Below are 57671 nucleotides of genomic sequence, written 5' to 3'. Positions count from 1 at the left end.
GCGGACGATCGATCGGGGACGTCTCCGAGGCGACGCGTTACGCTCTCGTCGTGCCGATAGGGATCGATCTCCGGACCCGGACCACGCTCGTCTGCGGCGCGCTCGCGCTCGTCATCGCCGTCTCGATCCTGCTCCGCGGCCGTGTCCGCACCGTGCACCTGCTCTTCGCAGCGTTCGCGGGTGACATCGGCCTTTGGTACCTGTCGCAGTCGCTTTTCGGTTTCTTCCAGCAGACGATATGGGAGCGCTTCACCGCGATCCTCGCGGTGCTCCTGCCGCAGTTCGCGCTCCACCTCTTCGAGGCGATGATCCCGCACGAGGGGGATCGACCGAGCCGCTTGCCGCGCCTCGCGGGCGTGCTCGCGGTGCCCATGGTGCTGCTCGTTTTGAGCCCCAAGCAGGGCTTTTGGCTCGTGCGCGGCGCGGTGTTCTTCTACGTCTTCGCGTTCCTCACGGCGGGGCTCTGGGAGCTCGGGCAACGCGGCGCGCGCAGCGGTTCACGCGCGACGCAGCGGCGCGTGCGTTTCCTCGTGGTGATCGGCGCGCTCGCCGGCCTCGCGAGCGTCGCTGATTTTGCGTGGTTCCTCGGCGTGAACCCCGCGCCCGTCGGCGCGGCCCTCAGCGTGGTGTTCCTGTTCATTTTGGCGCAAGCGCTCCGCCACGAGCGGCTGCTCGACGTCTACGAGATGCTCGCGCGTCTGCTCGTCGCCACGGCCGTCGCCTTCCTGATCGCGGGGATCTTCTACGTCCTCATCACGTTCATCGGCGGCTTCAACACGATGTACCTGAACGCCGTGCTCGCGGCGATCGTGATCCTGGTCCTCTTCGATCCCCTGCGCGAGCGCGTGGCAGAGCAGATCCAGAAGCTCTTTTTTCGTGATCGGTTTGACCTCGAACGGTCCGTCGCCGACGCGCGTCGGCGGCTCGTGCACGTACTCGAGCTCGACGAGCTCGGCTCGATCGTGATGACGGCGCTCGAGCAGTCGCGCCGCGTGACGAAGGCCGCACTTTACCTGCGTGACGCGGACGGCACGGGGTTCGACAAGCTCGCGGCGCTCGGGCCGGGCGCGCCGCCGCGGATCGAGGTGGCGACGGCGCGCGCGCTGCTCGATCGGCTCGAAGGGGGGCCGCTCTCGCTCGAAGAGCTCAAGCGCGAGGTACGCGAGCGCAAGGCGCGCGGCGCGAGGACGGACGCGTCCGAGGCGGTGCTCAGCGCGGCCGCGGTGCTCGGGAGCTTGCGGGACGGCGCGGTGCTCCTGCAGATTCGGGCCGAGGGCGACGAGATCGTGGGGCTGCTTGTCGTGGTCGACGAGCGCGTACGGGACGCCTTCTCGCCCGAGGAGATCACGCTGCTCGACGCGATCGCCACGCAGGTCGGCGTGGTCATCGAGAACTCGCGCGTCTACCAGCAGATGAAGGAGCGCGACCGGCTCGCCGTGCTCGGGCAGATGGCGGCGGGGCTCGCGCACGAGATCCGGAACCCGCTCGGCGCGATCAAGGGTTCGGCGCAGCTCCTCGCCGAGCCCGGGCCTGACGGGCGCGAGCCGGATCCGCAGTCACGCGAGTTCATCGGCATCATCCTCGAAGAGGTTGAGCGGCTCGATCGGGTCGTCGGATCGGTGCTCGATCTCGCGCGCGCGAACCAGGGCGCCGTGGTGCCGACGGACGTGAACGCCGTCGTGCGTCGGACGTTGCAGGTGCTCTCGACGGAGCGCGCGAGCCAGGATCTAACGGTGGAGGTGAACCTCGATGCAAGCTTGCCGCGGGTCGCGATCGATCCGGAGAAGCTCCGGCAGGTGCTCATGAACCTCTACCGGAACGCGTCGCAGGCCATGAAGGGGCGGGGGAAGATCACGGTGTCGACGCGCGTGCGGCTCGGCCGTGGGACCACGCGGTCGGGGACGGGGATGGCCGACGAGCCCTTCGTCGAGCTTACGGTCGCGGACAACGGGCCGGGCATCTCGCAGAAGGTGCTGGAGAATATCTTCCTGCCGTTCTTCTCCACGAAGGAGAAGGGCACGGGGCTCGGGCTCGCGATCAGCCAGCGCATCGCGCAGGGCGCGGGCGGGCGCATCGAGGTGCGATCGTACGAGGGCAAAGGGTCGACGTTCGCGGTGATCCTGCCGGCGGCGATGGACGCGCTCGGGGCGCCGTCGTCGACGCCCACGCCGCTCAGTCGTTCTGCATGAGGCCGCGGATCTTGCCCGTGGGCAGGAGCTTGACCCGCAAGGCGGAGGGTTCGCGGGGCAGGCCCGGCATGGTCATCATGTCGCCCGTGAGCGCGACGGCGAAGCCTGCGCCGGCGCTCAGGCGGATCTCACGCACCGTGACCTGGAAGTTCGTTGGACGTCCAACGAGCGCAGGATCGTCGGAGAGCGAGAGCTGGGTCTTGGCCATGCAGATGGGAACGCCGCCGTGGCCGAGCTCCTCGATGCGGCGGGCGTCGCGCTCGGCGGCGGCGGTGAACGTGACGCCTTCGGCGCCGTAGATGGTGCGGGCGATCTTCGTGATTTTGTCGCGAAGCGGCTCGCCGAGGTCGTAGACGAAGCGGGGCGCGGGCGGGGCGTCGTCGGTCGCGTCGGCTGCGCTCGCGACAGCCTCGGCGAGATCGAGGGCGCCTTCGCCGCCTCGCAAGAAGCCTTCGCAGCGGACGGCGCGCACGCCGCGGCGCTGCATGGCTGCCTCGACCAAAGCGAGCTCCTCTTGCGTGTCGTTCGGGAAGACGTTGATCGACACGACGACGGGAAGGCCGAAGAACGCGGCCGAATCGAGGTGTTTATCGAGATGCGTGAGGCCGAGCTCGAGCGCCCGCGGGTCGGGCTCCGCCGCGCGCTTGACCGGAGCGCCGCCGTGCATCTTGAGGGCGCGCAACGTGGCCACGAGGACGAGCACGCGTGGGAAGACGCCCATCGTCCGGCACTTGATGTCGAGGAACTTCTCGCCGCCGAGATCGAAGCCGAAACCCGCCTCCGTGATCACGTAGTCACCGGAGAGCAAGCCGAGGCGCGTCGCGAGGACCGAGGAGCAGCCGTGCGCGATGTTCGCGAAGGGGCCGGCGTGCACGAGGGCCGGGCCGCCCTCGTCGGTCTGCACGAGGTTCGGCTTGATCGCGTCGCGCAGGAGCGCGGTCATCGCGGCGGCGGCGCCGACGTCGGCGGCCGTGATCGGCGCGCCGCTCGTACTCTGGCCGATCACGATGCGGCCGAGGCGGTTCTCGAGATCTTCGGGCCCTTCGGCGAGCGCCACGATCGCCATGACCTCGCTCGCGGCCGTGATGTCGAAGCGATCCTGCCGCGGCACGCCGTCGACCTTGCGGCCGAGGCCGACGAGCACGTTGCGCAGCGCGCGGTCGTTCATGTCGAGCGCGCGGCCCCACGTCACCTGGCGCGGGTCGATCGCGCCCTTGTCGCCGAACGTGGTGTTGAAGTGGCACGCGTTGTCGACCATCGCGGACAGGAGGTTGTGCGCGGTGGAGATCGCGTGGATGTCGCCCGTGAAATGCAGGTTGATGTCGTCGGCGGGCATGAGCGTCGCGCGTCCGCCGCCGGTCCCGCCTCCCTTCACGCCGAAGACCGGGCCGAGAGATGGCTCGCGCAGGCAAAGCACGGCGCGCTTCGCGAGGCGACGCATGCCCATCGCGAGCGCGATCGACGTCGTCGTCTTGCCTTCGCCCGCAGGCGTCGGGTTGATCGCGGAGACGAGCACGAGGCGGCCCGCGCCCGCGGCGGGGCGCGTGAGGGCGGCGAGATCGATCTTCGCCTTGTTGCGGCCGTACGGCTCGACGTGATCCTCGGAGATGCCGAGCTCGCGCGCGACGTCGAGGATCCCTTGGGGTCCGATGGGCAAAGCGCTCTGCGTAAGGGTCACGGGCCTCCTCGGTGCCTGCAAGCAGGCGTCACGTGTAACGTCGTTGCATGAGCTCGTGGAGCGGGCGGCTCGCGCGCACGAGCGAGAGCGTGTGCTCGGCGTGGTCGTGGGCGTAGCCGTTGCCGATGAAGAGATCCACGTCGCGGCCGATCCCCTCGGCGCCGAGGGCGGCGGCCGTGAAGCTCGTGCTCATCGCGAAATAGTAGACCTTGCCGCGATCCCGGGCCGCGAGGATCGCCGCGAGTTCGACGCCGGGGACGTTCACGCACGAGAGCACGAGGTCCGCGCCGCGGCCCTCGGTCAAGGGCGAGACCGCGTCACGCACGGCGAGCGGATCACGCGCGTCGAGCGTCGCGACGTGGTCGCAGATCCCGAGCGCGCGCAGGTCGTCGGCGTACGTGGGAAAGGACTCGACGCCGATCACCTTGCCCTTCTCGCCCACGCGGCGGCGCGCCTCGGCCGCGCAGAGCAGGCCCGATTTGCCGCCCGCGCCGAGCACGACGACGGTGTCGCCGGGGCCGCAGAGGCGCGCGACCTGCGGGGCCGCGCCGGCCACGTCGAGCAAGGCGAGGACGAGCCGCTCGGGCATGTCCGTCGGGATGCGCGCGATCGGCGCCGTGAGGAAGACGGCGGCCTTGCCGACGACGTCGAGCTGCGCGGAGGCGGGTCGCACGGCGAGCACGCGATCGAGCCAGAGGGGCGTGAGCGAGAGCGAGACGAGCGTGGCGACGCGGTCGCCCGGGACGAAGCCGCGCGCCTTTGCGAGGTCACCGACGCGCTCGACGACGCCGAGCAGCATGCCGCCGGAGCCGGTGACCGGATTGTGCTGCTTGCCGCGACGCTTTACGGTCTCGAGGACGAGCGCCGCGACGCCGTCGGGATCTCCGCCGGAGGCTTCTTCCATCTGGCGGAAGCTCGCGGCGTCGACGTTGAGCGTCTGGACGTCGACGACGATTTCGGTCGCGTAGACCTTGGAAAAATCGTTGTCGAGCCGCTCGGCGGGCTGGGGAAGCGCACCTTTCGGCGCGATCACACGGTGGGTCCCGAGGGGGTCTCCGGCAGGCATCGTCACGAGCGCTCCCTTATCACGCCTTTCGCCGGGCGGAAGGCGGCGGGGGGATCCCGCGAGGAACGCTTGACCCTCACAGGTCGGAAACCCTAAAGTTTCAAGGACGAAGCGGGCGTATCCTGCGCCCTCCGCGAATCTTTCGGCCGAGCATGGAAAGCCAACTGCCCAAGGTGTCGCCGCCGCGGAGACTCGCGCTGCGCTTCATCTCCGGCAAATACCAGGGTGGAGAGTTCCTCCTGGAGGACAAGAAGGAGATCATCGTCGGGCGCTCGAGCGAGCTCGACATGGTCCTCGTGGAGGACATGGTCTCCCGCAAGCACGCGCGCATCGCGTGCGGCGATCCCATCACGATCGAGGACCTCGGCTCGACGAACGGCACCTTCGTCAACGGCGAGCGCATCAAGCGCGCGACGCTCAAGGAAGGGGATCGTGTCCTCATCGGCACGAACATCCTGAAGGTCGTCGTCGCCGAGGGGTCGTCGCCCGGGATCCGCCTTCCCAAGCGCAGCGAGCAGCCGCCCTCGGGCCGCTCGCCGACGCGCAGCATGTCCGGCGCGATCGACGAGATCCCGCTGCCCGATCTCTTGCAGCTCCTCGGTACGTCGAAGAAGACCGGGCTTCTCGTGATCCGCACCGACGACGAGGTCGGCAAGATCCACCTGCAGAAGGGCACGATCATCCACGCGTCGCTCGACGACAGCGCCGATCTGCCGCCGCTCAAGGCCGCGTACCGCATCCTCGCGTGGGGCAGCGGCACGTTCGACTTCGAGCCGCCCGACGAGGTCCTGCCGAAGGATCCGGTCGACGTGTCCGTGCAGGAGATCCTGATGGAAGGGCTCCGTCAGCTCGACGAGCTCAACGCGATCAAGCACAAGCTGCCCGGGAAAAACGCGCAGCTCTCGGTCGCGCTCCCGCTGAAGCCGCTCATCCGCGATCTCTCGCCGATGGAGCTCGACGTGCTCCAGGCCGTGTGGAACCACGCCGAGATGCACGTGGTCATGGACAAGAGCAGCGCGAGCGACCTCGACACGGGCCGCACGCTCCTCAAGCTGATCTCGTCGGGCTACGTGCGCGTCGAGTAAACGGGGCGGTTCGCGAGCGCGGCGCGCACCGCGTCGGCCAGCGAGGAGACGTGATCGTCCTCGAAGCCGAGCGTCACGAGTGTCTCCGAAAGGCGCAGGACGTACTCCACGTTCGTCCCGCTCGGCCCGCGCGCTTCGAGCACGTCGGCCACCATCGTCTCGAACGGCGCAGGCCCGAGGTGCCACGGATTTCCGGGGCGTGCGATCCAGGTGATTGCCTCGAACGATGCGATCCCGTCGTTCGCCGCGGCGCCGTGAAGCTCCGCGCGGACCGTGACGCGGTCGTATCCGCCCTGCTCGCGTTCATCGAGCGCGGCGAGGATCGCGTCCGCCTCCGCGGGCGCGAGCGCGTACACGAGGCCGCCCACGTGCGCGCCGGGCGCGGGGACGAGTGTCGCCACGCGGCCGAGCCTCTCCGGCGTGCCGCGATGATCGGGCGAGCCTTGTTCGAGTCGCCGCGACAAACCCGCGACGCGCGCGGCCTTCGCCTCGACGTAAGGAAAGCCGGGCCGCCAGAGCAGCGAGCCGTAGCCGAAGATCCACACGCTCACGGCGATGGTTGTTTCCGAGCGAGCCCAACGAGGAAGACCTCGGAGCTCACGCTGCGCGTGCCTTCGGGCCGGATCACGCGCACCTCGTCGTAGAGCGAGCGCAGCCTCTCACGCGCCTTCTGGAACTCTTCGCTCATGAAGAGCTTGCCGACGAAGGCGCTCCCCGGCGCGCCGAGCGCCTCGGCCACGGAGACCGCGCGATCAAAGAGCTCGTAGCTCCGCCACTGATCCGCGGCCTTGCTGCCCGTCGTCGCGGGCGCCATGTCGCTCAGCACCACGTCGTAGGGCGCGAAGAGCGCGAGGGCGTCGTTGGCGAGGGAGAGCGCGTCGCCTCGCACGACCGTGACGTTGGGGCCGAAGGCTTGCCGGATCTCCGAGAGATCCACGGCGAGCAGGTGCCCTTTGGATCCGATCTTCTGCGCGGCGTACATGGACCACGACCCGGGAGCGGCGCCCAAATCGAGCACCCGCTGCCCGGGTCGTAGGAGACGTACCCGGCGATCGATCTCCTCGAGCTTGAAGACACTCCGCGCCGGAAACCCTTGCGCCTTCGCCGCTTTGGTGAAGGTGTCGGGCTTCCGGTACGGGTTCTTGCCCTTCGCGCTCACGAGGAGAGGGCCGCTCAGGCCTTCTTGCCGCCGTTCTTCTTCTTCACGGCGCCACGAATGAGGACGATGCCCTCCTTCGAGCCCGGGACCGCGCCCTCGATGAGGACGAGGTCCTCCTCGGGGATGAGCTTCGCGATGCGCAGGTTGAGCGCGCTCACGGTCTCGGCGCCGTAGTGACCGGGCATCTTGAGGCCGGGCAGGGTGCGGCCGGGGGTCATGTTCGTACCGATCGAGCCGCCGTGCCGGCGATACTCGTGCGTACCGTGCGTCTGGACGGCGCCGGCGAAGTTCCAGCGGCGGACGACGCCGGTGAAGCCGCGGCCGCGCGACGTGCCCTGCGCGTCGACCTTCTGGCCGACCTCGAACACCTGATCGACGCCGATCTTCTGACCGACCTCGAACTTCGCCGCGTCCTCGGCCGACACGCGCAGCTCGCGCACGATGCGCTTAGGCGTCTGCTGCGTCTTGCGGTAGGAGCCGAGCAAGGGCTTCTTCGTGTGCTTCTCTTTGCGCTCGCCGAGGCCGACGATGAGGGCGCTGTAGCCGTCCTTCTCGATCGTCCGCTTGCCGATCACGATGCCGCCCGCCTGCACCACGGTGCAGCGGAGGACCTCGCCCTTTTCGTTGAAGATCTGGGTCATCCCGACCTTCTTGCCGAGGATGCCAAGGTTCTTGTTCATTTCGATGGCCTCTATCGCGCTTCTACTGGGGTTCGTTTGGCTGTGTTCGCGGCTGCCCGCGAGCCCCTCGTCGCATCTTTTGCCTGCTTGGCGAAGGCCGGTTCGAAGCGCAGAAACCGGGGTGAACGAGCACCAGGCGAGTCGGGGGGCGGGGAGTTTACCCAGGAAGATCCAAAGGGAAAGGTTTTTTGTTTGCAAACCCCGCCGGGGAGAACATGGAGCACCGGGTGAACGAGCAAGCACCGGCCAAGGTGAAGGATCCGGTGTGCGGAATGATGGTGACGCCCGGGGCGGCCAAGGGCGGCCAGCACGAGCACGCAGGCACGACGTACTGGTTTTGTAACCCGCGGTGCCGGGAGAGGTTCGCGGCGGACCCGGAGAAATACCTCGCGCCGAAGGTCGAGGCGCCTCCGGCGCCCGCGGCGAAGGTCACGGAAGCGGCCCCGGCGCCGGTCGCCGGGCTCCCCGTGGCCACGATCTACACCTGCCCGATGGATCCCGAGGTCCGGCAGGACAAACCAGGATCCTGCCCGATTTGCGGCATGGCGCTCGAACCGATGGCGATCCTGACCGCCGAGGAGCCGCCGAACCCCGAGCTCGAGAGCATGACGCGGCGCCTCTGGATCTCGGCCGCGCTCTCGCTGCCGCTGCTCGTGCTCGTGATGGCGCCGATGCTGATGCCGGGGTGGCGGTGGGCGCACGTGCTGCCGCAGCAACGGTGGATCGAGCTCGCGCTCGCGACGCCCGTGGTCCTGTGGGGAGGGTGGCCGTTCTTCGAGCGCGGCTTTACGTCGCTCGTGACCCGGCGCTTCAACATGTTCACGTTGATCGCGATCGGGACGGGGACGGCCTACGTCTACAGCGTCGCGGCCACGATCGCGCCTTCGATGTTCCCCGCGTCGTTCCGCGTGCATGGCGGCGTGGTGCCCGTTTACTTCGAGGCCGCGGCGGTGATCGTGACGCTCGTCCTCGTCGGTCAGGTGCTCGAGCTCCGCGCGCGGAGCCGCACTTCGGGCGCGATCCGCGCGCTGCTCGGGCTCGCGCCGAAGACCGCGCGGCGGCTGCGGGACGGCGTCGAGGAGGACCTGCCGATCGAGAGCGTCGCCGTGGGGGATCGGCTCCGCGTGCGGCCGGGCGAGCGTGTTCCTGTCGACGGCGCCGTGCTCGAAGGCCGGAGCTCCGTGGATGAGTCGATGGTCACGGGTGAGCCGATCCCGGTGGAGAAAGACGTCGGCGATCGCGTGACGGGCGGGACCGTGAACGGCGCAGGCGGCTTCGTGATGCGTGCCGAGCGCGTGGGGCAGGGGACGCTGCTCGCGCAGATCGTGCGGATGGTCGGCGAGGCGCAGCGCACGCGCGCGCCGATCCAGCGTCTCGCCGACGTCGTGAGCGCGTGGTTCGTCCCGGCCGTCGTGCTCACGGCCGTGCTCACGTTCGTGGTGTGGGCGCTCGTCGGCCCGGAGCCGCGCCTCGCGTACGCGCTGCTCAACGCGGTCGCGGTGCTCATCATCGCTTGCCCCTGCGCGCTCGGCCTCGCGACGCCGATGTCGATCATGGTGGGCACGGGGCGTGGCGCGTCGGCGGGCGTGCTCGTCAAGAACGCAGAGGCGCTCGAAGCGCTGGAGCGCGTGGACACGCTCGTCGTGGACAAGACGGGCACGCTCACCGAGGGCAAACCCGCCGTGGCCTCGATCGTGCCGCTCGACGGCGCGGACGAAAGGGCCGTGCTCCGCGTCGCGGCGAGCCTCGAGCGTGGCAGCGAGCACCCGCTCGCCTCGGCGATCCTCGCGGCCGCGAAGAAACGAGGCGTCGCGCTCGCCGCCGTCACGAGCTTCCGATCCCTCACGGGCCGCGGCGTGACGGGCGTCGTCGAGGGCGAGCCGGCCGCGCTCGGAAATGCCCGCCTGCTCGAAGAGCTCTCGATCGAGAGCGCCGAGGCCCTCTCGCGCGCCGAGGCGCTCCGCGCACGTGGACAAACCGTGGTGTTCGTCGCGCGCGGCGGGCGAGTCCTTGGCCTCGTGGGCGTGGCCGATCCGATCAAGAGCTCGGCCAAAGAGGCGCTCTCTGCGCTGCGTGAAGAGGGCCTCTCGATCGTCATGCTCACGGGCGACAGCCGCACGACGGCCGAGGCCGTTGCGCGTGAGCTCGGCATCCCCGAGATCGAAGCCGAGGTCCTGCCCGATCAAAAGAGCGCTGTCGTCGAGCGCCTCACGAAGAGCGGCAAGGTCGTGGCCATGGCCGGCGACGGCGTCAACGACGCGCCGGCCCTCGCGCGCGCCGCCGTGGGCATCGCGATGGGCACGGGCACCGACGTCGCGATGGAGAGCGCAGGCATCACGCTCGTGCGCGGCGATCTGCGCGGCATCGTGCGGGCGCGGCGCCTCTCGCGGGCGACGATGCGGAACATCCGCGAGAACCTCTTCTTCGCCTTCGTCTACAACGGCCTCGGCGTCCCGCTCGCGGCCGGCGTGCTCTATCCGTTCTTCGGCCTCCTCTTGAGCCCGATGATCGCGAGCGCCGCCATGAGCCTGAGCAGCGTCTCGGTCATCACGAACGCGCTCCGTTTGCGCGCCGCGCGGCTCTGACGCAAAGCGTCGGTCGCTCGGTTTCCACGGCGGAAGGCCCGAAGCGGTCCGAGCCGGGAAAGCCCCCTCCGTCCTGGAAAGAGTGCGAGCTTGCATCGAGGGTTGCGCTGCGCGAACCCCCCTCCCGTACGGCAACCAGGGTGCTACGCTCTGCGAGGGGCGACGCGCCTGCCGCCGGGAGGTTCGATGGCAAGCGAGCGCAATCGCAACGGAGCCGCGAGCCCGAGGGATACGACGAGGACGCGCGTGTCCCCGCGGGAGGGCGCGCCACGCACACGCGGCATGCCCGCGGCGCACCTCGCGGACGGATGGACGGGCGGACCTGGAAAAGGCGCGCGTCTGTTCTCGGCGGTCACCCCGGGCGCAGGCGCGACGAAGGCTGCCTCCCGGGACGGAGCCTTGCCGCTCGTGCTCGTCGCGCTCGTCGTGCTCGCGGTCGTGCAGAACGTCGTCGTCCGCGTGGCCGTGCCGCTCGTGCTGGTGACGGCGGCGATCGTGCTTTTCGTGCGCGGATCGCGGCGGCGTTCGAGCGACAAGGCCGCGCCCCGCGGCATCTGCGTCGACGGACACGGGCTCTTCTTTCAGCCGGAGAGCGGGCCACCGCAGAACGTCGTGCCCCTCGGCGAGCCCTTCGGCATGACGCTCGTGACCAGCGCCAAGCGGGATCGGATGGTCGCCGTGTGGAGCTCGCCGGAAGGCCTCTTTTACGTCGGATCGACGTTCGAAGGCACGGCGCGCCGCGCGCTCGGAGGGCTCTTCGATCGCGCGTTCACCGCAGTTGGCGACGACGCCGCGCTCGAAGCCCTCGGCCCCGACGGCGCGCCGCTCGAGCTCTTGCCCTCCGACTTCGCGGCGCTCGTGTTTGCCGTCGAAGAGCTCGATCCCTCGTGTATCGAGCGCCTCGTCCTCTCGGATGCGCGGGGCGCGCCGCTCACGCTCGACGGTCGGGAACTCGTGGTGGGTGAGCGTCGCTTCGACCTCAACGCGCCCCTCGAATGGCGCCCCTTCGTCTTCCAGGAGGCCTTCGGCCAGGCCGTCGCCGTGTACCAGGGCACGTCGATTCGGCAGGGCGGGAGCGAGGCCGTGCTCGTGGCGCTGTTGCCCTCGATCCTGCCTTACGAGTTCGGCGAGGAGAGCGATCTCGATCGCAGCCTCCTGCGGGATTTGCGCTTGATGCAGGCCCCGCCCGAGGAGCCGCCGCCCCGCGACGCGCGGGTCGCCATCGATCGGCTCTTCGTCTTGCCCGTGCGCTCCGCGCTCGACAGGGCGCCACGCGCCTCGCAGCAGCCGTCTCGGGCGCGCGCGTAGTCGAAGCGCAATTTTGCCGCCGAACCATTGTCCTCGCCGCCGCTTGACGCGGCCCGTCGCTCGCGGCTACACCCGGCCGACGCTAGGAACGCGCCGACGATGACGTCGGCGCATCGCTGCCCGGAGGCACCATGGCCGTCGACATCCAGAAGCTCTTCAACGAAGAAGTCCCCGAGAAGATCGCCAAGAACCCCGCGGGGGCAAAGGCGATTGGCGGCAAGTACCAGTTCATCGTCAGCGGCGACGGCGGCGGCGAATGGTTCTTCGACCTCACGGCCCCGAAGGCCGAGGCGGGGAACCCCGGCGGCGCCGACGTCACGATCAAGATCGCGGCGGCCGACTTCCCCAAGCTCATGGAGAACCCGCAGGCGAACGGCATGCAGCTCTACTTCGCCGGCAAGCTGAAGTTCGAGGGCAACCAGATGCTCGCGATGAAGCTGAACAAGCTCTTCGAGCTCTGATCGATCCCGATCCCGAAAAAAGGCCGGCGCGTGCTCGGATTCGTCCGAGGGCCGCCGGCCTTCGTTCATCCGCCGTCATTTCTTTTTGCATACAAAGGAAACGCGCATGCGCCCCCTCGTCGGCAAACGGATCCTGGACCTCTCGCGGCTCTTGCCCGGCCCCTTCGCGACGCTCGTGCTCGCCGATCTCGGCGCCACCGTCGACAAGATCGAGGACCTCGCCGGCGGCGACTACCTCCGGCACATGCCGCCCGCGGTCGCCGGAGAGTCCGCGGCGTTCCAGCTCTTGAACCGCGGAAAGCGCAGCGCCCTGCTCGACCTGAAGCGGCCCGAGGGGCGCGCGGCGTTCGAGCGGCTCGTCGGCTCGTACGACGTGCTCTTCGAGCAGTTCCGCCCCGGCGTCCTCGATCGCCTCGGCCTCGGGCATGACGTGCTGCGCCGAAAATTCCCGAAGCTCGTCATCTGCGCGCTCACGGGCTACGGCCAAGAGGGGCCGCTCAAGCACCGCGCGGGCCACGACATCGACTACCTCGCGCGCGGCGGTCTGCTCGGCTCGCAAGGCCCCGAGGACGGCCCGCCGCAGCCGCCCGGCTTTCAGCTCGCCGACGTGAGCGGAGGCATGTGGTCGGTCATCGCGATCCTCGCCGCGCTCGCCGAGCGGGATCGAACGGGCGAGGGGCGCGTGCTCGACATCTCGATGACCGACGGCATCCTCGGCTTCGCCACGGCCACGCTCGGCGCCGCGCTCGCGGGCGAGACACGCCCGCGTGGCGGCGACACGCTCGTCGGCGGCATCGCGCCCTACGGCACGTACGTCTCGAAGGACAGCCACCCCTTCGCGCTCGGCGCGCTGGAGCCGAAGTTCTGGATCTCGTTCTGCACCGCGGCCGGGATCGAGCCGCGCATGGAGGCGCTCCTGCCGGGGCCGCACCAGGCCGAGATCAAGGCGACGGTGCGCGACGCCTTCGCCCAGAAGACGCGCGACGAGTGGATCGCGATCGGGGCGAGCCACGACTGCTGCCTCGAACCGGTGGTGCTTCCGAACGAGCTCCGCGACGATCCGCTCATGAAGGCACGCGAGCTCTTCTTCGACATCCCGAGCCCGCGCGGAGACATCCCGCAGGTCCGGCTGCCCGTCACGCCGCGCGACGTCGCCTTCGCACCGCCCCCGCGCTCAGGCGAGCACACGCGCGTGATCTTCCGCGAGGCCGGCTTCTCCGATGCGGAGATCGACGACCTCGTCCGCGCCGGCGTCCTCCGGCAGGGCGAGAGCGGCTAGCTCCGATCAGATCTTCTTGAGCTCGTCGACGAACTCCCAGTCGGCGACGAGCCCCTTGCGCAAGAGCACCGACAGGAGCGCGGCCGCGATGGCCTCCCAGCGCAGGTTTGGTCCCAGGATCTCCTTCGCGTCCGCGCCGTGACAGACCGCGCGCAGCGCCGCCACGAGATCACGCGCCGTGAGCCCGGCGCGGTCGTCCTCGGCCCCCAGCGTCGACGGCGGAAGCTCTTCCTCCGGCGGCCCGCCGGTCGGCTGCGCGAGCGTCGGCACGCGTTGCTTCTGCTTGCGCGGCGCGGGCAGTGAGATCGTCGTGCCGTCGAGCAGCGTGAGCGCGATCATGCGCGGCGCGCGGCCCCGCGGCTCCGGGATCGTGTCCACGGGCTGCGAACTCGGCGGCAGGGCGCCCTCGTCCAGCGTCGGCGGCTGCGGATCGTCCGTGATTTCGAGCACCCGACGCAGCCGCTCCGACGGCGGCGGCAACGGCCGCGCCTCCACGATCGACACGCGCGTCTTCGCGGCGACCTCTTCGAGCTGCGGTGACTGCGCGCCCGGATCCGGCAGCGTCGGCGGCGGCGGCACGTCGGGGGCCGAGGGCATCTTGCCCCGCGCGGGAGCGGGCGCGAGCGCCTCGGCGAGCGCGACGGCGTCCTGCGTGGTCGGCGGCGGTGGTGTCTTCGGCGCGCTGCGCGCCGCGATCGGCTGCGGCTTCGGCGGAGACTGCTCGGGATCCGATCCTGGGAGCTCCAACGAACTCACCGTGATCTCCGCGACCTCGACCGCCGGTCCTTCCACCGGCACCACGAACGGCGCGGCGGGCGTCTCCGCGATGGCGAGGCTCGTCTCCGGCGCGGCCTCGGGCCTCGTGCCGTCGGGCGTCGTGTCGCGCTCGGCGAGCGGCGGGGGCTCGTTGGACGGCAGGTGCGCGGGCGGCTGGGCGGACGCGCTGACCTGCACGTCGTAGTAGACGCGGATCGCGTTCCGGATGTCGCTCGGCGGCGCGATCATCGCCTTCACCGGCAGCCCCGAGTGCTCGCCGCACGCGCGCAGGCCTTCCTCGTTCGAGGGATCGTCCATCGCGACGTAGAGCGTCTGGCCCTGCCCGCGGACGTGGCGGACGTAGATCGGCACCACGCAGAAGCGCTCGGCCACGTGGTGCGGCACGAGGTTCAAGAGCTGCCGCGAGAACTCGATGTGCAGCAGCGAGACCCAAGGAACGCTCAGTTGATGCGAGAGGATCTGTGTGAGCTGGGTCTCGTTGATGTAACCTCGCTCCACCAGCAACGTGCCGAGGCGTCGCCCGTCGGTTTTCTGGAGCGCGAGGACCTCGTCGAGGTCTTGCTGCGAGAGCAGCCCTGCATCGACGAGGAGCTGACCGAGACGGAGGCGCGGCGTTGGCATCGGCCCGCAGGTTATCCTATCGCAGCGCGGACCTACCAGTTGTTGGGGGGCCGCGTTCGCTTGACAGAACCGGCCCAATCTCGGCCCCGACCGTGGTACCTTGCGGCGCGTGTCGGATGTCCTTTGCCCTCAGTGCGCCACCGCGTGCGATCCGGCACACCGCTTTTGCCACGTGTGTGGCTTTCCGATTTCGGAGCTGCAGACACGCGCCGACGATCCGCTGCTCGGGACGACGTTGCCCGGCGGCTACGTCATCCTCGAGCTCATCGGCGTGGGGGGCATGGGCCGGGTCTATCGCGCCGAGCAGAAGGCGCTCGGCCGCACGGTCGCCGTCAAGATCATCCACCCGCACCTGCTCGGCGACGAGAGCGCGTCGGTCCGTTTCATCACGGAGGCGCGCGCGGCGAGCCGGCTGAATCACCCGAACATCGTCAGCGTCTTCGACTTCGGGAAGAGCGGAAACCAGCTCTACCTCGTGATGGAGTTCCTGCGCGGCCGTGATCTCGCGCGGGTCGATTACGAAGAGGGGCCGCTCCCGTTCCGTCGCATCGTCGAGATCATGTGCCAGGTGCTCGCGGGGCTCGCGGAAGCGCACCACCTCGGGATCATCCACCGCGACCTGAAGCCCGAGAACGTGGTGCTCGAGCCGATGCGCACGGGCGGCGACTTCGTGAAGGTCGTCGACTTCGGCCTCGCCAAGATGCGCGAGGTGCCGAGCACGCACATCACGAGCCCCGGCATCGTCTGCGGCACCCCCGACTACATGTCGCCCGAGCAGGGACGCGGGGATCCGATCGACGGCCGCAGCGACCTCTACACGTGCGGCGTGCTGCTCTTCCAGCTCCTCACGGGCCGGCTGCCGTTCGAGTCCGAGTCGCCGACGCAGGTCGTGCTGATGCACCTCACGGTGCCCCCGCCGAACCCGCTCGACGTCGCGCCGGCGCGTAACATCCCGCTGGCGCTCGTCGACGTGACGCTCCGCGCGATGGAGAAGGAAGTTAGCCGCCGCTACCAGACGGCCGACGAGTTCACGATCGCGCTCCGCTCCGCCGCGGTGATGCTCGATCGCGGAGCGCCGCCGCCCTCGGTCGACGAGCCCGGCGTGGCCTGCGGTTCGTGCGGTACGATCGCGCCGCGCAACCAGAAGTTCTGCGGCGAGTGCGGCGCGCGGATCTCGCGGGAGGCACCCCTGAGCCAACCCCGGCGCATCGCTCCCGTCTCTGCGGGGCCGCCGCCGCGCGTGCGCCTGTCGAGCCTACCCGAGCTGCCGCTGCCGTTCGTCGGGCGCGAGCGGGATCTCGAGTGGCTCGACAGCTTCCGCTTCGACGTCGATCGCACGCTCGCGACGGCGCGCATCGTCGGCGAAGGCGGCACGGGCAAGACGCGCCTGCTCCAGGAGTTCATCCACCTCGCCTCCGTGGCCGGCGACTTCGTCGTGCTCACGCGCCCCGATCCGTGGGGCGCTGACGTCGGTTATTACGTGCTGCGCGAGTCGATCGTGGCGCTCGCGTCGCTGCCGCCCGGCGGCGGAGAGCCCCACGAGTGGCGCGGCGCGACCCCCGAGGCGCGCGCCGGCCTCATGGCCATCTTCGGCAAGCAGGACCGCACCGCGCCGCAGCCGAGCGTGAACATGTGGTCGAAGCCCCCGGCGGGGATCGTGTTGCCGGACGATCGGCGCTTCACCGCGGCCGAGGCCCTCCGCTGGGCCATCATGCGCGCGCACGAGAGCAACGAGGGGCGCCTCGTCCTGCTCGCGATCGACGACCTGCACGCCGTCGACGGCGCCAGCCGCAACGCCTTCGCCGACGTCGTCGTCGAGCCGCCGATCCACCCGCTGCTCGTCGTCTCGACGCACCTGCCCGGCTTCGATCCGGGCTGGGCCGGCGCCACGCGTGTGCTCGAAGGTCTCCCGCTCGACCTCGTCTCGCAGATGGTGAGCCAGCCGCTCGCCGCGACCCTCGGCCAGGGCGGCGGGCGATCCATCTCGCCGCTCTACCTCGATCAAGTCCTGCGCTTCTCCTCCGAAGGCGGAACGAACCCGCCCGCGCGCCTCGGCGACCTCGTGGCCCAGCGCATCGAGCGCCTCCCGCCCGAGGCGCGCCGCGTCCTCCAGGCCGTCTCCGTCCTCGGCGACGACGCGCAGATGGAGGACATCGAGCGGCTCCTGCCCTCGGATCGCAACACCGGCACGCTGCTCGCCGTCCTCCGCGCTTCGGGCACGATCGAGCAGGAGCTCGGCGGCTTCCGCGCGGCGCACCCGCTCCTGCGCGAGATCGCTCTCGCCACGACGCCCGTCGCCGTCCGTCGTGACCTTCACGCGCGCGCGCTCGAAGGTCGTGACGGCGAGCCGCTCCCGCTCCCGCTCGAGGTCCGCGCGCTCCACGCCTATCACGCGCAGGACACGTTCGAGGCGCTCATGCTCCTCGAGCAGGTCGCCGATCGCGCCGGCGAGCGCGGCGATCGCGCGGGCGCCATCCTCGCGCTCCGCCGTGGCCTCGACCTCGCGCGCCGCGAGCTCTTCCGCGGCGAGCTCGACGAGCCCGAGAAGGCTGTGATCATCTTCAGCCGCAAGCTCGGCGAGGCGCTAGCTCGCGCCTCCGCGCTCACCGACGCCGACGGTGTCCTGCGCGAGGCCCTCGATCTCGCTGCAGGAGGCATCGAGCGCGCGCGCCTGCTCGCGGCGCTCGCCTTCGTCGCGCACGAGCGGGGCCGCGCGAAGGAGGCGCTCACCTTCCAGCACCAGGCGCTCGACCTCGCGCGGTCCTACGGGTCGAGTGATCTCATGGCCTCCCTCGAGCGCATGCGCGCCGACTGGAACGCGGGGTGAACGAGCGACGCGTGGTCCCCGAGGGCCCCGCGCCCGGAAGCTCCGCCCCGCGCGGCGCGTCTCTTCCCTTCGTCGCGCGCTGGGACCTCGACAAGACCTACCTGCGCACGGACTTCGACACGGTGCGCGATCTCGTCCGCACCGCGATCGAGCGGCCCGATCAGAAGCGCACCGTCCCCGGCGCGGCGGCGCTGCTCCGCGAGCTCGGCCGCGCGGGCGTGGAGATCCACATCCTCTCCGGCAGCCCCGAGCAGCTCCGCTCGCGCATCGAGCAGAAGCTCCGCCTCGACGGCGCGCGCTGGGCTTCGCTCACGCTCAAGCCGAACCTGCAAAACATCCTGCGCCTGCGCTTCCGCGCGCTGCGTGGCCAGCTCGGCTACAAGCTGCCTGCGCTCCTTCGTCGTCGTTGCGAGCTCGGCTCCGTGCGCGATGCCAACGGCGAGCTCGTGCGCGAGGTCTTGCTCGGCGATGACGCCGAGGCCGACGCCTTCGTCTACTCAATCTACGCCGACGTGTGCGAAGGCAAGGTCAAGCCCGACGAGCTCGTCGACATCATGCGCGCGGGCGGCGCGTACGAGGACACGATCCTCGACGCGGTCCGCTTCGCCGGGTACGTCGAGAAGGGCCCCGTCGTCGAGCGCATCTTGATCCACCTCGATCGGCAGTCGTCCCCCTCGGACTTCCGCCTCTACGGCCCGCGCGTCGTCCCGTTCTACAACTACCTGCAGGCGGCCTTCGTCCTGCACGAGGACGGCCGTATCCCGGATCGCGCCGTCTTGCGCGTCGCCCAAGACCTCGTCGCGTCTCACAACTTCGACGGCGCAGCGCTCGGCCGGAGCTACCTCGATCTCTCGCGCCGCGGCCACGTCTCGGGGCGCGGCATCCCGGCGATCGCCGAAGCGTACCGCGAGCTCACGCAGGGCCGCGCTGCGTCCGCGAGCGAGCTCGGCGCCATGGTGCAGAGCCTCGAGCACATGCTCCCCGACCTGCGTCCGCCTGTCTCACGCGCGGAGAAGGCGCTCGACTATCGCGCGATGGTCGCCGCGCACAACCCGAGGACGCGACGTTAGATCGCGCCCTCGGTCACGCGCTCCAGCTTCAAACCCAGGCGTTGTTCAGGATTTCGCCCACGCCGCCTGCGCCGGGGACGATGTACTGCACCTCGTTGAGCCCGCGCTCTTCCTCGTGGGCACCGGGCTCCGATCGCAGCACCGCCGGCGGCGACAGCCCTCGATCGAGCCGGTAGGCGTACACCACGAGATCCGGGTGCGCCGCGTGCACGCGCCGGATGTACTCGGGCGTCACGATCAGGTGCATCGCGATGAGCTTCGCCGGCGTCCCTTCCAGCGAGTTCTTGTAATACGAGACCGCGCTGACCATCGACGAGCCCGTCGCGCCCATCGGATCGGGGAACAGCACGTACCGCTCGCCCACGTCACGGCCGATTTTCGCGTCGTGCCACGTCGCGCCGATGACCTCGCCCTGGGCGTTCGTTTGCCGGCTCATGAACAGGTGATCTTGCCGTACGAGGTTCGGGTCGAGCACCTCGTTCATCAGGTCGAAGACCACCTGCGAGGGCATCGTCCCGGCTCGCGCGATGCCCACGGTCACGGCCTTGGCGGTCCTGGAGAGCGCGGTGCCTCGGTAGACGGCCTCGGGGTGGGAGACGGCCATGCGGGTAGGGACGTCCACGCGGGCGCGGGGGAACTCCGTCGCCAGCACGATGCGGGCGAGCCCTTCGTAGAGCATGCGGACCAGGCGTCCCATGTCCGGCTGGCCCGTGTCCGGCGAGCATGCTCGGGTCAAAAGGGTCCAGGCGAACGGGTCGTCGATCAGATGGACCCCGGGCCCGTAGCGGTGGGGGATCTCGGCGGCCCGGTACCGGCTCTCGGCGTAGGCGGTGTCGACCATTATTTTTCTGTTACACTACCTGGCCCCGTGCGGGGTATTCCTACGCGCGCCGGTGGTCCCGGCGGAAGGGTTCGGCACGGAGGACGTGGCTGGAAGTCTCTTTCCAGGCGTTCGGACGTGTGCGACACCCGCGAGACGGAGGATAGGTTCGGTGGACAGCGACCTGGCCGAATCGGTTGCGGCGCTCAAAGACATCTTCGCCAAGCGGGGAATCCCGGTGCGCTTCGGCAAGGCGGAGCCGGCGGTGATCGATGAGCTACGCAAGACGTTCCGGATCCCTGCGCGGTATCGCGCCTTCGTCACGGCCGCCGATCCGGCGGACGTCGAGACCGTGACTCCCGTCGAGCGCGTGCGGCTCTTCCCGTCGCACAAGCTCGCGGATGAGCAGACGCTCGGGGGCAAGCCCGCGGCCGAGATCCCAAACTGGCGCAAGAACTGGGTCGTCATCGGCCGCAGCGCGCTGCTCGGTGATCCCTACTTCCTCGACACGAGCAAGCTCGACGCCGAGGGTGACTGCCCCATCTTCACGTGCATGCTCGGCACCGACACGATCAAGCCCGTGCTCTGCGCGTCGAGCTTCCAGCAGTTCTTGCGGATCCTCGCGACGAGCATGGAGGTCGCGACCGGCTTCGGCAGCGGCGTGCTCGACGACGAGGACGAGGCGATCTTCCGCGAGGCGCTCGCGCCAAAGATCAAGACGATCGACTCGGCGGCGCTGCGCGCGGGTCACTGGACGTAGAACATCACGCAGGACGTTGTCCTGGGTGCCCACGAGGGGTCGTTCTTCCGGGAACGTCCCCTCCGTCCGGTGAAAAAGCCGCGGGCGTAGGCCCCGATCGGGCCTATGTGCCGAAAAAGGAACGTGGTACGGCACGAGCTTCCGCTGCGATGCCTTTGCGTCGCAGCGCGCCCGCTGTCGCATGATTCCGATTCACATCGACGGAACCGAGACGTTCGCTGCGAGCCTCGGCCGCCTCGTGGCGCGGGGCGCCGACGATCTCGGCGCCGTCGAGCAAGACGTCCGCGCGATCGTGTCGGCTGTCCGCGCGGAGGGCGACGAAGCGGTCTTCCGCTACGTCGAGCGCTTCGAACGTCGCCGCCCCGATCCCCTCGTGATCCGTGCGTTCGACGGCGCCGCCGCGCTCGCGCGCCTCGATCCGGATCTCCGCGCCGCGCTCGAGCTCGCGGCCGATCGGATCCGCCGCTACCACGAGCACCAGTGCGAGACCGGCTTCCGGTACGAGGAGGATGGCGTCGTGCTCGGCATGCGCGTGCGTCCGCTCGCGCGCGTCGGCGTGTATGCGCCCGGCGGCAAGGCTCGGTATCCGTCGAGCGTGCTCATGTCGGCGATCCCCGCGCGTGTGGCTGGCGTGCGTGACATCGTCCTCGCCACGCCCGCACCTGACGATCGCCTCCTCGCGGCGGCGCATCTCGCGGGCGTCACGAGCATCCTCGACGCGGGCGGCGCGCAGGCCATCGCTGCGCTCGCGTACGGCACGGCGAGCTTGCCGCGCGTCGACAAGATCGTTGGACCTGGAAACATCTACGTCGCTTGCGCGAAGAAGCTCGTCTACGGCGACGTCGACATCGACGGCATCGCGGGGCCGAGCGAGATCGTCGCGCTCGCCGACGACACGGCCGATCCTTCCATCGTCGCCGCCGATCTCCTCTCGCAGGCCGAGCACGACGAGGCTGCGTGGTGTGTCCTCGTCACGACGTCCCGCGCGCTCGCGGAGGCCGTCGTCGCCGAGCTCGGGCCTCAGCTCGCGGCCCTCTCGCGCGACTCCATCGCGGGCGAAGCGATGCGCACGCGTGGCGTCGCGCTCGTCGTCCCGACCCTCGCGCGCCTCGCGGAGATCGCCTCGCTCGTCGCGGGCGAGCACGTCGCGTATCACGTCGCCGATCCCGAGGCGCTCTTCGACGCCGTCGAGGGCGGAGGCGCGGCGCTGCTCGGCGGCATGACGCCCGTCGCGGCGGGCGACTACCTCGCGGGCCCCTCGCACGTCCTTCCGACGGGCGGGGCTGCGCGTTTCGGATCTCCGCTCGGCGTCTACGACTTCGTCGTGCGGGCGAGCATCATTCAGTACGCGACGCCCGCGCTGCTCCGTCATGGGCCCCACATCGCGAACTTCGCGCGTGCCGAGGGCCTCGATGCGCATGCGCGTGCGGTCGAGTTGCGGATGTCGCGTCACACGCGCCTCGGGGGGCGGGGGGAGGGCGAGAGTTAGCGATCGTCGTGTCAGAGCTTTAACGGGGATCCGGGCGCGGCCCCGTGCTTCAACAAGCAAGTGCTTGAAAACGTCCGGAAATTCGTTGTGGCATCAAACGTGCTTTCAGTCCCGCAGACCGGGTACGTACCCGCTCGCGTGGGCTTCTGCGGGCTTCGGATCGGCAGTGCAAGGAGGACCTTCGATGAGATGGATGAGGTTACGGGTCGCCTTCGTGGCCACCCTCGGGCTCCTCGCTGGTGGGGCGCTCGGGTGCGCCGAGGAGCGAGACCCCATCAACCGCGTGCAGGCGAACGCGCTGGCGAAGTCGTTCTTCGTCGGTGACGACTTGCACAGCGACGCGGACAACCCCGAGTTCTGGACCCAGGGCACGGTGGTCGACGTCGGCTACGGCGCGGCGCAGGACGGCTTGTTCACGTCCACGTACGCGCAGCCCGTCGCGCGCTTGAAGTGGCAGATCACGGAGGACCTCCTGATCGGGCGCTTGAGCTACGAGCGCATCCAGGATTCCGACGGCAAGAAGGGCGTCGGCCCCTCGACGGATCAGGGCGTGATCGTGGTCGCGTACCCCATCCAGTCGCACTTCGACATTCGTTACGAGTACAACCCGACGACGGGCGAAGAGCTCAACGTCCTCGTCGAGAACGGCTCGGACAGGCCCTGGTACGACCGCGAGTACTTCCGCGTCGACTGGAGCCGGAACCTGAACACCGACTCGTACGACTTCGACACGCTGTCGATGCTCGGCGTCTACGGCGGCGTCGATTACGAGCCGATGGACTACTACGTCAGCGATCCGAACGATGCTGACGCGCCGCACTTCGATCCCGAGACGGGCTACTTCGACGTCACGAACAAGGCGTTCGCGAAGCCCAAGATGATCGACCTCAGCCACCTCGGCTGGGGCATCGACAAGTTCCCGGCCTGCTTCCTCGACAACGACTTCTTCGGCGGTTCGGCGCCCTCCGGCACCTGCAACCCCGTCGAGCTCACGGTTCGCCAGTCCTTCCGCCGCGTGGTCGATCGCGACTACGAGCCGGTCAACTGGGACGGCAAGCGTTTCACCGCGTACGGCGCGTTCACCGTCGATCGTTCGGGCTACGCCCGCAACTACGGCATGAGCGACGACAAGTGGTACCGCTTCGCCGCGCGCTACAACATCTGGGAGCGCAGCCACTACTACGCCGATCCCGAGAAGATGACGGGCGAGGTGAAGTGCTTCGTCCCCGAAAAGACGCTCTCGGGCGACGACCCGCACCGCGACGCGGACGCCAACGGCACCGAGGACGAGTGCGAAGAGGTCACGCAGCGGACGGGCGTGGCGGGCTCGCGTTGCGACGAGTTCAAGCAGCGCTGCACCCTGCCGTACCGCCTGCGCAAGGAGGTCCCGCAGCCCTGGTACTACACGAAGGAGTCCGACGCGGATTACTTCGAGCCCACGGACTGGGCGACGCACGAGTGGGACGTCGCGATGCGCGCGGCGGTCATGTCCTCGCGCAACGCCGAGTGCAAGGCGACCGGCGGTGATCCCGGGGCGTGCGACGGTCAGTTCCCGATGTACCGCGGCCAGATGGACGACAACTGGGATCTGATCCAGCTCGCCCACGAGGTCGACGCCTGCCGCGCCGGCAAGACGAACGACGGCCGCAACTGCGAGGCGATCGCGGATCAGCTCGGCAACGAGCGCGGCATCGATCCGGGCGTGATCGCGGTCGCGAAGATGCCGCAGATGATCATGCTCTGCCACAGCCCGGTCCTCGAGACCGACGATGCGGCCTGCGGCCCGGCGGGGCGCACGGTGCGCATGGGCGACCTGCGCTACCACCAGATCAACGTCATCCCGACGCCGCAGACGCCCTCGCCGTGGGGCATCATGGTCGACTCCGACGACCCGCTCACGGGCGAGAAGATCGCTGCGAGCGCGAACGTCTGGTCGCACGTCACCGACCTCTTCAGCCAGGGCCTCGTCGATCAGATGCGGTACCTGAACGGCGAGCTCTCGACCGACCAGGTCACCGAGGGCACGTACGTCAAGGACTGGGCGGTCGCCAGCGAGGCGGCGGGCGGCACGGGCGTGCTCCCGCAGATGACGCAGGCGGACCTCTCGCGTCGCGTGCTCGGCGCGGCGGGCGTCATGCCCGACAAGATGAAGGCCGTCGAGAGCGGCGAGGGCGCGATCGTCACGAAGCCCGAGTTCGCCGAGGCGCTCGATAAGGTCAAGCAGATGGTCCGGGACGTGCGCGCCGACGCGCTCGCGCCCTCGGCCAACCGCCCGGTGTACGAGGCGCGTCGCAGGCGCGCGGCGGGCTCGCCGATGGAGGCGGAGCTCACGACGAAGGCGATGCAGCAGCTCGCCGGCACGGACAAGCTGCCGCTGAACGATGCCGTGATGAACTTCGCCTCGCCTCTGCGCGGCAATCATCCGCAGGTGCAGCGTGACATCGCGCGCATGAAGGAGATCGCCCTCGCTGAGCGCGGCATGTGCATCATGCAGGCGACCTTCCCCTCGCCGGTCGGCCTCACCTCGCTCGACAAGGCGATCCAGGCGAAGTTCAAGGACGCCGTCAACCCCCGCACGGGCGCGCCGTACGGCACGTTCGCGGACCCGATGGCGAACACGAAGCAGGACCAGCTCGATCGCGCCGAGGCGATCCGCCACTGGATCGCGCAGAAGGCGCACTACTCGGTCATGGCGCACGAGATGGGTCACTCCATCGGCCTCCGCCACAACTTCGTGAGCTCGTCGGACGCCTGGGGCTTCCGCCCGCAGTACTGGCAGCTCCGCACGAAGAACGGCAAGGTCACGGCGGCGTGCAATGACCTCAAGAGCGAGGCCGACAGCGAGAACTGCGTCGGGGCGCGTTACTTCGACCAGGTCACGGCGAACGAGCGTGATCAGCTCCTCACCATGTTCATGCACCAGTCGATCATGGAGTACGGCGGTGAGGTCACGCAGGACTTCATCGGCCTCTCCGCGTACGACTTCGCCGCGGCGCGCATGTTCTACGGCCAGACGGTCGCGGTGCATGCCGACACGGACATGAACGCCGACAAACCGCTCGGCCGCGCCACCCTCGACAAGATGGACGGCTTCGGCGGCATCATCGGCTACCAGTACACGTCGAACGGCAGCGCGAACATCCACTACTCCCAGCTTCAGCGGACGTGGAAGATGCTCGACGCGAATAGCTGCACCTCGCTCACCGAGGAGCAGGTTCAGCGCTTGAAGCCGGCCGACTGGGACGAGGCGCGCCTCGGCAAGTGGGACCCGCTGCTCGACGGCCTGATCGTCAAGGTCAACGGCGAGTACTCCAAGTGCAAGACGCGCAAGGTCGACTACATGCCGTGGCAGTCGATGCGCGACAACGGCGTGGACTTCAGCCGTCGCTTCAGCTCCGTCGATCCGGCGAAGCGCACGCGTGTTCCGTACGGCTTCGCCACGGACCGCTGGGCCGACCTCGGCAACGTCGCCGTCTACCGTCACGACAACGGCGCCGACGTCTACGAGCTCTTCAACTTCTTCATCACGCAGCAGGAAGTTGGGCACATCTTCGACAACTACCGCCGCAACCGGCAGAGCTTCAGCGTCCGCGGCGCGGCGAACCGTACGCTCGAGCGGTACAACACGAAGATGCGCGACGCGGCCAAGGGCCTCGGCCTGCTCGTGAACATCTACCGTGACTTCGCGCTCGAGTCCGGCTTCGACTTCAACTCGGAGTGGCCCTCGATCGCGAAGCAGTTCTACCAGGACAACATCCTGGCCTCGGGCCTCGCGTTCGATCACTTCGCGCGCCAGGTCGCTCGCCCGCAGTACGGCAACCACCACAAGGTCGCGAACGACCTCGTCCTCCGCTCGACGGACGACATCTACTCGCAGCCGGGTCCCACGGTCCTCGCCGTGCCGAACGGCGCGACGGGTTATCGCTCGGACAACAGCCCCGCGGGTCCCGCGGCGATCGGCATCGGCGGCAGGCCGCTCGAGAACGCCCTCGCGGACGACAAGGGCAACGACTACGACTCCGAGTACACGCAGAACGCCGGGTCGTATTACGACAAGGCGTACGCCGCGATGCTGATGACCGAGTCGGTCGACAACTTCATCAGCGCCTCGCGCCAGGACTTCCTCGACGCTCGTTACCGCGCGGTCTCGCTCGCGGACGTGTTCCCCGAGGGCTATCGCCGGTGGCTGGGCAACAACCTGACCGGCGACGACATGCTCAAGGGCGCGTGGGTCAAGGCGAACAACAACACGCCTATCACCGACGCGCAGAAGTTCCCGACGACGCCGCTCGGCTGGACGAGCTGGTGGCCGGCGGAGGGCCCGCAGGTCTGCTTCCCCGGCGAGGGGTCGACGGTCTGCTCTGCGGTCGGCTGGGATCCGCAGGTCTTCGAGGGCGAGGCGGTCAATGTCGACACGCTCATGCCCATCGACGGCCAGATCGGCTGGGAGCAGCAGAAGTTCCTCATCGCCTGGACGATGAACTACCTGCCCGAGAACCAGCAGCAGTGGTGGATCAACATGCTCCGCCTGTGGGAGCAGGGCGTGGACGGCGATCCCGAGTTCGGCAACCGCATCGAGTTCCACGATCCGATGGGCAAGGTGTACGTCGCCAAGACCTTCGGCACCGAGGTTCTCTACGCGGGCACGAAGTACGAGAAGACCGTCCAGAAGGGCATCTCGGCGCGCGTCCTCCAGTACGCGAACGATCTGCTCCAGCAGGGGTACGTGGTCGACGAGGTCGACGCCAACAACGACGGCACGGTCGACTGGTACAAGGCGCGCATCAACAGTGACACGACGTCGCCGAACTACGGCGCGCCGCTCGTCAAGTTCGACTCGACGATCCAGTCGTCGGCCGACCGTTGCACGTCCAACGACAACACCGGCTGCACCTGCACGGCGAACCGCGCTTGCGTCAAGCTGTCGCGGTACGTCTCGGTGCCGTACTTCATCCGTCAGGCCCTCGCGGCGTACGGCCTCGCGGACCCGACGATGAAGGGCATCTACGACTGATCCGAGCGACCTCCCCCCACCCCTCTCCCCGCGGGAGAGGGGCCGGGGGTGAGCGGGCTTGATCAAAAAAGGCCACGGGATTCGCTCCCGTGGCCTTTTTCTTTGGCCGCTCGGCAGGTTCGTCCGAGCGCGCGTTTGTCTGGGCGCTCAGCCCTTCCGCAGGTACCCGGCGTTGATCAGCTTGATGACGGCCTGCGTCGTGTCGAGATCCGTCGCCTGGCTCTTGTTCAGCACGAGGGCGAGGTGCCCGTGGTTGTACGCGAGCTGGAAGACCTCGATCTCCGTCGGCGAGAGGTCACGCAGCGCGGGCCCGAGCGGGTGCGGCACGAGGAGACGCGTGTCGAGATCCGGCAGCTTGTGCCGGAGCGCGTTGAGCTCGTCGATCTGCCGCAGGCCCTCCATCAGGAGCTCCTGCACGGACAGGTTGATCGTCACCGGGAGCGTGCGGTCCTCGGGCGGGTCGAAGTCGAACGTCCCGCGCGTCCACGCGAGGATGCGGATCGCGGACTTCAGCGGCGGCACGTCGTCCTCGTTGATCTCCGCGTACGTGACGATGCCTCGGTGCAGGAAGATCTTTCCGACGTCGTCGTCCGACGTGATCACGAGGACGCCGCTCTTCTTTGACGTGCCGAGGAGCTGCAGGAGGTCGGGCAGCGGGATCTCCTCGATCGCGCCGGACATCGAGCGCGCGGGGCCGCGGGGCGCCACGGAGGGGCGCGGCGGCTCCATCTTGCGACGCGAGGCGGCGGCCGTCTCGGCCGAGACCACCTTGAGGATGCTCGTGCCGATGAGCACGCGGTCGCCTTCCTTGAGCGCGCTTTTCTGGATCTTCTCGCCGTTCACGAACGTACCGTTCGTCGACCCGAGATCCTCGATGGTGAGATCCGTGTTGGAGAGCAGGAAGCGCGCGTGCCTGCGCGAGACCATCTCCTCGACGAGGACGATGCCCGCGTCACTCGCGCGTCCGACGACGAGCTCCTGCGCGTCCTGCAGCGGGATCTCGCCACCCTGGTACTTCCCCGAGATGAAGCGCAGAACGAGCCGCGACGGAGACGTCATGTGTGGAGCTTGTTCCATGTGCGTGGAAATCGAGCACGAGCTACTGCCACGCTCGGTCCGACATTGTGCCTCGTGAGACCCTTGGGGTCATCCATCAAAACGACGCGGGCGTAGGGCCCGGGCGCTGCGTTTCCGCTGCGATCGTGACGCCGCGGAAGCTCGCGTGCACGACGCGAAGCCCATTTCACGTGTGGTGGGATCGCCACGATCCACCGAGACGGGACGTCGTGAAGCTTCCCCCCTCTCCACGGATAGCGAGGGAGGGGGGAGGCCGGTTCCAGCAGGTCAGCGGCTTCGACGCCTCCGCAGCGCGAGCGCCGCGCCGGCGAGGCCGAGGGCCCAGGCGAGGGGGTCCGTCGACGACGGCGCCTTGCTGGTCGCGCACGCGCCGCCCGTGATCACGAAGCCGCTCGGAGGCGCTTCTCCGCCGCTGCCAGCGGCTCCGCCTTGTCCGCCGCTTCCGCCAGAGCCACCTGCGCCGCCAGAGCCACCTGCGCCGCCTGCGCCGCCCATTCCGCCCGCGCCGCCGGCACCCCCTGCGCCACCTGCGCCACCTGCGCCGCCCATGCCGCCGGAGCCCGAGCTGACCGTGTCGTCGCTCGGATCGTTCGGGTCGCCTTCGCCCGGATCCACGGCGCCGTTCTTGTCCTTGTCCTCCTCGCCGTCGGGGATGCCGCCGTTGTCCGTGTCGGGGTCGAGCGGATCCGTCGTCGTCGCGCCCATGTCCGCGTCGGGCACGCAGTTTCCGGCGGCGGGGTTCGTCCCGGGACCGCTGCAGTCGTAGCCCATCTCCGTGCCGTCGAAGATCCCGTCGCCGTCGCTGTCCGGATCGTTCGCGTTGTTGAGCCCGTCGCCGTCGGTGTCGTCGCCCGGCAGCGGCTCTTGCCCGTCGGGCACGCCGTCGTTGTCGGTGTCGGGGTCATTCGGATCCGTACCGATGATCACCTCGACGTCGTCGGGCAGCCCGTCGCCGTCGGTGTCGTTGCAACCTTCGTCGACGCTCCCGTCGCAGTCGTTGTCCTTCCCGTCGCACGTCTCCATGCCCGAGCTCACGCAGGTGCACTCTTTCTGCGTCGTGTCGCAGACGGGTTTGTCGCCGGGGCACTGGCTGTCCTCGATGCAGCCCACGCACGTGTTCGGCTCACCCGTCGTGTCGCAGATCGGCGTCGCGCCGCCACAATCGGCGTTCGTCGTGCACTCCTCGATCACGACGACCGTGGGCGGGTTGCCCGGCGACACGCCGTTTCCGTCGGTCGGGAAGGACGTGGACGGCGCGCCTTGCTTGCCCTCGCTGCTGATCGTCGCTTGGTTGGAGATGCTCGCGGGCGCGTTCGGCTCGATCTTCACGCGGAAGCGCACGAGCGCCGTCTCGCCGGGGGCCATCTCGCCGCCCATGGTTGCGTTCGCGCCCGCGCCGAGCCGCACCGTGACCGTGCGCGTCGCGGCCGTGTACTCGCCTTGATCGTCGCCCGCTTGTTCCGTCTTCGGGCCGGCGTTCGCGCCTTGCACGATTTGAAGCGAGCCGGGGACGAACGAGACGCCGAGGGGCAACGTGTCGTCGAGGCGCGTGTGGATCGAGGTGTCGTCGCCGCTGTTCGTGACGGCGATCGAGTATTCGAGCTCGTCGCCGACGACGAGCTTGCCGGCGTTCGCGTCCGACGCGGTCTTCATCGAGGTCGAGAAATCGGGCAGGAGCGTGGCGATCGACGAGACGAACCCGCCGATCCAGAAGATATCGTTTGCGCCCGAAGCATTGCCGACCTGCACGTTCGCGGTCTTCTGGCCGGGCGTGATCTTCGTGGAGATGTCGACCACGTCGAGATCGATCCCGCTCATGCTGCCGGGACCGCCCGTCAGCTTCGGCAGATCGCCGTCCGTCGAGACGGCCGCGCCGAGCCACGATCGCGAGGCGTTGAAGAAGTTCCCCGCGGGGTTCTGCGCGTCGATGATGTCGTTCGCGGCGGTGAGCGCGCCCTCGCCGAAGCGCAGGTAGTCGTTCTGGCCGGCGGAACTCGCCACGTCGCCCTCGTAGGCGATGACCGCGAGCTTGCCGTCGATCGCCGCGCCCGGCACGGTGAAGCCCGAGAGCGCGAGCGTCTGCGGCGTGACGCCGATCCGATCGAAGCCGTCGTGCAGCGCGAGGTGGCGCGCTTTCTCCGAGGGCAGCTCGTAAAACACGACGAGCCACCATCCGGCGAAGAGCCGATCTTGCACGAGGTCGACGAAGCTGATCGAGTCGACGCCGGAGAGCCGGTACGCGCCTGCGCCTTGGGCCGCCACGAGCGCGGTCACGTCCACGGTTGACTGGTAGAAATACTCGGTCACGCCGCCCGAGACGTTCGTGCTCACGAGGCTCTCGTCCGCGGTGAGCGGTTGCGAGAACACGCCGGGGCGCTCGAGCGTCACGCTGGTGTCGGCCGTGCCATTGTTGTCCCAGCGCGCGCCCCAGTAGAGGCGTGCGTAGGTCACGGTCGCGCCGGCCGGCAGGGTGAGCGCGGCGGTCGAGCGCTGGTCGGCGACGGTGATGCTCTCGGAGGCGGAGGCCGTGCCGGGGGCGGGCGCGTCCGCGCGCCAGTGGATATCGGGAGCGCCGTCGCCGCTTCCGTCGCAGCTCACGTCGCCGACGAGGGGCGCGATCCCGACGTTGCCGCACTCGTGTCCGAGGGTATTGCCGATCAGCCGAAAATCGCCGTGGCCGTCGAACTGTTTTCGGAGTTTGGGAGCGGCGAGGGCCGTCCCGGCGGGGAGGGCGGCGAGGGCCGCGGCGCCGAGCAAAGCGGCAAGACCGGCCCGGCCGGCGAAGCTACGCCGGGGCGGAAGAAGAGAGCGCATGGACATGACAAGGACCTCGCATTCCATCATGCCAGAGGACGCCTGCCGAGCGCATTCTTTTTGGGCGAGATATCAGAATGCGTTATGGCCGGTCAGCGCGTTGCCCAGGATGAGCGTGTGCACCTCGTCCGTGCCCTCGTACGTGTAGACGCTCTCGAGGTTCAGCGCGTGTCGAATGACGGGGTAGTCGAGCAGGATGCCGTTGCCGCCGAGCAGGCCGCGCGCCTTGCGGGCGGCGCGCAACGCGAGGCCCACGTTGTTCTTCTTGCAGAAGGACACCTGAACGGGCGTGATGCTGCCGGCGTCCTTGAGGCGCCCGAAATGCAGCGCGAGGATCTGGCCTTTCGCGATGTCCATGGCCATCTCCACGATTTGCTCCTGCACGAGCTGCTTCGCCGCGATGGGCTTTCCGAACTGCACGCGCTCGCGCGTGTACGAGACCGCGGCGTCGTAACAGGCGCGCGCGGCGCCGAGCGCGCCCCAGGAGATGCCGAACCGCGCTTGCGTGAGGCATGAGAGCGGTCCTTTGAGCCCCGCCACGCCGAGCAGCATGTTTTCCTTGGGCACGCGCGCCTCGTTCAGCACGATCTCCCCCGTCGGGCTCGCGCGCAGGCTCATCTTCCCGTGGATGGTGGGCGTCTCGAAGCCCTTCGTGCCGCGCTCGACGATGAACCCGCGGATGGACGCGGCGTCGCCGTCGTCGACCTTCGCCCATACCACGGCGAGATCGCAGATCGGCGCGCTCGTGATCCACATCTTCGTCCCCGTGAGCACGTAGGAATCGCCGTCGAGCCGCGCGCGTGTCTTCATCGAGCCGGGATCACTGCCGGCGTCGGGCTCGGTGAGGCCGAAGCAGCCGATGAGCTCGGCGGCGGCCATTTTCGGCAGATATTTATTTTTCTGCTCTTCGGAGCCGAAGCGCCAGATCGGGTACATCGCGAGCGAGCCCTGCACGCTGACGAAGCTCCGGAGCCCGCTGTCGCCGTACTCGAGCTCGCCGAGCGCGAGCCCGTAGGAGACGGCATTCATGCCGGCGCACCCGTATCCCTTGAGGGAGGCGCCGAGCAGGCCCATCGAGGCGATCTCGGGGATGAGATCGGTCGCGAACTGCTCCTTCGCGAAGAGCTCGGCGGCGCGCGGCAGATACCGCTCGCGCACGAACCTGCGCACGGTGTCGCGGATCATGCGCTCCTCGTCCGTGAGGAGGCCGTCGATGGCGGTGAGGGCGTCGAGCGAGAGCGGCTCTTGGGCAGTCATGGTCGGAGGCGTGTGTAGCCCGGATGGCGAGCGCGGGGAAGGGGGCGTCGCGGCGCGTGCCTCCCGACCGCGACAATCCACGTGTTATGGAAACGGCATGCGCCCCCCCGATGGCACCTTTTTCCTTCCCGGCCCGGCCGGCCGCATCGAGGCCGTGCTCCGGCGCCACCCGAGCCCTCGGGCGGCGGCCGTGGTTTGCCATCCTCACCCGCACTCCGGCGGCACCCTCTACAACAAGGTCGTTTCCCGGGCCACGCGCGCCCTCCACGCCGCGGGGGCCACGGTCCTGCGCTTTCATTTTCGCGGCGTCGAGGCGAGCGAGGGCCATTACGACGGCGGCGCGGGCGAGGTGGACGATGCCCGCGCGGCGATCGATTTCCTCGCCCCCGAGCATCCCCACCTCCTCGTTGCTGGTTACTCCTTCGGCGCCTGGGTCGGCCTGCGCGCCGGCGCGGCGGACCCTCGCGTGAAGGCTTTGATCGGCGTCGGGATTCCCATCAACGTCTACGATTTCTCCTACCTCCGCGAGACGCAGAAGCCCCTGCTCCTGGTGCAGGGTGAACACGACGAATGGGGCAACCTCGACGTGGTCCGCGCATTCGCGCGCGAGCTGCCCGGCCCGGTCGCGCTGGAGGTGATCCCCGGGGCAAACCATTCCCTCGCGGAGCACCTGGAGACGATGGTGGCGAAGATCTCCGATTTCGTCGCGCGTCGCTCAGGCTGATTCGAGCGAGCGCCCTTGCGCGAGCGCCTCGGCGACGGCGCGCCTCCGCAGCTTGCCGCTCGTGGTCTTCGGCAAGCTCCCGGGGGCCAGGAACATCACCCGATCGACCCCGATTCCGCGCACGAGGAGCGCGGCGCGCACCCGCTCACCGAGCGCGTCGTGGGCGCCTCGATCGAGCTTCGTCTCCGCAATCACGTACACGAGCTCGGTCTCGTCCGCCTCCGCCCGCGCGCCGACCGCCACGACGCACCCGCTCCGCACGTCCTCCACCTCGGAGACGATCTCCTCGATCACCGAAGGAAGCAGGTTGTGCCCGCCCTTGATGATGAGATCCTTTTTCCGCCCCGTGACGAAAAGCTCGCCTGCGTCGAGATATCCGAGGTCCCCGGTGCGCAGATACCCGTCCCGGAACACCGCCGCGGTCGCCATTGGATCGTCGAGGTATTCGTGCATCAGGGTCGGCGCGCGGGCCTCGATTTCGCCCACCTGCCGCTCGGGCAGGACCTCACCCTCGTCGCCCGTGATGCGCACGTCCGTTTGCGGAATCGATCGTCCCACGCAGGTGAGCTCGAGCGCGTGCGGGCCTGGCTCGGTCGGGACGGCGCGCCCCGTTCGCTCCAGCGTTTCGCGATCCACCACGGCGAAACGCGACGGCGCGAGCAGCTTCGGGAAGGTCACGGCGACGGTGGCCTCCGCGAGCCCGTACACCGGGAAAAACGCCTCGGCGCGGAAACCCACGGGCCGGAACGCCTCGGCGAAACGTTGCAAGAGCCCGGGGGAAATGGGCTCCGCGCCGATCATCGCGCATTCCCAGGCCCGAAGGTCGAGCCCCGCCTCCGCCGCGCGCCGCGCGAGCCGCAGGATGAGCGCATAGGCCGAGGGCGGCGCCGCGCAGATCGTCGCCCGCAGCGAGGACATCGCCTCCAGCCAGGCGAGGGGCCGCGCCCGGAAATCCTGCGGCGCCAGCATGTTCGCGACAAACCCATTGTAAAAAGGAAAAAGCAGCCCGCCGATGAGGCCCATGTCGTGGTGCAGCGGCAGCCACGAGACGGCCACCGATTCCGCGTGGCTCGGCAGCGCCTCGCTCATGCACGCCATGTGCAGCATCAGCCGCTCGTGCCCGAGGACGACGCCGCGCGGGTGCCCCGTGCTCCCGCTCGTGAGCTGGATCAAGGCAGGGCCGGGGGCCGCGTCGGGATCGGGCGAGAACCCGTGCGGCGCCATTGAAAGCTCCTCCGCGCAAAGGACCCGGACCGCCCCCGGCGCGCCTGCGAACGCCGCGAGCGCGCGCGACGTGACGAGCGCCCGCGCCGAGAGTTTGTCCGCTGTTTTGCGGAGCTGCTCCAGGAACCCCTCGATATCGGTCAGCCGGAACGGGAGCCCGATGGGAATGGGCACCGCGCCGAGCGACCAGAGGCCGAAGAGCGTCGTGACCGCGGCCTTGACCTCGGGCACGAGCACGAGCACGCGGTCGCCGGGGCGCAGGCCGGCTTCCCGGAGCCCGGCCGCGACGCGTACCGCTTCCTCCCAGAATCGGAGCCAGGTCCACGCCTCGAACCCTGGATCCTCCTTGAATCGAATCGCGACGTCTCCGCTCATCGATTCCGCGCGGCGGCGGAGCAGCCCGGCGATCGTCCTCGTGCTCATCGCTCCCCCTTTTCGCGCGCGGGCGGGGCGATGGGGAACGAGGCGACCTCGACCCGCGGCCGGCCCTGCGTCGCCAGGATCATGTATTCGAGCGCCGTGCGCCGCGCGAACGAGAGCTTGGCGACGGTCATGTATTGCTGCAAGAGCCGCGAAAACCCCGGGGAGATCGCCTCGATGCGGCGGCGGTTCTTGCGGACGTTGTCGATCCAGCGCTCCAGCGTGAGCGCGTAGGAGCTCGTGAGGTCCTCGACGTGGCAGATGTCGAGCCCCGCGCGCTCGATGAAGCCGAGCTCCTCGCTGAGGTGGACGAGGCGGCAATACCCGAGCGCCTCGACGAAGATGTAATCCGTCGCCGTGCTCTCGCGATCACCGCGGTGCTCGGCTGGATAATAACAATCCGAGATGAGCAGGCGCCCCGAGGGGCGGAGGATCCGCGCCACCGCGTGGTGGATCTCCTCGCGGTTGTGCATGTGGACGATGCTGCCGCTGAAGAGCACCACGTCGAACGAGGCGGGCTCGAGGGCGAGATCCTCCACGTGCCGGACGTCGATGTGCACGCGCTCCGCGACGCCGGCGAGGCGCGCGCGGCGCATCGCCTCCTCGCGTTGCCGCTCGCTGAGGGTGATCCCGAAGAACTCGCCTTTCGTATGCTCGGCGAGATACAAGAGATTGCTGCCCCAACCGCAGCCGACGTCGAGCACACGCTCGCCGGGCTGGATGTCGAGCTTGGCCTGGATGCGGGCGAATTTGCGCGCCTGAGCGGTCTCCAGATCCTCGTCGGGGCGCACAAAGACGCCGGTCGCGTAGGCGAGGCGGCTATCGAGGACCATCGAGAAGATCTCGACGTCGTGCTGGTAATGCTCGGCCACGACGCGGCGCTCGTGCTCGCGTTGCTCCGCGGGCGAACGTTCCATGGCCTCGCGCTCGGGGCGGGTGTGCGCGGGGGAGATCATCGTGCACCTCCGTTCGCCTGGGCGGAGACCTTGCCGGCGACGAGCGCGGCCACGTCGCCGACGGAGCGGATGTGCGGCTGTTCGGGCGTGGTGAAATCGGGCAGCGTGATGTCGAAGGCCTCTTCGAGCGCGACATTCAGCTTGATGAGACCGAGGGAATCGATGCCGAGCCGCGCCTCGTCGAGCCGCGCGTCGAGCGAGACGTGCTCCACGGGCAGGCGCAGGGTCTCGGCGATGATCCGGCGCACGTCATTGGCGATCCCTTCGGGAATGGAAAGATGGGTATCCACGAGAAGCTCCTTGGTGCTGAAAGCTACGGGGACAGCGCCCTGGCAAAACAGAGGCCACGCTCGCACCCTGGAGAGAAGCGCCGAATGCATCGGAGGCATGTGCAGGCAATGCCCGATTCGCGCCAATTTTGCTCGTGCAGCATGGGCACGATGATGTGGCGCAGGCGAAACATTGCCGGGATGGCGGATGGTGCGGAGACGGCGTCGACCCGAACACGGGCTTTCATGGTTCGACCGGCGAGGGTAGGGTGGGCGCCGCATGCGACCTCTCCTCTCCGTGGTGACCTTCGGCTTCTGCTTGACCCTCTTCGGCTGCGCCGCGCGCTGTCCCGCGCCGAGCCCCGCTGCCGCGCCGCCGGGGGCCATCGTCATCGGCCAGTCGTTCGACATGGACTCGGCCGCGCTCGGCGAGAAACGTCGAATCACGGTCTATCTGCCGCCGGGCTACACGGAGAGCAGCCAGCGATACCCTGTCGTTTATCTGCTCGACGGCGGCGCGTCCGAGGATTTTCACCATATCACCGGCATCGTCCAGGTCTCCGTGGCGAACGAGATCATGGAGCCGGTGATCGTGATCGGAATCGAGAACACCGAGCGTCGCCGCGACCTGACGGGCCCCACGGAGAACGAGAAGGACAAGGCGATCGCGCCGCATGTCGGCGGTTCAGCCCGGTTTCGCGCCTTCCTGACGAGCGAGCTCGTCCCGCGGATCGAGCGTGACTATCGGAGCAGCGGGGAGCGGGGCCTCATGGGCGAATCGCTCGCGGGGCTTTTTGTCCTGGAGACGTTGTTCGAGGATCCGGGCGCGTTCGGAACATACATCGCGGTGAGCCCGAGCCTGTGGTGGAATGATGGTTTCGTCCTGAGGCAGGCCGAGCCGCGCCTGAAGAGCCCGGCCGTGCAGGGAAAAACGCTGTACCTGACGGTCGGCGGCGTCGAGGACAACACAAAGGAAACCGAGCAACTCGCCGAAATTTTGCGCCAGCATGCGCCTTCGGGTTTGGTATGGCATTATGCGCCGCTTCCAGCGGAGGCGCACAATACCGTGTACCATCTTGGCGCAGTGAATGCTCTGCGGCTTCTCTATGCGCGGACGCGTGAGCCCGGGGGCGGAGGCTAGGCCGAACCCCGTCACCGGCCACGCCCTGCCCGCGGCACCAAGGAGCGCTGCCCCGGGCCCGAGCCCGCCCCCTTCCGCTCCCGGGGCCCGCATGTCACCGAGATCGCGCGCTGACACGCGTGTGGTGTCCGCTGCGGCCGTGAGACGGCCCCCTCCGGGCGGCCCCCCATTCCTTATATGCGCCTGGCCTCCCCAGCACCCCGTCCTCGGAGGTGTCCACGGCAATGGCGCACTGCATCATGTCGGTTTCCTGCTGCCGGCGCACCCGGGTGAGGGGCCGTTTGAGCGCGTATCGATTTCCAGATTGCCGCTTGACCTTTCCCTTGACGCTGGGGTATACACGGAGCCGTCTATCGAGTGCGCGTCTCCTGATTTGGGAGACGCCCACTCGTCGATTGTCCATAGTTCCACTGTCATAACGACCAAGCTGGTCGTTTCTTCCTGAGGTACGCACATGAATAAGCTCGGTCTCTTCGGTGCTGCTGCGGTCGCGACGGCTCTCTGCTTCTCCTCTGACGCGCGGGCCACCGGCGACGGCGATGTCTCGGGCGCGGCGCTGGACCTCGTGGTCGCGGGGACGAACACGGGCAATGGTGGCAGCTTCGTCACCAAGGCGGTCAAGGATGCTCTCGGCTGGACGAGCAGCCAGTGGCTGTACTACTTCTCCTACTCGACCCTGAGCGCCGCGCGCTGGTACGAAGCCATCACCGCGGGCACCAACCTCGTCGAGGTCGACAACATCAACGACGTCGACGCGGGCCAGATCATCGCGATCAACGCCACCGGGTCGTACACCGGCCATGCCGCTGTGATCATCGGCGAGCCGATCGACATCACGCCGCCGAGCGGCTTCTATACACCGTACGTTACGGGCACGAAGCAGTGGGCGCTGCCGATCGCCGACTCGACGGGCAGCGAGCACGGCCAGAATGCGTCGTACCCCGACAGCCGCCGCGTCAGCGGCGTCTTCACGGCGAACATCCCCGGCACGGCCTACCTGCGGCTCTACTCGGACGCCACGACGGGCGAAATCCTCTCGTACTCGTGGAGCGTGACGTCGACCAACGACGCCAACGTCTTCGATCAGAGCGAGCGGCCGTTCGCCATCGGCGAGCTCACCGTCAGCCCCTGACCCAATCCCATCCACGCGCCGTAGCGCGTGGCTCGACGCTCCCAGGGCGCGCCCTCAGACGCGCCCTCCTGGGAGCGTTTTTCATTTGTCCCCATCCAGCCAAGCTCGCCACGCGCTCGTCGAGCGCGCTACACGTACGAGCGGGACGTGAGCCGCACGACGTGCGCGAGAGGCGCGCGGACGCCGAGCATTGAGGCGAGCGCGTCCGGCGGGCGCTTTTGCTTCGACGGCGAATTAAATAACGACCCCCCCACAACCACTATAGCCTTTGCGTTGACATAGGTGTATACACACGCTCCGCCTATCGAGTGCGCATCTCTCGACTTGCTGATGCCCACGCGCCGGTTGGCTATCGTTACTCTTTCCAGACGACCACCACGGTCGTTCCTCCTGAGGTGTGAACATGAATAAGCTCGGTCTCTTCGGTGCTGCTGCGGTCGCGACGGCTCTCTGCTTCCCCTCGGACGCGAAGGCCGATCCTGCGCTCAACGCCGCCATCGCCTCCGAGGCGTTGGCCCTCCTGGGCACGAGCACGGGCAACGGCGGCAGCTTCGTCACCAAGGCGGTCAAGAACGCTCTCGCCTGGACGAACAGCCAGTGGCTGTACTGCTTCGATGTCTCGACCCTGAGCGCTGCGCAGTGGTACGAGGACATCACCACGGGCCACAACTTCGTCGAGATCACGAACATCGCGGACATCGAGGCGGGCCACATCATCGCGATCGACGCCACCGGGTCGTACACCGGCCATGCCGCCGTGATCATCGGCGATCCGATCGACATCACGCCGCCGGCCGGGTACTACACACCGTACCGCACGGGGCAGAAGCAGTGGGCGCTGCCGATCGCCGACTCGACGGGCAGCGAGCACGGCCAGAATGCGTCGTACCCCGACAGCCGTCGCGTTGCCGGTGTCTTCACGGCGAACATCCCCGGCACGGCCTACCTGCGGCTCTACTCGGACGAGGCGACGGGCGAAGTCATCTCCTACGGCTGGAGCGTGACGTCGACCAACGAAGCGAACGTCTACGACCAAAGCGAGCGGCCGTTCGCCATCGGCGAGCTCGACGTCAGCGCCTGCCCCTGATCAAGCACCGCTGTGGATCCCGGGGGGCCGTTCGCCCCTCGATCCGAACCAGGGCAAGCCCTGGACCTCGAGAACATCGAGCGGTTTGCGAGCCGCTCGATGTTTTCGTTTTTTGTCCCGGCGCAACTTCACCGCATGATGCGCGGGCCCTCCCACAGCCTACACCGCTTGGGTTGGCATTGGCGTCGCCGGACTTGCATCGGCTCGTTCGATGAATTGCGCATCGCGCAGTTCATCGACCTCGAGTCCAGCGCTTGCGCTGGTCCTGGGTCCTGGGGCGGGTCTGGGGCAACGCCCCAGCGAGGCCCCTCGGCAAGCTCACGGATGGGTATAGATGACCGTCCCGCTCCGCAGCGAGAGCCCCGCGTGCCACGCCGCGGGCACCTCCGGGGTTGTCCAGCCGAACAGCCATGCGGCGTCCCTCGGCGCGAGGTTCACGCAGCCGTGGCTCCGAGGCGTCCCGAAATCGTCGTGCCAGTAGGCCGCGTGGAGCGCGTATCCCTCGTTGAAGTACTGCACGAACGGCACGTCGCGCAGGTCGAACTCGTCGCCCACCTCGTCGCCGTCCATCGTGACGCTCACGTGCTTCGTGTGGATGCGGAAGACGCCCTGGATGGTCGAATGCGTCTTTTTCGGGTCGCCGAGCCCGTCCGCGCCCGTGCTCACGAGCGTCGCGTAGACCGGCTTCGTCCCCTCGTAGGCCACGAGGCTCTGCTTCAGGATCGACACGTCGATCCATTTCTGCCCCGCGAGCGCCCAGCCCGGCGGCCGCGTCATCGGGTCGATGCGCACCACCTGATCCTCGCGCACCCACGACCCGTCCCGCGCTTCGAGGTACACGGCGCCGCCCGAACGGATTGATTTCCCCGTGAGCGGGACCGCCTCACGGTGGCCGAGCTTCGTGGCGCCTCCGAGGCCGCCGTGCGCGGACGTATACCGCATGGCGTGCCGGCTCTTCACGAAGGCCACCGGCAAGGTCACCTCGTCGAGGGGCAAACCCTGGAACGGGGACGTCCGGACGACCCGCGTGCGATCGAGCGGAAGGACGGCGAGCTCCGTCGTCAGCCCATAACGACGGTCCTCGTGATCGAACGTCGACAGCAAGGCGAACCCCGACCGGGCCTTCGCGCGCCCGACGACGAGCGTGTTCGCGCCGCGCGACACGCCGGCGAGCGGCGGTGCTGCGAAGCCGTAGAGCAGGGCGCCCGGCGTGGGATCCGGCGGCGGGAGCGGGACGAACTGCGGATCGAGCGCGGTCTGCGCGACCTTGCGCAGGTGGCTCCCGAGATCCGGCTCCACGACGCGCAACTCGGCGTCGGTCGGCAGGCGCGCGTAGAGGTGCGGCGACGGATTGCGCGACATCACGTACGTGTAGGGCAAACCCTCGCGCGAGGGCCGCGTCGCGGCGGCTTCCACCACCGGGTGATGAATGTCGAGCGTCGCATTCGTCCCGACACACACGTAGCCGCGGGGCTTGATGTGGTACCAGCCGCCTTCACAATTCGCGCGGCTCTTCGGTTTTTCGTCGCGCGTGACCATCGCGCCGGCCCGCAGGTACCCGATGCGGCGGCTCCGCCAGCGGGGCTCGGCGTAGATCCACGTTTCTTTGGCGATGCTCGCGAGCTCGAAGACCTCGGCCTCGGGCTTTTTCGGCGGCTCTTTGGCCGGCTCGATCGGCTCTTCCGGCTCTTCGGGCACGGCGGGCGCCTCCGGCTCGGTGAGCGCGAGATTCGCGGGCGCGGCCGGATCCGGCGGTAAATCCGGCGTATCCACGGTCGCCTCGGCGGGTGGCGCGGGCGCAGGCGCTGCGGCCGGTTGCGGGGCAGGGGGCGGCGCGGGGGCCGGCGTCGGCATCGCAAGGGCGGGCAGCGGCGCCGGTTTGGGGAGAGAATCCGGCGCGGGGGAGGCCACTTCCTGGCTCATGCTCGGCTCGAGCAACGGACAACCCGTCGCGAGGCTCGCGATGGCCACGGTGGCGAAGAACGATGAGGCCCGCATGAACGGCCCGCTAACAGGCCTCGGACGCGCGGGCCAAGTTCCTGCCGGATGGACAGGCGCGCGGCCCGGGTGGTACCGTCCTGGCATGGCTTATCGAACGATCGGGACGTTGGGCCCTTCCTATGGCGTGTGCCTCGCGGCCGCTCTCGCGCTCGTGGTCGGATGCGGCGGAAGCGGAGGCGGCGACGGCGACGGCGGAAGCGGCGGAAGCGGCAACGGCGGCAGCGGCGCGGGCGCGGGCGGAAGTGGCAACGGCGGCGTGGGCGCGGGCAGCACCGGCTCCGGGTTCGGCGCGTGCGACAATGCGCCGACCTTCGAGGGCGAGGGCACCTATTACGCCGCGAACGGCTCCGGCGCGTGCAGCTTCGACGTCTCCGCGGATTCGCCGCTGCTCGTCGGCGCCATGAACGCCGAGGATTATGCGAATTCGGGCGTCTGCGGCGCCTGCGCGCACGTCAAAGGGCCGGACGGTGAGATCACCGTGCGTATCGTCGATCTCTGCCCCGAATGCGTGCATGGCGACATCGACCTCTCGCCCGACGCCTTTGCCTTGCTCGCGCCGCTCGAAAAGGGCCGCATCCCGATCTCGTGGCAGTTCGTCCCCTGCGACGGCGCCGGGACGATCCGTTACCATTTCAAGGAAGGCTCGAACCAGTGGTGGACCGCGGTGCAGATCCGCAACCACCGCAACGCCATCGCCAAGTTCGAGTGGAAGAGCGACGACGGCGCATGGCACGAGGTCCAGAGGCTCGAGTACAACTATTTCGTCGAGGACAAGGGCATGGGCCCGGGGCCGTACACGGTCCGCGTGACCGACGTGTACGGCAGCGTGCTCGAAGACAGCGGGATCCCCTTCATCGAGGCGGGTGATTCGCCCGGCCAGGGGCAGTTCCCCGCCTGCGGGATGTAAAACGACATGCAAGGGCCCGAGCTTCCGCCCTGGTGGGCACGGACGACCGTCTACCAGATTTACCCTCGCTCCTTTTTCGATACGAACGGCGACGGAATCGGGGATCTGCCGGGGATCGTGCGGAAGCTCGACTGGCTCCGGGATCTCGGCGTCGAGACGCTCTGGATCTGCCCCTTTTATGGCAGCCCCCAGCAGGACCTCGGCTACGACGTCTCCGATTACGACGCCGTCGCGCCCGAATACGGCACGCGGGACGACGTCCGGCGCTTGCTCGACGAGGCCCACGCGCGCGGAATGCGCGTCCTCGCGGACATGGTCCTGAACCATACGTCGATCGAGCACCCTTGGTTTCGCGCGTCCCGTTCCAGCCGGACGAACCCGAAACGAAATTGGTACATCTGGCGGCCCGGCAAGAAGCCCGGCGGGAAGGCACCGCCGAACAACTGGCGCTCGCTCGTCGGGCCGCGCGGCTGGCACTGGGACGAACGCACGCAAGAATGGTACTGGGCGAGCTTCTTGCCGTTCCAGCCCGACCTCGATTATCGCAACCCCGAGGTCCAGGAGGCCATGCTCGGCGTCGTCCGGCGGTGGCTCGCGTTTGGCTTCGACGGCCTCCGGCTCGATATTTTTCACGCGATTTTCAAGGACGAACGATTCGAGGACAACCCCTTCTCGACCCGCCTCCTCCCGAGCGAGGACGACCCCGACGGGTTCTTGCAATCCTACCGGCGCACGCTCCACCACCCGGAGACGATCGCCTTCGCGCGCACGCTCCGGCGCGTGGCCAACGAGTTCCACGATTCGCCGCGTTTCCTGGTCGGCGAGGTCTTCGGGCAGCCGAGCGTGCTGCGCCAATATTGCGGGGGGGGCGCTCCGCCCGCCGGAGCGGACCCTCCGAACGTCGACAGCGACGACGGCCTCCACAGCGTCTTTTTGTTCAAGGCCATGCGCGCCCCGTTCACGGCGGCCGGGTTTCGCGAGCTCGTGCTCGAATTCGAGCGCGAGATGCCGGCGCCGCTCGTGCCCACGTGGGTCTTCGGCAACCACGATCGCTCCCGGCGCGGCGAGCGGCTCGGCTACCACCCCGAGCGCGAAAAGCTCAGCGCCGCCGTGCAGCTCACGGCCCGCGGCATTCCGTTCGTCTATTACGGCGAGGAGATCGGCATGCGGGACCTCGCTTTGCCGCTCGCCACCGCGAAGGACCCGCTCGCGCGGATGTACCGGTTCCTCCCCGATGTCGTGGCGCGAAAGCTCCACGCGGCGGGCGTCCTCCTGAACCGCGACGCTTGTCGCACGCCGATGCAATGGTCCGCCGCGCCAAACGCGGGCTTCTCGGACCCAGGGGCCGCGCCCTGGCTGCCCGTGCACCCGGCGGCGGAGACCATCAATGTCGAGGCGGAGGAGCGTGATCCCGCCTCGATCCTGCATTGCTACAGGCGCTTGCTCCAGCTCCGCAAAGATCGCCCGGCGCTCCAGGCCGGCGCGCTCACGCTCTACCCCGAGCATGCGCTCCCGCCCGAGGTGCTCGCCTATCGTCGTTCGTTCGGCGATGACGTCGTCGACGTGCTCCTCCATTTCGACGACGCCACGAGGCGCGTACGGCTCCCGGGAGATTGCCGCCTCGCGTTGGTCTCCACCTACCCCACGCCGCTCCCGATTCGCGAGGGCGAGGCCGTGCTACGTCCTTATGAGGCGCTCATGCTCGGTCGATGAGATCCGCGCTGGACGGAACGTCCGATTCATGCCCCGGACGCGAAACTCCTACCGCGGGGTCGTAGGCGCCGCTACTGTTCCCGGCTGCAAGGAGCACTTATGCGAACCTACAGCTTATTTTCTTTGGGCATTCTCCTGGCCGTGACAGCGACGGCTGCTTGCGGCAGTGGTGGGGGCGGCGGCGGCAGTGGCGGCAGCGGCGGGAACGGCGGTAGCGGCGCCAGCGGCGGCGATGGCGGAGCCGGTGGCAATGGCGGAAATGGCGGTACCGGCGGCTCGGCCGACGGTGTGACGGGCACCTCGAAGGACCTCCACCGGCCGACCACCGGTGACGTCACCGTGCGCAGCAGATTTTGGACGAAGATCGAGGCCCTCGTCGACCAGGGCGGAACCCTGCAATCCTACCCGGGCACGATCGACGCAGACGGGAACATCTTGATCCCCGACGTCCCCATGGGGCCGTATCTCCTCGCCCTCGAGGGCCCGCCGTCCCCGTTCATGAACGCGCCGCCGGTCCGGACGTTCGTCGCGACCGACGCGCGTACGCTCGACATCGGATATCTTCACAGCGGCCGGCCCGATCCCGCGCCCATGTCGCAGCCGACGTACCTCACGTTCGACGCGACGCTCGGCGTGCCCATGCAGGTCGCCACCTACGACGACATGGGCAACATTCTGACCCAAGACGACGAGATCCAGATCTATTCGCAAAACGGCACGGTCCTCTCCTATATCTACCCCTCGTCGAGCCCCCCGGAGGACAACCCCCCCGCCAACGGAGCCACCCAGCTCTCCACCTGGAAAATCAATGCCGAGGACGTGTTCGTCCAGTTCAACGGCGACCGAACGCTCATCGACGCGAGCAAAGGGGACGAGGTCACGGTCGTCCATGGCGTGACGCAGCAGGTCGGCACCCCGACCGACGACGGCAACCCCTGGAATGGCTACATTTACACGGCCACGGCCGAATCCATGCAGGCCATGCCGTTCACCATGACGAACGGGGGCACGAGCGTGGTGACGGGCACCTTCGCGCCGGCGCCGCAAAAGAGCTTCGACCTCGATTACAAGGGCTCGGCCTGGAACGCCCTCCTCCCGAACACCCCGCTCAGCACCCATTTCATCGGCGTCAGCGTCGACCACGAGCCCGTCGGGCCCGCACCCGCGCTCGGCGCATTCGTCACGCTGCTCGGCATGAGCGTGGGCTACGGGACCGCGTATTCGAACCCGGATCCCGCTTGCCACGGAGTCGGATGCGATCCGGTCGCGTGCGCGAGCGCCTGTGACGCGGGGACGATGGTGCTCGCCGGCGACTACACGCATACCTATTCCTACGGGGACCCCTTCACGGGCGGGCAAGAGTTTGCCGCCGTGGTCATCACGTTCACGAAGAGCGTCCGATCGCTCCTGCCCGAAGCGACCTCGGAGTCGCTCCGCGGCAACTTCACCCTGTCCGCGCCCGTGGAGGAGCTCACGGGCAAGCCGCTCACGCCGCCCCTCGGCCTCCCGCAAGACATCAAGGTCGCCGGCAAGGATACGCCGTACGATCAGGTGACCACGGGCGTCGGGACGACGCCGGCCATCACGTGGACCGCGCCGTCCCTGGGCAGCCCCACGCGGTATCGCGTGAGCGTCGTCGATACGACCGACCTCACGGACGCAAACGGCACCCTCTCGACGCGCCGCACCGTCGCGAACGTGTACGTCAAAAGCCCGAACGTGACCCTCCCCGAGGGGATCCTGCAGCCCGGGAAATTCTATTACATCCAGGTCTCGGCCACGGTGCGGGACAATGACGATTTCGCGGCCCCGTTCAAGTCCGAACCACGAAACACGAGCGCCATGATGTTCACGGGTCTCGTGACGCCCTGAGCCCACCCCATCCCGGCCCGCGGACGAACTTCGATCAGGATGGTTTGTCCGCGGGCTTTCCCCCGGAGAGCTCCTCCAGCAGCATGTTCACCAGCATGAAGCCGTCGAATCGGCGCTGGCCCTCCTCCTCGTGCGCCTCGGCCCAGCCGATGGCCAGCGTGAGCGGGAAGATCGTGGGCTCGCCGCCGAGCAGGCGGGCGGCCACGCGCGAGAGCGCGAGCGACATGCGAATCGAGAGAGGCATCCGCCGGATCACGGCCTCGCCGAGCTTCGTGCAGTTCTCCGCCGGCGACGTCACGAGATACTCGCGGCAGCCCGAGGGGCGCGAGGTATAGGCCGTACACGTGCCACGTTCGAGGAACGGACACGCGACGCCCTGGTGATGCCACGCGATGAGGAGCTTGCGCAGCTCGTCGTCGTTCGCCATCCCCGAGAACGAGGCCTCGTCGAGCCCGAACGATTCGAGGGCCGCCTCGGCGTCGACGACCCGCGTGAGCACCTCCTCCTGCCGCGTCTCGGGCATCGTCGACACGAGATCGTGGATCATGAACGCCTCGGGCGGCGAGACGGGCACGAGCTGGTAGCAGCAGGAATCGCAGCCCTTCTTGCACGAGATCGCCCCGAGCGTCGGCAGGTGTTTCTTGACGCCGAGCGCGACGATCTGGTCGTCGAGCGGCATCACCAGCCGCGAGAGATCCGCGAGCCGCATCGGCTCGGCCGGGATGGCGAGGTTCGCGCGCAGCGTGCCCTCGGGCGTGCCGAGCTCGAAGGTAAACCTGTTTTTCAAGGGTTCCGGCATGGCGAGGCCCCGAGCCTATCACGGACCGGCGCGGTCGCGCACGCGGCCTCGCGAGGGCGGCGCCCGGCCGCCCCCGCGCGATCCGCGGCGTCCGTTCATTCCGCTTCGTCGCGCGCGCTCGTCTTCTGCGGCGCGGCGATATCGAGGTCCAGGACGGCGACCTGGCCCTCCTCGACCTGGACCCCCTCGGTCTTCGCGGACGTGACCACGTTCACGGCATAATGGCCTTCGGGGAGCCCCGAGAGTTTGTAGAGGCCGTCCTTGTCCGTCACGGGATACCGGATGTCGAGCCCCTCGGTACGGCCGCGGTTCGCCGCGACGAGGACCTGGACGCCCGCGAGGGGCGTGCCGTTCGCCGTGATACGCCCACGAATTTCACCCTGGCCCGCCGGGTGAATTGTGATGTCGCGCTCCGTGACGGCCCCTTCCTCCACGCGCACCGAGGTCGACGTGCGTTGATGGCCATAGAGGAGTTCGAGGCGCGTGTTGCCCGGCGGGATCGAATCGAACCGGAATTCGCCCTCCTCGTCGGCGATCACGTTGACGAACCCGATCGCGCGTTGCATGAGCGTGAGCCGCGCGCCGGGCAGCGGGGTGCCGTCGCCCTTGCGCGCCACGCCGGCGATGCTGCCGCCGCCCGACATGACGAGGTCGAGGGGCTTCGACGGCTGGCAATTCGCGACCTCCACGACCAGCGTGCTCGGCGCGTGTTCGCCGTCGTAGCCGCGGAGGACGACCTTGCCGGAGGGGCCGTGCTCGATGCGGAAGCGGCCTTGCTCGTCGCTCTCGGCGCGCGCCGCGGCCTCCATCGAGACCTCGCTCACGCCGCCCGGGAATCGCGCCTCGGCGTCCACGAAGACGTCCACGAGCGGGCGCCCGGCGCCGTCTTTCACCGTCCCTTCGAGGACGCAGCCGTCGCCGAGCTGGAGCTCGATATCGCGTGTGTCGCCGGGCTTTTCGATGTAGACAGGGGGCGAGAAGGCCGGGGCGTGGTCGACGGCGGTCGCGCGGATCACGACGGGCCAGGCTGGGAGCTGGTCGACCTCGAACGCGCCGTTGGTCCCTTCGAATCGCTTGGAAAAGAGCGGCATGGGCGCGGCGAAGCTATCGGGCGCGGCAGTGAGCACGTCGATCACGAAGCGCTGCATCGGCGCGCGATCGGCGTCGAGCACGCGGCCCTGGACGACGCCGCTCTTCGTCAGCACCATGCTGACGGTATCGCCGGTCTGCGCGGGTACGAACGAGGGCCCATATCCGCCCTTGTTCGCGACGAGCTGGTAGGAGCCGTCGGCGAGGCGCATCTCGAACCGGCCTTCGGCGTCGGTATCGAGCGACGCGACCGTGGTCGGGAGGTTGCCGGCGATGGCGAAGCTCGTGGCCGAGACCTGCACGCCGGCGAGGGGCTGCCCGTCGATCGAATAGACGCGGCCCGTGATCAGCTTCGCCTGCTCCTCGCCCGGCTCCTCGCTGCCGGAGGAGAAGAGACCACGATTGACGTATTTCGCGCGGGCGTCGGGCGCCGAGGCGTCTTGCGCGTCGGCGGCGTGGCTGGGCGTCGCGGAAGGCCAGAGAAGGAAGGCGCCGAGGGCGAGGACCGGCATGGTCCCGAGCGTGGCCCATCCGGCAGGGGAACGAAAGAAAGGCTTTTTCTGGTTCGTGGGCAGGTGCATCGTGAACCTCGACATCGCCTGTCGGGCAAAAGGATGATTTCAGGGTGATGGCCGGAGAGACACGGGCGCCGCCGTGGTGAGCGGCGGCGCCCGTGGTTCGCCGATTCAGGCCGGCGTGCCGGCCCTACCGCGATGCGATCTCAGTACTCCCAGGCTTCGATCGTGTTGACGTACGGGTAACCCGCGTACTTCACGACACCTGCAAACCCGTCGTAATGCTCGCCGACGTGCATGTACTCGACCTGGAGCGAGAGGCCCCAGTCATTGAAGCCGCGGCAATACACGTCGCTCGCGATCGTGGTCGGGAAGTTGATGTAGCTGTTGCCGAGGCAGCTCAGGTAGCCCTTCGTCTTGCGCTCGAGGAAGTCGCACTCCTCGCTGATGAGGTAGCCCTGGTTGTACCACTCGGACACGTAAAGGCACGCCTTCCCCGCGTCCTTGTAGAGGTAGGGATAGATCGTCCCCGCGAAGTCGTCGTTGACGTAGACCTCGAACGCGGCTCCCTCCGTGAGGGCCATGGCGGCGCTGGAGGGCACGATCATCGCGGCGGCGAACGCAAACGAAAGCAGCTTCTTCATGGTGTGTTTCTTTCCCCCGTATCGAAGCAGGTGTGTCGTTAGCTAGTACTACTTGGCTCGCCTTCGTGGAGCTGCGTGCTGCAGCTCCACGGGGCGCTCCGATCCGAAGCGAATTGCGTCAACGAGGAGCGCCTCATCGTCAGCAGCTCCTATGAATGAAATATTACCAAGCGACCTCGGACAAGCAAGCCGCGCTGGAGATTTTTATTACCACCTCTCCATTCGACGTGGCATTCGGAGTCGCGCACGTGGACGTACCCGCGAATGCGACGCCGCGCGACGCCGGACGGCCGTCGATCGTGTTCGCCGCCAGAGCGGAGCCTGGCACGATCGACAAGGAGACGGGTCCGAGCACGCAAAGGATGATGCGGCAGACGCGCCCCACGTTGCGCGGGAGGCTTGCCCCTTCGCGCGTGCCCGAACATCGCGCATTGGGTTCATTGGTTTTGCCCGGCCGAACGCCGTCCTCGGTGGAGGCCTTCGCATGCCGCGGGCGAATGGTATTGGGGTTTTTCGGCGCGCGCGGAATCGCGCAGACAGGGGCGGGGACGACCGTCCTCTCCACGGGGAGAGGAAATGGGGGAGGGAATCGCGCTACGCGGCGGACTGGCCCGCGCTGCGCTCGGTGTGCGGCAGCGCGCTCTCGGGCCCCGACGTCGGCACCGCGTGCACCTTTTCGGGGCCCTCGATCCCGAGCGCGGCGAGCGACGGAAGCACGAGGCCGCACAAGCGCATGGCCGAGGTGATGTCGTCGAGGAAGTCTTGCATCACGGCCGCCGGATCACGCTTTTTGAACCCCATCGCGACCGCGTATCGCGCCCCCTCGCTGTCCGGCCGGCCAAACGAGAGCAGCCCCTGCCGGAGCCATCGCTCGAAGAGCCGCTGTTTGTCCGCGTCGAATCGCCCCGTGAGCGACAGCTCCACGACGAGCCGCTCGCCGAGCGCCTGGTGTCCACGCTCCTCCTCGACGATCTTGCGGACCACCTTGCGGTATGGCTCGAAGCTGCATTCCTCGTACTCGCGGAGCTGCCAGAAGCCGCCGCGGTCGTAAAGGAACTGCGCCATCGCGAGCTCGTAAAAGCTCGCGGCGAGGGGCACGGGGCGCGCGGAGAGGCGCCCATTCACGACGGGCTCGATGCTTTCGCCCGTGAAATCATGGTACATGCGCGCCACGGCCTCGTAGTGCTCGAGCTCCTCGCGGATGTGCCAGGTGAAGAGCTTGAGCCAGCGCATCTCCGGGACGAATTGGAGGCCGTGGCCGAAGAGGTGCACCGCTGCGAGCTCGCGGTAGGCCTGCCCCTGCATCATCTGGACGAGCGTCCGCCGCCAGCGGTCGTCGCCGCCGGTCTCCTGTGCTTTCGTCATTTCCCCCCCTTGCTATTTCATGCACTCCGCGAAGCTTCACCCCGGAGGGCCTTCGCGGCGAGGCCGTCTTCCACTTCGCCCACGACCATCGTCGCGAGGCGCTCGATCGAATCGCGCCCCTCTTCGGCCGTGGCCTCGGCCGGCGCGCCCGTATACGCGTCCGTGATGCCCATGGCGAGAAAGCTCGTTTTGCCCTGACGGATGCCGTCCGAAAGGCTGATGGTGAGCGCCGGGAGCGCCGCCATGCGGGCTTCGTCGACGGTGTCCGGGGCAGCCGCGAGGAGGATGGACGTCTCGTACCGCCCCGCATGGCAGGCGCCGCTCTTGAACTCCGCGGAGAGCGTGCGCGCCCACCGGCGCGAGAGTGGCGAGGCGACGGAGGCGCTCCCCGCGGGCAAGCCCTCGAGGGAGGCCCTCACCGCGGCATCGTGCGCGGGCTCGAGGTGATTCGAAACCAGGCAAACATGGGAAAACCCCGCATGCAAGTAACCCTCGATCACGGCGCGCAGGAACGCAATGAGCGCGGCTTCCGTGACCGTGACGGCGCCGGCAAACCCCTCGGCGAAACGCGTGACTCCATAAGGCACGCTCGGCCCGACCAGCGCGACCGTCCCCTTCGCTTCCAGGAGCTGGGCCGCGCGCTCCGCCACGGCGTCGCCGATGATCGTGTCCGTCCCGAGAGGCAGGTGCGGCCCGTGTGGCTCGACGGAGCCGACCGGGACGAGCACGACGGGCGGCGTGGGCCCCGTGAGCAGGGATTGCAGCGTCTGGGTCGTGAGATCCGCGATGTGAGGGCGTCGGGCGCGCATGCGGTCGTGGTTCTCGATGGCCCTTACCGGATAGCACGAATGCTGGGACGTCGCGAGAGGACGAGGAATTTTACGGCCCTGGCCTCCTGCTTGCATTCTGCGTTCGTCGCGGCGAGGGCCAGGAAGCCCTGGAAATCGGGGGGAGGCGAGGAGAAATTCACGTCACGCCCGCCGTTCGCCCGAGCTCCGGGAAGACCTTCGCGACTTTTCCGAGCAGCCATTGCCCGTACGTTCCTCGAAATTCGTGCACGTCCTGGTGATCCCACCGCTCGCCCGCTCGGCCGTCCGCACGGCCCATGTCAATCGCCTGGATCTTCGCGTCCCAGCCCGGATCGAAGAAAAACGGCAAGCTGATCCGATTCCTCCCCGAGCGATTGTGGACGCGGTGCGGCGTGGATCGATACTGGCCGCCCGTCATTCGATCGAGCATGTCGCCGATGTTGCAAACGAACGATCCCGGGACGGGCGGCGCCTCGATCCAGAGGCCGCCCGATTTCACCTGCAATCCTCCAGCGTCGTCCTGCCGGAGGATCGTGAGCAACCCATAATCGGTATGCTCTCCGACGCCCCAGCCCTCGGACGCGTCATGTGGAGGCGGGTAATGGAAGGCCCGGAAGAGGATCGTGGGATCCGCGGTATAATGTTCGGCGAAATAGGACGCGGGGAGGCCGAGGCCGAGGGCCATTCCTTCGAGGATGACGTGCCCGAGGCGGGTCATTTCGGCCATCCACGCGAGCACGGCCTCGCGGAAGCCCGGGAGGTCCGGGAAGAGGTTGTTCCCATGCAGCGGGAGCCCGGCCCGGACGCGCGGGTGGTCGTCTCCGTGCTCGGCGCCGAAATAAATGCCCTCTTTGAGGTCGGGCTTTCCGGAGGTGAGCTCCCCGCCGACGGGGAAATATCCCCGCCACGCGCGGCCCGCCTTCTCCATACGAATCTCCAGCTTTCGATCGAGATCCTGCGCGAAAAACGCCCGGCAGAGCGCGTCGAGGCGCGCGGCGAGGGCCTCGTCGACGCCGTGGCCCACGACGTAAAAGAACCCCGAGCCGCGGCAAGCCTGGTCGATCGCGTGTGCCGCGGAGCGTTTGTCCGGGCCGCCGTGCACGAGCGGGGCGAGGTCCACGATCGGGACGGCGGAGAGGTCGGGGCGCATCAGGCCTCGGGGTGCTCGAGCCGGTGCCAGTCGAGGATCATCCGCGAGCCGAACTCGAGGCGATCCACGTCCGCCAAGACCTCGGCTTCGATCGAGCGGCCGTTCCGGCGCACGCCGTTCGTGCTGCCCGTGTCGATGGCCCACACGTCCGCGCCGATGCGGACGAGGAGGAAATGCACGCGGGAGACGTTCCTGTCGATCTCGCCGATGGAGAGGCCACATCGCTCGTAGCGGCCGATGAGCAGGCCTTGTTCGAGGCGCTCCGCCGAGACGCGCCGCTTCGCCTTCGCCATGCCGGCCTGCAGGCGGATCGTACCCCAGGCGATCTCGGGCTCTTCGTCGTCGCCGAGCAGGAGCGGTGAGGCTTGTGTGGTGACGCGCGAGGGCTCTTCGAGGCCTCGATACGGGCCGCCGCGCAGGCGCGGCGGGGGCAATGCGTCGACGCCCGCGCGTTTGTCGGCCGCGGCCGGGGCGCGTCGATCGACGAACGTGCGCGGCGGCATCGAGGTCCACGCGTCGCCCGCGCGCTCGGGCCACTTGACGGCCGGGGAGCACGGCAAAAACCAGAGCGCGTACGCGCCGATCGAGAGGTACGTGGGGCCGTCGGAGGCGAGCGCGCCGCTCTCCTGCCCGTCTTCGGCGCGGAAAGGCAGCTTCGTGTTGAGGTCCCAGACCTTGAGCTTCGGCGCGCCGCCCTCGGCGAGGACGAGGGCGGCCATGTGGCGCAGCGAGATCGCGGACGAAGGCACTTGCAAGCGGCATTTCGTATGCCGGCCGATGGTGAGCGGCGATCCAGCCTCGCAGAGGACGGCGCCGGCGAGGCGCGCGCGCGCGTCGATGACCGCAACGGCGAAGCCGGGCTTTCGCGCGGCGGCGGCGAGCTCGGCGAGCCTGTCGTAGGCGACGAGGAACGCGGCGCGGGGCGGGGGCGCGGGGAGGTTTTCGTTGGTCGTGGCGAGGGCGGCCATCGTGCCGCGGTTGTCGAAAAGGGGACCAAACGTGCCGGTTTCTTCCCCGGACTCCTCGTCGTCGTTTGCGCGCATCGCTGGACGATCATTGGGGCATGGAAGCGGCGCGGAGGCAAGCCAGGGATCGAGTGGACGTTGAGTCGGAGAACTGCTTGCGGTAGCGTCGCGTCACCGTCGGGCCGGAGGGGGAAAGTGCCCCGCGCCCGCGCGAACGCCTCTGCGAGGAGCTAGCCATGAAGCGCCCGATAGCGCTCGTATTTCCGTGGGTCGCCCTTTTATGGGCCATCGTTTTGCTCGCGTGTCCACGCGCCGCCCAGGCCGCGACGACGGTCACGGGCGGCAACATCATCAACCAGACCTGGACCTTGGCCGGGAGCCCTTACATCGTGCAGGGCGACATCGTCGTCCCCGCGACCTCGACGCTCACGATCCAGGCCGGCGTCGAGGTGCAGTTCGCCACGTCGGACGGCCTGATGACGGGCAAGGATACCGGCGAGGTCGAGATGACGATCCGCGGCACGCTGGAGGTGCTGGGGACCGCGGCGAGCCCGGTGAACTTCCGCTCCACGTCGTCGGGCGCGAGTCAGTGGTACGGCGTCGTCGTCGACGCGTCGACGGCCGTCCTCACGATGACGGAGCTCGTCGTGCAGCACGCGCAGTACGGGTTTCACGTGGCCGACGTCGCGCCCACGCTCTCCGGGTTCACGGCGCACACGAACTCGTACGGCGTGTATTACACGGGGACGGGCGGCGGCTCGATCACGAACGCGGTGATCCGGAACAACTCGAATCGTGGCGTGTACGTGTATTCGTCGGGCGCGGGGAGCGTGTCGCTCGCGATCACGAACTCGACGTTGAACCAGAACGGGTCGTACGGCGTGCACACGTACACGTCGTCGCCGACGCTGACGGTGACGGTGACGAATTCGATCGTGACGAACACCCCGTACGGGATCTACCGGGAGGTGGGGGGCGGGACGTCGTCGGTGACGGTGACGTATTCGGACGTGTGGGGGAACTCGACGAACTATTCGGGGACGAGCGCGGGTACGGGGTGCATTCTGGCGAATCCGCTGTACGTGTCGTCGTCGAACCTGCGGCTGACGTCGAATTCGCCAGCGCGGTTCGCGAGCGCGGCGGGGACCGACATCGGAGCATTGCCGTACACGAGTGATCCGACGAGCGGGTGGCACGGGGTGCTGTGGACGAACACGACGCTGAGCCTCGCGGGCTCGCCGTACACGGTGGCGGGTGATCTGACGGTGGCGCCCGGGGTGACGTTGACGCTGGATCCTGGGGTGATGCTGCGCTTCTCGACGAGCGACGTGATGGGCTCGGGGCTCGACGTGAGCGAGACGGAGCTCGTCGTGCGGGGAACGCTGAACTCGAAGGGGACGGCGGCGCAGCCGGTGACGCTGTCGGGGACGACGACAGGCGCGTCGCAATGGTACGGGGTCGTGTTCCGGCAGGGAGCGGCGAACCCGGTGCTGTCGGGCGTGACGATCTCGGACGCGCAGTATGGCATTCACGTGTCGGAGGGGACGCCGACGCTCGAGGGGTTCACGGCGCACACGAACTCGTACGGCGTGTATTACACGGGGACGAGCGGCGGTTCAATCACGAACGCGGTGATCCGGAACAACTCGAATCGTGGCGTGTACGTGTATTCGTCGGGCGCGGGGAGCGTGTCGCTCGCGATCACGAATGCGACGCTGAACCAGAACGGGTCGTACGGCGTGCACACGTACACGTCGTCGCCGACGCTGACGGTGACGGTGACGAATTCGATCGTGACGAACACCCCGTACGGGATCTACCGGGAGGTGGGGGGCGGGACGTCGTCGGTGACGGTGACGTATTCGGACGTGTGGGGGAACTCAACGAACTATTCGGGGACGAGCGCGGGTACGGGCTGCATCCTGGCGAATCCGCTGTACGTGTCGACGTCGAACCTGCGGCTGACGTCGAATTCGCCAGCGCGGTTCGCGAGCGCGGCGGGGACCGACATCGGGGCGCTGCCATACACGAGTGATCCGACGAGCGGGTGGCACGGGGTGCTGTGGACGAACACGACGCTGAACCTCGCGGGCTCGCCGTATACGGTGGCGGGTGATCTGACGGTGGCGCCCGGGGTGACGTTGACGCTGGATCCTGGTGTGACCCTGCGTTTCTCGACGAGCGACGTGATGGGCTCGGGGCTCGACGTGAGCGAGACGGAGTTCGTCGTGCGGGGAACGCTGAACTCGAAGGGGACGGCGGCGCAGCCGGTGACGCTGTCGGGGACGACGACAGGCGCGTCGCAATGGTACGGGGTCGTGTTCCGGCAGGGAGCGGCGAACCCTGTGCTGTCGGGCGTGACGATCTCGGACGCGCAGTATGGCATTCATGTGTCGGAGGGGACGCCGACGCTCGAGGGGTTCACGGCGCACACGAACTCGTACGGCGTTTATTACACGGGGACGAGCGGCGGTTCAATCACGAACGCGGTGATCCGGAACAACTCGAATCGTGGCGTGTACGTGTATTCGTCGGGCGCGGGGAGCGTGTCGCTCGCGATCACGAATGCGACGCTGAACCAGAACGGGTCGTACGGCGTGCACACGTACACGTCGTCGCCGACGCTGACGGTGACGATCAAGAACGCGATCGTGACGAACTCCCCGTACGGGATCTACCGGGAGACGGGGGGTGGGACGTCGACGGTGACGGTGACGTACTCGGACGTGTCGGGGAATTCGACGAACTATTCGGGGACGAGCGCGGGCGTTGGCTGCATCTCGTCGAACCCGCTCTACGTCGCGGCGCCCTCCAACCTGAAGCTCCAGCCGTCGAGCTTCTGCATCGACGTGGGCACGGCGACGGGCGCGCCGAACAAGGACATCGAGGGCACGACGCGGCCGCTCGACGGGGATGGGCTCAATGGCCCGGCGTTCGACATGGGCGCCTATGAATACGCGCCGGTGTCGGTCTGCGGCGACGGGACGCTCGGCGCGGGCGAGGCCTGCGACGACGGGGCGGCAAACGGGCAATACGGCAAATGCAAGGCCGACTGCTCGGGCCCCGGGCCGTATTGCGGTGACGGCATGGCGAACGGGCCGGAGCAATGCGACGACGGGAACGCGTCGAACAACGACGGCTGCCTCGCGACGTGCATGGCGGCGGCGTGCGGCGACGGGTTCGTCCGGACGGGCGTCGAGCAGTGCGACGACGGGAACGCGTCGAACACCGACGGCTGCGTCATGGGTTGCAAGACCGCGGCCTGCGGCGACGGGTATGTGCAGGCCGGCGTCGAGCAATGCGATGACGGGAACATGGTGAACACCGACGTGTGCACGAACGCCTGCAAGCCCGCGGCCTGCGGCGACGGGTACGTGCAAGCCGGCGAGCAATGCGACGATGGGAACACGTCGAACAACGACGCCTGCTTGAACGCTTGCACGAACTCGAGCTGCGGCGACGGGTACGTGCAGACGGGCGTCGAGCAGTGCGACGACGGCAACATGGTGAACACCGATGCCTGCGTGATGGGCTGCAAGAACGCGGGCTGCGGCGACGGGTACGTGCAGGCCGGCGTCGAGGTGTGCGACGACGGCAACCAGAACGACAATGACACCTGCCTGAGCACGTGCAAGGCCCCGACGTGCGGCGACGGCGTCGTGCAAATGGGCGTCGAGCAGTGCGACGACGGCAACATGAACAACGAGGACGGCTGCCTGAACTCGTGCATGACCGCGAAATGCGGCGACGGGGTCGTGCAGGCCGGCGTCGAGCAATGCGACGACGGCAACGTGGTGAACACGGATGCTTGTCTGAACACCTGCGTGCAAGCCAAGTGCGGCGACGGCGTCGTTCGCGCGGGCTTCGAGCAATGCGACGACGGCAACCAGAGCAACAACGACACGTGCTTGAACACGTGCGTCAACGCGAAGTGCGGCGACGGTCAAACCCAGACCGGCGTCGAGCAATGCGACGACGGGAACGTGTCGAACACGGACGCATGCCTGAACACCTGCGTGCAGGCGAGCTGCGGCGACGGCTTCATGCAGGCCGGCGTCGAGGCCTGCGACGACGGCAACGCGAGCAACACGGACGCGTGCCTCAATCAATGCGTGCAGGCGAGCTGCGGCGACGGGTTCGTCCAGGCGGGCGTCGAGCCTTGCGACGACGGCAACGGCAACAACACGGACGCGTGCCTCGTCGGCTGCAAGGCGTCGAGCTGCGGCGATGGGTTCGTGCAATCGGGCGTCGAGGCCTGCGACGATGGCAACACGGTCGATGACGACGGCTGCCGGAACAACTGCTCGCTGCCGGGCTGCGGCGACGGCGTCGTCGGGCCGGGCGAGGCCTGCGACGACGGCAACATGTCGAACACGGACGCGTGCCTCGGCACCTGCCTCGCGGCGAGCTGCGGCGACGGGTTCGTGCAATCGGGCGTCGAGGAGTGCGACGACGCAAACATGAACGACACGGACACCTGCGTTTCGGATTGCAAAAAGGCGATCTGCGGCGACGGGTTCGTCGAGGACGGCGTCGAGGCCTGCGACGACGGCAATGACGACGACACGGACGGCTGCAAGAACGACTGCTCGCTGGCGACGTGCGGCGACGGCGTGGTGCAGGCGGACGAGGCGTGCGACGACGGCAATGACGAGGACACGGACGCGTGCCTCTCGACGTGCGAGAATGCGAGCTGCGGCGACGGGTTCGTGCAATCGGGCGTCGAGGAATGCGACGACGGCAATCAAGCGGACGGCGACGGCTGCAGCGCGTCGTGCGCGGACGAGGGCCAGGGCGGCGCAGGCGGCGGCGGTGGTGCCGGCGGCGCGGGTGGCGCGGGTGGCGCGGGTGGTGCCGGCGGCGCGGGCGGCGA

The 57671-nt window shown here is 68.6% G+C and carries 40 protein-coding genes; 19 read left to right on the top strand and 21 right to left on the bottom strand.

Annotated elements, in window-relative coordinates; translation table 11 throughout:
- The first annotated feature begins 50 nt into the window (after positions 1-50).
- A complete protein-coding gene (locus QHF89_RS29860; protein WP_232379866.1) occupies positions 51-2189 on the top strand; it encodes an ATP-binding protein in 2139 nt (712 codons plus the stop codon).
- Here the strand turns inward: QHF89_RS29860 and QHF89_RS29855 are convergent.
- Positions 2173-3867 carry a formate--tetrahydrofolate ligase gene (locus QHF89_RS29855; RefSeq protein ID WP_284721096.1) on the bottom strand — a complete coding sequence of 565 codons (1695 nt, stop codon included), beginning with the start codon at positions 3865-3867 and terminating at the stop codon, positions 2173-2175. The genes QHF89_RS29860 and QHF89_RS29855 overlap by 17 nt on opposite strands.
- A gap of 28 nt (positions 3868-3895) precedes the next feature.
- The gene (kdd, locus tag QHF89_RS29850) at positions 3896-4933 is read right to left on the bottom strand and encodes an L-erythro-3,5-diaminohexanoate dehydrogenase (protein WP_136971127.1); all 1038 of its coding nucleotides are present in this window, start codon (positions 4931-4933) and stop codon (positions 3896-3898) included.
- A 152-nt stretch (positions 4934-5085) separates the two neighbouring features.
- On the opposite strand from kdd, the gene QHF89_RS29845 reads away from it, so the two are divergent.
- Positions 5086-6018 carry a DUF4388 domain-containing protein gene (locus tag QHF89_RS29845; RefSeq protein WP_136971096.1) on the top strand — a complete coding sequence of 311 codons (933 nt, stop codon included), beginning with the start codon at positions 5086-5088 and terminating at the stop codon, positions 6016-6018.
- Here the strand turns inward: QHF89_RS29845 and QHF89_RS29840 are convergent.
- From QHF89_RS29840 to rplC, 3 genes are read right to left on the bottom strand one after another with little or no spacing between them, the layout of a single operon-like run.
- Positions 6000-6569: a gamma-glutamylcyclotransferase gene (locus tag QHF89_RS29840; RefSeq protein ID WP_284721095.1), complete on the bottom strand. Its 570-nt coding sequence runs from the start codon at positions 6567-6569 to the stop codon at positions 6000-6002. The two genes, QHF89_RS29845 and QHF89_RS29840, sit on opposite strands and share 19 nt — an antisense overlap.
- Entirely contained in the window at positions 6566-7177 is a 612-nt protein-coding gene (locus tag QHF89_RS29835; RefSeq protein WP_136971094.1) for an SAM-dependent methyltransferase, read from the bottom strand. Before QHF89_RS29835 ends, QHF89_RS29840 begins: the two co-directional genes overlap by 4 nt.
- A gap of 14 nt (positions 7178-7191) precedes the next feature.
- Positions 7192-7857: a 50S ribosomal protein L3 gene (rplC, locus tag QHF89_RS29830; RefSeq protein WP_136971093.1), complete on the bottom strand. Its 666-nt coding sequence runs from the start codon at positions 7855-7857 to the stop codon at positions 7192-7194.
- A gap of 215 nt (positions 7858-8072) precedes the next feature.
- On the opposite strand from rplC, the gene QHF89_RS29825 reads away from it, so the two are divergent.
- From QHF89_RS29825 to QHF89_RS29810, 4 genes are all read left to right on the top strand, one after another.
- A complete protein-coding gene (locus tag QHF89_RS29825) occupies positions 8073-10442 on the top strand; it encodes a heavy metal translocating P-type ATPase (protein WP_136971092.1) in 2370 nt (789 codons plus the stop codon).
- Between the two features lie 246 nt (positions 10443-10688).
- The gene (locus QHF89_RS29820; RefSeq protein ID WP_136971091.1) at positions 10689-11750 is read left to right on the top strand and encodes an IMP dehydrogenase; all 1062 of its coding nucleotides are present in this window, start codon (positions 10689-10691) and stop codon (positions 11748-11750) included.
- A 131-nt stretch (positions 11751-11881) separates the two neighbouring features.
- Complete coding sequence (locus tag QHF89_RS29815; protein ID WP_136933132.1) at positions 11882-12211, top strand: SCP2 sterol-binding domain-containing protein; 330 nt, start codon at positions 11882-11884, stop codon at positions 12209-12211.
- Between the two features lie 106 nt (positions 12212-12317).
- Positions 12318-13490, top strand: a complete 1173-nt coding sequence (locus tag QHF89_RS29810) for a CaiB/BaiF CoA transferase family protein (protein WP_136971090.1) — start codon at positions 12318-12320, stop codon at positions 13488-13490.
- 6 nt (positions 13491-13496) lie between these two features.
- Here the strand turns inward: QHF89_RS29810 and QHF89_RS29805 are convergent, their stop codons facing one another.
- Positions 13497-14888 carry a cyclic di-GMP-binding domain-containing protein, MshE-related gene (locus QHF89_RS29805; RefSeq protein WP_136971089.1) on the bottom strand — a complete coding sequence of 464 codons (1392 nt, stop codon included), beginning with the start codon at positions 14886-14888 and terminating at the stop codon, positions 13497-13499.
- Between the two features lie 109 nt (positions 14889-14997).
- Here QHF89_RS29805 and QHF89_RS29800 point away from each other — a divergent pair, with 109 nt between their 5' ends.
- Together QHF89_RS29800 and QHF89_RS29795 are read left to right on the top strand one after the other, a co-directional pair.
- Positions 14998-17715: a protein kinase domain-containing protein gene (locus QHF89_RS29800; protein WP_136933129.1), complete on the top strand. Its 2718-nt coding sequence runs from the start codon at positions 14998-15000 to the stop codon at positions 17713-17715.
- The gene (locus QHF89_RS29795; protein ID WP_284721093.1) at positions 17712-18785 is read left to right on the top strand and encodes a hypothetical protein; all 1074 of its coding nucleotides are present in this window, start codon (positions 17712-17714) and stop codon (positions 18783-18785) included. Before QHF89_RS29800 ends, QHF89_RS29795 begins: the two co-directional genes overlap by 4 nt.
- Before the next feature lie 28 nt (positions 18786-18813).
- Here the strand turns inward: QHF89_RS29795 and QHF89_RS29790 are convergent, their stop codons facing one another.
- On the bottom strand, positions 18814-19626 hold the full coding sequence (locus tag QHF89_RS29790; RefSeq protein WP_136971088.1) for a uracil phosphoribosyltransferase: 813 nt from the start codon (positions 19624-19626) through the stop codon (positions 18814-18816).
- Positions 19627-19777: 151 nt separating this feature from the next.
- Between QHF89_RS29790 and QHF89_RS29785 the strand changes: the two genes are divergently transcribed.
- The 3 genes from QHF89_RS29785 (at position 19778) to QHF89_RS29775 (ending at position 26868) form a co-directional block, all read left to right on the top strand.
- Entirely contained in the window at positions 19778-20365 is a 588-nt protein-coding gene (locus tag QHF89_RS29785; RefSeq protein ID WP_284721092.1) for an SMI1/KNR4 family protein, read from the top strand.
- A 181-nt stretch (positions 20366-20546) separates the two neighbouring features.
- Complete coding sequence (gene hisD, locus QHF89_RS29780) at positions 20547-21854, top strand: histidinol dehydrogenase (protein ID WP_136971087.1); 1308 nt, start codon at positions 20547-20549, stop codon at positions 21852-21854.
- 184 nt (positions 21855-22038) lie between these two features.
- Positions 22039-26868, top strand: coding sequence for a zinc metalloprotease (locus tag QHF89_RS29775; protein WP_136971086.1), 4830 nt, complete (start codon positions 22039-22041; stop codon positions 26866-26868).
- Positions 26869-27015: 147 nt separating this feature from the next.
- On the opposite strand, the gene QHF89_RS29770 is transcribed toward QHF89_RS29775, so the two are convergent.
- The 3 genes from QHF89_RS29770 to QHF89_RS29760 form a co-directional block, all read right to left on the bottom strand.
- The gene (locus QHF89_RS29770; RefSeq protein WP_136933125.1) at positions 27016-27927 is read right to left on the bottom strand and encodes a DUF4388 domain-containing protein; all 912 of its coding nucleotides are present in this window, start codon (positions 27925-27927) and stop codon (positions 27016-27018) included.
- 285 nt (positions 27928-28212) lie between these two features.
- Entirely contained in the window at positions 28213-30759 is a 2547-nt protein-coding gene (locus QHF89_RS29765) for a DUF3344 domain-containing protein (protein WP_284721091.1), read from the bottom strand.
- 72 nt (positions 30760-30831) lie between these two features.
- Positions 30832-32016, bottom strand: coding sequence for an acyl-CoA dehydrogenase family protein (locus QHF89_RS29760; protein ID WP_136971084.1), 1185 nt, complete (start codon positions 32014-32016; stop codon positions 30832-30834).
- Between the two features lie 97 nt (positions 32017-32113).
- On the opposite strand from QHF89_RS29760, the gene QHF89_RS29755 reads away from it, so the two are divergent.
- Positions 32114-32740 (top strand): alpha/beta hydrolase, encoded by a 627-nt coding sequence (locus QHF89_RS29755; protein ID WP_136971083.1) that lies wholly within the window; start codon positions 32114-32116, stop codon positions 32738-32740.
- On the opposite strand, the gene QHF89_RS29750 is transcribed toward QHF89_RS29755, so the two are convergent.
- From QHF89_RS29750 to QHF89_RS29740, 3 genes are read right to left on the bottom strand one after another with little or no spacing between them, the layout of a single operon-like run.
- Complete coding sequence (locus QHF89_RS29750; protein WP_136971082.1) at positions 32732-34387, bottom strand: AMP-binding protein; 1656 nt, start codon at positions 34385-34387, stop codon at positions 32732-32734. The genes QHF89_RS29755 and QHF89_RS29750 overlap by 9 nt on opposite strands.
- A complete protein-coding gene (locus QHF89_RS29745) occupies positions 34384-35340 on the bottom strand; it encodes an SAM-dependent methyltransferase (protein ID WP_136971081.1) in 957 nt (318 codons plus the stop codon). Before QHF89_RS29745 ends, QHF89_RS29750 begins: the two co-directional genes overlap by 4 nt.
- Complete coding sequence (locus tag QHF89_RS29740) at positions 35337-35630, bottom strand: acyl carrier protein (protein WP_232379862.1); 294 nt, start codon at positions 35628-35630, stop codon at positions 35337-35339. Before QHF89_RS29740 ends, QHF89_RS29745 begins: the two co-directional genes overlap by 4 nt.
- 259 nt (positions 35631-35889) lie before the next feature.
- Between QHF89_RS29740 and QHF89_RS29735 the strand changes: the two genes are divergently transcribed.
- The 3 genes from QHF89_RS29735 (at position 35890) to QHF89_RS29725 (ending at position 38969) form a co-directional block, all read left to right on the top strand.
- Complete coding sequence (locus QHF89_RS29735) at positions 35890-36750, top strand: alpha/beta hydrolase (protein WP_136971080.1); 861 nt, start codon at positions 35890-35892, stop codon at positions 36748-36750.
- A 454-nt stretch (positions 36751-37204) separates the two neighbouring features.
- Positions 37205-37882 (top strand): hypothetical protein, encoded by a 678-nt coding sequence (locus QHF89_RS29730; protein WP_136971079.1) that lies wholly within the window; start codon positions 37205-37207, stop codon positions 37880-37882.
- 403 nt (positions 37883-38285) lie between these two features.
- Positions 38286-38969, top strand: coding sequence for a hypothetical protein (locus tag QHF89_RS29725; RefSeq protein ID WP_136971078.1), 684 nt, complete (start codon positions 38286-38288; stop codon positions 38967-38969).
- A 318-nt stretch (positions 38970-39287) separates the two neighbouring features.
- Here the strand turns inward: QHF89_RS29725 and QHF89_RS29720 are convergent, their stop codons facing one another.
- The gene (locus tag QHF89_RS29720; protein ID WP_136971077.1) at positions 39288-40967 is read right to left on the bottom strand and encodes a L,D-transpeptidase; all 1680 of its coding nucleotides are present in this window, start codon (positions 40965-40967) and stop codon (positions 39288-39290) included.
- 85 nt (positions 40968-41052) lie between these two features.
- Between QHF89_RS29720 and QHF89_RS29715 the strand changes: the two genes are divergently transcribed.
- The 3 genes from QHF89_RS29715 (at position 41053) to QHF89_RS29705 (ending at position 45462) form a co-directional block, all read left to right on the top strand.
- Positions 41053-41877, top strand: a complete 825-nt coding sequence (locus QHF89_RS29715; RefSeq protein WP_136971076.1) for an expansin EXLX1 family cellulose-binding protein — start codon at positions 41053-41055, stop codon at positions 41875-41877.
- A 6-nt stretch (positions 41878-41883) separates the two neighbouring features.
- The gene (locus QHF89_RS29710) at positions 41884-43590 is read left to right on the top strand and encodes an alpha-amylase family glycosyl hydrolase (RefSeq protein WP_136971075.1); all 1707 of its coding nucleotides are present in this window, start codon (positions 41884-41886) and stop codon (positions 43588-43590) included.
- Between the two features lie 99 nt (positions 43591-43689).
- Positions 43690-45462, top strand: coding sequence for a hypothetical protein (locus tag QHF89_RS29705; RefSeq protein WP_284721090.1), 1773 nt, complete (start codon positions 43690-43692; stop codon positions 45460-45462).
- Positions 45463-45496: 34 nt separating this feature from the next.
- On the opposite strand, the gene QHF89_RS29700 is transcribed toward QHF89_RS29705, so the two are convergent.
- The 7 genes from QHF89_RS29700 to QHF89_RS29670 all read right to left on the bottom strand — a co-directional run bounded on the left by QHF89_RS29700 (position 45497) and on the right by QHF89_RS29670 (position 52876).
- Positions 45497-46249 (bottom strand): YkgJ family cysteine cluster protein, encoded by a 753-nt coding sequence (locus QHF89_RS29700; RefSeq protein WP_284721089.1) that lies wholly within the window; start codon positions 46247-46249, stop codon positions 45497-45499.
- 107 nt (positions 46250-46356) lie between these two features.
- Positions 46357-47931, bottom strand: coding sequence for a carboxypeptidase-like regulatory domain-containing protein (locus QHF89_RS29695; RefSeq protein ID WP_284721088.1), 1575 nt, complete (start codon positions 47929-47931; stop codon positions 46357-46359).
- A gap of 140 nt (positions 47932-48071) precedes the next feature.
- Positions 48072-48509, bottom strand: a complete 438-nt coding sequence (locus tag QHF89_RS29690) for a hypothetical protein (protein ID WP_136971070.1) — start codon at positions 48507-48509, stop codon at positions 48072-48074.
- 594 nt (positions 48510-49103) lie between these two features.
- A complete protein-coding gene (locus tag QHF89_RS29685) occupies positions 49104-49874 on the bottom strand; it encodes a Phenylacetic acid catabolic protein (protein ID WP_136971069.1) in 771 nt (256 codons plus the stop codon).
- A 17-nt stretch (positions 49875-49891) separates the two neighbouring features.
- Complete coding sequence (locus QHF89_RS29680; RefSeq protein ID WP_136933106.1) at positions 49892-50683, bottom strand: creatininase family protein; 792 nt, start codon at positions 50681-50683, stop codon at positions 49892-49894.
- A 157-nt stretch (positions 50684-50840) separates the two neighbouring features.
- Positions 50841-51833, bottom strand: a complete 993-nt coding sequence (locus QHF89_RS29675) for an isopenicillin N synthase family dioxygenase (protein WP_136971068.1) — start codon at positions 51831-51833, stop codon at positions 50841-50843.
- The gene (locus QHF89_RS29670; RefSeq protein ID WP_136971067.1) at positions 51833-52876 is read right to left on the bottom strand and encodes an FHA domain-containing protein; all 1044 of its coding nucleotides are present in this window, start codon (positions 52874-52876) and stop codon (positions 51833-51835) included. The genes QHF89_RS29675 and QHF89_RS29670 overlap by 1 nt, the downstream gene beginning before the upstream one ends.
- Positions 52877-53034: 158 nt before the next feature.
- On the opposite strand from QHF89_RS29670, the gene QHF89_RS29665 reads away from it, so the two are divergent.
- Positions 53035-57671 (top strand): DUF4215 domain-containing protein (locus QHF89_RS29665; protein ID WP_284721087.1); only part of this gene is annotated, 4637 nt, incomplete at its 3' end.

The organism is Polyangium sorediatum, assembly GCF_029946465.1.
GTDB lineage: Bacteria > Myxococcota_A > Polyangia > Polyangiales > Polyangiaceae > Polyangium > Polyangium fumosum.
Note: the sequence above shows the minus strand (reverse complement) of the source record. Positions and strands in the feature narration are given on the sequence as shown.

Bases quoted from the DNA above. Each gene is read 5' to 3' on its own strand.
- QHF89_RS29750 (WP_136971082.1), bottom strand. From the start codon at position 34,387: ATGAGCACGAGGACGATCGCCGGGCTGCTCCGCCGCCGCGCGGAATCG.
- QHF89_RS29810 (WP_136971090.1), top strand. From the start codon at position 12,318: ATGCGCCCCCTCGTCGGCAAACGGATCCTGGACCTCTCGCGGCTCTTG.
- kdd (WP_136971127.1), bottom strand. From the start codon at position 4,933: ATGCCTGCCGGAGACCCCCTCGGGACCCACCGTGTGATCGCGCCGAAA.
- QHF89_RS29770 (WP_136933125.1), bottom strand. From the start codon at position 27,927: ATGACGTCTCCGTCGCGGCTCGTTCTGCGCTTCATCTCGGGGAAGTAC.
- QHF89_RS29735 (WP_136971080.1), top strand. From the start codon at position 35,890: ATGCGACCTCTCCTCTCCGTGGTGACCTTCGGCTTCTGCTTGACCCTC.
- QHF89_RS29815 (WP_136933132.1), top strand. From the start codon at position 11,882: ATGGCCGTCGACATCCAGAAGCTCTTCAACGAAGAAGTCCCCGAGAAG.
- QHF89_RS29685 (WP_136971069.1), bottom strand. From the start codon at position 49,874: ATGACGAAAGCACAGGAGACCGGCGGCGACGACCGCTGGCGGCGGACG.
- QHF89_RS29775 (WP_136971086.1), top strand. From the start codon at position 22,039: ATGAGATGGATGAGGTTACGGGTCGCCTTCGTGGCCACCCTCGGGCTC.
- hisD (WP_136971087.1), top strand. From the start codon at position 20,547: ATGATTCCGATTCACATCGACGGAACCGAGACGTTCGCTGCGAGCCTC.
- QHF89_RS29725 (WP_136971078.1), top strand. From the start codon at position 38,286: ATGAATAAGCTCGGTCTCTTCGGTGCTGCTGCGGTCGCGACGGCTCTC.
- QHF89_RS29715 (WP_136971076.1), top strand. From the start codon at position 41,053: ATGGCTTATCGAACGATCGGGACGTTGGGCCCTTCCTATGGCGTGTGC.
- QHF89_RS29825 (WP_136971092.1), top strand. From the start codon at position 8,073: ATGGAGCACCGGGTGAACGAGCAAGCACCGGCCAAGGTGAAGGATCCG.
- QHF89_RS29705 (WP_284721090.1), top strand. From the start codon at position 43,690: ATGCGAACCTACAGCTTATTTTCTTTGGGCATTCTCCTGGCCGTGACA.
- QHF89_RS29805 (WP_136971089.1), bottom strand. From the start codon at position 14,888: ATGCCAACGCCGCGCCTCCGTCTCGGTCAGCTCCTCGTCGATGCAGGG.
- QHF89_RS29755 (WP_136971083.1), top strand. From the start codon at position 32,114: ATGCGCCCCCCCGATGGCACCTTTTTCCTTCCCGGCCCGGCCGGCCGC.
- QHF89_RS29710 (WP_136971075.1), top strand. From the start codon at position 41,884: ATGCAAGGGCCCGAGCTTCCGCCCTGGTGGGCACGGACGACCGTCTAC.
- QHF89_RS29760 (WP_136971084.1), bottom strand. From the start codon at position 32,016: ATGACTGCCCAAGAGCCGCTCTCGCTCGACGCCCTCACCGCCATCGAC.
- QHF89_RS29745 (WP_136971081.1), bottom strand. From the start codon at position 35,340: ATGATCTCCCCCGCGCACACCCGCCCCGAGCGCGAGGCCATGGAACGT.
- QHF89_RS29845 (WP_136971096.1), top strand. From the start codon at position 5,086: ATGGAAAGCCAACTGCCCAAGGTGTCGCCGCCGCGGAGACTCGCGCTG.
- QHF89_RS29720 (WP_136971077.1), bottom strand. From the start codon at position 40,967: ATGCGGGCCTCATCGTTCTTCGCCACCGTGGCCATCGCGAGCCTCGCG.
- QHF89_RS29690 (WP_136971070.1), bottom strand. From the start codon at position 48,509: ATGAAGAAGCTGCTTTCGTTTGCGTTCGCCGCCGCGATGATCGTGCCC.
- QHF89_RS29695 (WP_284721088.1), bottom strand. From the start codon at position 47,931: ATGCACCTGCCCACGAACCAGAAAAAGCCTTTCTTTCGTTCCCCTGCC.
- QHF89_RS29675 (WP_136971068.1), bottom strand. From the start codon at position 51,833: ATGCGCCCCGACCTCTCCGCCGTCCCGATCGTGGACCTCGCCCCGCTC.
- rplC (WP_136971093.1), bottom strand. From the start codon at position 7,857: ATGAACAAGAACCTTGGCATCCTCGGCAAGAAGGTCGGGATGACCCAG.
- QHF89_RS29790 (WP_136971088.1), bottom strand. From the start codon at position 19,626: ATGGTCGACACCGCCTACGCCGAGAGCCGGTACCGGGCCGCCGAGATC.
- QHF89_RS29730 (WP_136971079.1), top strand. From the start codon at position 37,205: ATGAATAAGCTCGGTCTCTTCGGTGCTGCTGCGGTCGCGACGGCTCTC.
- QHF89_RS29680 (WP_136933106.1), bottom strand. From the start codon at position 50,683: ATGCGCGCCCGACGCCCTCACATCGCGGATCTCACGACCCAGACGCTG.
- QHF89_RS29670 (WP_136971067.1), bottom strand. From the start codon at position 52,876: ATGCGCGCAAACGACGACGAGGAGTCCGGGGAAGAAACCGGCACGTTT.
- QHF89_RS29765 (WP_284721091.1), bottom strand. From the start codon at position 30,759: ATGCGCTCTCTTCTTCCGCCCCGGCGTAGCTTCGCCGGCCGGGCCGGT.